General features: G+C 71.3%; 49 protein-coding genes. 28 read left to right on the top strand and 21 right to left on the bottom strand.

Features of this window, described 5'->3' with window-relative positions:
• Positions 1–340: 340 nt before the first annotated feature.
• From ACE3QY_RS21340 to ACE3QY_RS21355, 4 genes are read left to right on the top strand one after another with little or no spacing between them, the layout of a single operon-like run.
• The gene (locus ACE3QY_RS21340; RefSeq protein ID WP_374458080.1) at positions 341–1,141 is read left to right on the top strand and encodes a trans-aconitate 2-methyltransferase; all 801 of its coding nucleotides are present in this window, start codon (positions 341–343) and stop codon (positions 1,139–1,141) included.
• Entirely contained in the window at positions 1,141–1,521 is a 381-nt protein-coding gene (locus ACE3QY_RS21345; protein ID WP_374458081.1) for a VOC family protein, read from the top strand. The genes ACE3QY_RS21340 and ACE3QY_RS21345 overlap by 1 nt, the downstream gene beginning before the upstream one ends.
• A 9-nt stretch (positions 1,522–1,530) precedes the next feature.
• The gene (locus ACE3QY_RS21350) at positions 1,531–2,106 is read left to right on the top strand and encodes a hypothetical protein (protein ID WP_374458082.1); all 576 of its coding nucleotides are present in this window, start codon (positions 1,531–1,533) and stop codon (positions 2,104–2,106) included.
• 9 nt (positions 2,107–2,115) lie between these two features.
• Complete coding sequence (locus ACE3QY_RS21355) at positions 2,116–2,589, top strand: hotdog fold domain-containing protein (protein ID WP_374458083.1); 474 nt, start codon at positions 2,116–2,118, stop codon at positions 2,587–2,589.
• Here ACE3QY_RS21355 and ACE3QY_RS21360 read toward each other — a convergent pair.
• The 5 genes from ACE3QY_RS21360 to ACE3QY_RS21380 all read right to left on the bottom strand — a co-directional run bounded on the left by ACE3QY_RS21360 (position 2,586) and on the right by ACE3QY_RS21380 (position 6,549).
• Positions 2,586–3,455 (bottom strand): amino acid ABC transporter permease, encoded by an 870-nt coding sequence (locus ACE3QY_RS21360; protein ID WP_374458084.1) that lies wholly within the window; start codon positions 3,453–3,455, stop codon positions 2,586–2,588. The genes ACE3QY_RS21355 and ACE3QY_RS21360 overlap by 4 nt on opposite strands.
• Positions 3,456–4,145, bottom strand: a complete 690-nt coding sequence (locus tag ACE3QY_RS21365; protein WP_374458085.1) for an amino acid ABC transporter permease — start codon at positions 4,143–4,145, stop codon at positions 3,456–3,458. It abuts the gene before it with no gap.
• A 69-nt stretch (positions 4,146–4,214) separates the two neighbouring features.
• Positions 4,215–5,105, bottom strand: coding sequence for a glutamate ABC transporter substrate-binding protein (locus ACE3QY_RS21370; RefSeq protein ID WP_374458086.1), 891 nt, complete (start codon positions 5,103–5,105; stop codon positions 4,215–4,217).
• A gap of 81 nt (positions 5,106–5,186) precedes the next feature.
• Entirely contained in the window at positions 5,187–5,963 is a 777-nt protein-coding gene (locus tag ACE3QY_RS21375; RefSeq protein WP_374458087.1) for an amino acid ABC transporter ATP-binding protein, read from the bottom strand.
• A 112-nt stretch (positions 5,964–6,075) separates the two neighbouring features.
• The gene (locus tag ACE3QY_RS21380) at positions 6,076–6,549 is read right to left on the bottom strand and encodes a MarR family winged helix-turn-helix transcriptional regulator (RefSeq protein ID WP_374458088.1); all 474 of its coding nucleotides are present in this window, start codon (positions 6,547–6,549) and stop codon (positions 6,076–6,078) included.
• Between the two features lie 56 nt (positions 6,550–6,605).
• Between ACE3QY_RS21380 and ACE3QY_RS21385 the strand changes: the two genes are divergently transcribed.
• The 3 genes from ACE3QY_RS21385 to ACE3QY_RS21395 all read left to right on the top strand — a co-directional run bounded on the left by ACE3QY_RS21385 (position 6,606) and on the right by ACE3QY_RS21395 (position 8,923).
• Complete coding sequence (locus ACE3QY_RS21385; RefSeq protein ID WP_374458089.1) at positions 6,606–7,565, top strand: glutamate-cysteine ligase family protein; 960 nt, start codon at positions 6,606–6,608, stop codon at positions 7,563–7,565.
• Positions 7,562–8,527, top strand: coding sequence for a hypothetical protein (locus tag ACE3QY_RS21390; protein ID WP_374458090.1), 966 nt, complete (start codon positions 7,562–7,564; stop codon positions 8,525–8,527). The genes ACE3QY_RS21385 and ACE3QY_RS21390 overlap by 4 nt, the downstream gene beginning before the upstream one ends.
• A 108-nt stretch (positions 8,528–8,635) precedes the next feature.
• Positions 8,636–8,923, top strand: a complete 288-nt coding sequence (locus ACE3QY_RS21395) for an MAPEG family protein (RefSeq protein ID WP_374458091.1) — start codon at positions 8,636–8,638, stop codon at positions 8,921–8,923.
• Here ACE3QY_RS21395 and ACE3QY_RS21400 read toward each other — a convergent pair.
• Positions 8,901–9,425, bottom strand: a complete 525-nt coding sequence (locus tag ACE3QY_RS21400; RefSeq protein ID WP_374458092.1) for a 2'-5' RNA ligase family protein — start codon at positions 9,423–9,425, stop codon at positions 8,901–8,903. The two genes, ACE3QY_RS21395 and ACE3QY_RS21400, sit on opposite strands and share 23 nt — an antisense overlap.
• Positions 9,426–9,454: 29 nt before the next feature.
• A complete protein-coding gene (locus ACE3QY_RS21405; protein WP_374458093.1) occupies positions 9,455–10,705 on the bottom strand; it encodes a family 16 glycosylhydrolase in 1,251 nt (416 codons plus the stop codon).
• Between the two features lie 271 nt (positions 10,706–10,976).
• Between ACE3QY_RS21405 and miaB the strand changes: the two genes are divergently transcribed.
• Both miaB and ACE3QY_RS21415 read left to right on the top strand, forming a co-directional pair.
• Positions 10,977–12,479, top strand: a complete 1,503-nt coding sequence (miaB, locus tag ACE3QY_RS21410; RefSeq protein WP_374458094.1) for a tRNA (N6-isopentenyl adenosine(37)-C2)-methylthiotransferase MiaB — start codon at positions 10,977–10,979, stop codon at positions 12,477–12,479.
• A 149-nt stretch (positions 12,480–12,628) separates the two neighbouring features.
• Positions 12,629–13,600 (top strand): type IV toxin-antitoxin system AbiEi family antitoxin domain-containing protein, encoded by a 972-nt coding sequence (locus tag ACE3QY_RS21415; protein WP_374458095.1) that lies wholly within the window; start codon positions 12,629–12,631, stop codon positions 13,598–13,600.
• 64 nt (positions 13,601–13,664) lie between these two features.
• Here the strand turns inward: ACE3QY_RS21415 and ACE3QY_RS21420 are convergent, their stop codons facing one another.
• Genes ACE3QY_RS21420 through ACE3QY_RS21430 form a run of 3 tightly spaced genes read right to left on the bottom strand, consistent with a single transcriptional unit; the run spans position 13,665 to position 14,713 of the window.
• Complete coding sequence (locus ACE3QY_RS21420) at positions 13,665–13,973, bottom strand: hypothetical protein (RefSeq protein ID WP_374458096.1); 309 nt, start codon at positions 13,971–13,973, stop codon at positions 13,665–13,667.
• Positions 13,974–14,018: 45 nt separating this feature from the next.
• The gene (locus ACE3QY_RS21425) at positions 14,019–14,489 is read right to left on the bottom strand and encodes an NUDIX domain-containing protein (RefSeq protein WP_374458097.1); all 471 of its coding nucleotides are present in this window, start codon (positions 14,487–14,489) and stop codon (positions 14,019–14,021) included.
• Positions 14,486–14,713 (bottom strand): antitoxin, encoded by a 228-nt coding sequence (locus ACE3QY_RS21430; RefSeq protein ID WP_374458098.1) that lies wholly within the window; start codon positions 14,711–14,713, stop codon positions 14,486–14,488. Before ACE3QY_RS21430 ends, ACE3QY_RS21425 begins: the two co-directional genes overlap by 4 nt.
• An 87-nt stretch (positions 14,714–14,800) precedes the next feature.
• Between ACE3QY_RS21430 and miaA the strand changes: the two genes are divergently transcribed.
• The 9 genes from miaA to hflX all read left to right on the top strand — a co-directional run bounded on the left by miaA (position 14,801) and on the right by hflX (position 24,417).
• Complete coding sequence (miaA, locus tag ACE3QY_RS21435; protein ID WP_374458099.1) at positions 14,801–15,727, top strand: tRNA (adenosine(37)-N6)-dimethylallyltransferase MiaA; 927 nt, start codon at positions 14,801–14,803, stop codon at positions 15,725–15,727.
• 19 nt (positions 15,728–15,746) lie between these two features.
• The gene (locus ACE3QY_RS21440) at positions 15,747–16,265 is read left to right on the top strand and encodes a dihydrofolate reductase family protein (protein WP_374458100.1); all 519 of its coding nucleotides are present in this window, start codon (positions 15,747–15,749) and stop codon (positions 16,263–16,265) included.
• A gap of 100 nt (positions 16,266–16,365) precedes the next feature.
• Positions 16,366–18,222: a gamma-glutamyltransferase gene (gene ggt / locus ACE3QY_RS21445; protein ID WP_374458101.1), complete on the top strand. Its 1,857-nt coding sequence runs from the start codon at positions 16,366–16,368 to the stop codon at positions 18,220–18,222.
• 28 nt (positions 18,223–18,250) lie between these two features.
• Complete coding sequence (gene dapF / locus ACE3QY_RS21450; RefSeq protein WP_374458102.1) at positions 18,251–19,036, top strand: diaminopimelate epimerase; 786 nt, start codon at positions 18,251–18,253, stop codon at positions 19,034–19,036.
• A 57-nt stretch (positions 19,037–19,093) separates the two neighbouring features.
• A complete protein-coding gene (locus ACE3QY_RS21455; protein ID WP_374458103.1) occupies positions 19,094–19,870 on the top strand; it encodes an SDR family NAD(P)-dependent oxidoreductase in 777 nt (258 codons plus the stop codon).
• Positions 19,871–20,006: 136 nt separating this feature from the next.
• A complete protein-coding gene (locus ACE3QY_RS21460) occupies positions 20,007–20,867 on the top strand; it encodes an NYN domain-containing protein (RefSeq protein ID WP_374458104.1) in 861 nt (286 codons plus the stop codon).
• 14 nt (positions 20,868–20,881) lie between these two features.
• Entirely contained in the window at positions 20,882–22,018 is a 1,137-nt protein-coding gene (locus tag ACE3QY_RS21465) for a thrombospondin type 3 repeat-containing protein (RefSeq protein WP_374458105.1), read from the top strand.
• Positions 22,019–22,070: 52 nt separating this feature from the next.
• Positions 22,071–22,808 (top strand): thrombospondin type 3 repeat-containing protein, encoded by a 738-nt coding sequence (locus ACE3QY_RS21470; protein ID WP_374458106.1) that lies wholly within the window; start codon positions 22,071–22,073, stop codon positions 22,806–22,808.
• 64 nt (positions 22,809–22,872) lie between these two features.
• A complete protein-coding gene (gene hflX / locus ACE3QY_RS21475) occupies positions 22,873–24,417 on the top strand; it encodes a GTPase HflX (RefSeq protein WP_374458107.1) in 1,545 nt (514 codons plus the stop codon).
• A gap of 113 nt (positions 24,418–24,530) precedes the next feature.
• Here hflX and ACE3QY_RS21480 read toward each other — a convergent pair whose 3' ends face one another.
• On the bottom strand, positions 24,531–26,684 hold the full coding sequence (locus tag ACE3QY_RS21480; RefSeq protein WP_374458108.1) for a M14 family zinc carboxypeptidase: 2,154 nt from the start codon (positions 26,682–26,684) through the stop codon (positions 24,531–24,533).
• Between the two features lie 163 nt (positions 26,685–26,847).
• Here ACE3QY_RS21480 and secD point away from each other — a divergent pair, with 163 nt between their 5' ends.
• From secD to ACE3QY_RS21495, 3 genes are all read left to right on the top strand, one after another.
• The gene (secD, locus tag ACE3QY_RS21485; protein WP_374458109.1) at positions 26,848–29,130 is read left to right on the top strand and encodes a protein translocase subunit SecD; all 2,283 of its coding nucleotides are present in this window, start codon (positions 26,848–26,850) and stop codon (positions 29,128–29,130) included.
• Between the two features lie 38 nt (positions 29,131–29,168).
• Positions 29,169–29,300 (top strand): hypothetical protein, encoded by a 132-nt coding sequence (locus tag ACE3QY_RS21490; RefSeq protein WP_311287604.1) that lies wholly within the window; start codon positions 29,169–29,171, stop codon positions 29,298–29,300.
• A 65-nt stretch (positions 29,301–29,365) separates the two neighbouring features.
• A complete protein-coding gene (locus ACE3QY_RS21495; RefSeq protein ID WP_374458126.1) occupies positions 29,366–31,363 on the top strand; it encodes an ATP-dependent DNA helicase in 1,998 nt (665 codons plus the stop codon).
• Positions 31,364–31,365: 2 nt separating this feature from the next.
• On the opposite strand, the gene ACE3QY_RS21500 is transcribed toward ACE3QY_RS21495, so the two are convergent.
• The 7 genes from ACE3QY_RS21500 to ACE3QY_RS21530 all read right to left on the bottom strand — a co-directional run bounded on the left by ACE3QY_RS21500 (position 31,366) and on the right by ACE3QY_RS21530 (position 38,142).
• Positions 31,366–31,779, bottom strand: a complete 414-nt coding sequence (locus ACE3QY_RS21500) for a DivIVA domain-containing protein (protein WP_374458110.1) — start codon at positions 31,777–31,779, stop codon at positions 31,366–31,368.
• Positions 31,779–32,510, bottom strand: a complete 732-nt coding sequence (locus ACE3QY_RS21505) for a sulfotransferase family protein (protein WP_374458111.1) — start codon at positions 32,508–32,510, stop codon at positions 31,779–31,781. Before ACE3QY_RS21505 ends, ACE3QY_RS21500 begins: the two co-directional genes overlap by 1 nt.
• Positions 32,511–32,532: 22 nt before the next feature.
• Entirely contained in the window at positions 32,533–33,831 is a 1,299-nt protein-coding gene (locus tag ACE3QY_RS21510) for an alkaline phosphatase family protein (protein WP_374458112.1), read from the bottom strand.
• Complete coding sequence (locus ACE3QY_RS21515; RefSeq protein ID WP_374458113.1) at positions 33,831–35,498, bottom strand: alkaline phosphatase; 1,668 nt, start codon at positions 35,496–35,498, stop codon at positions 33,831–33,833. Before ACE3QY_RS21515 ends, ACE3QY_RS21510 begins: the two co-directional genes overlap by 1 nt.
• 211 nt (positions 35,499–35,709) lie before the next feature.
• A complete protein-coding gene (locus ACE3QY_RS21520; protein WP_374458114.1) occupies positions 35,710–36,927 on the bottom strand; it encodes an NAD(P)/FAD-dependent oxidoreductase in 1,218 nt (405 codons plus the stop codon).
• 46 nt (positions 36,928–36,973) lie between these two features.
• Positions 36,974–37,327 (bottom strand): nuclear transport factor 2 family protein, encoded by a 354-nt coding sequence (locus tag ACE3QY_RS21525; RefSeq protein WP_374458115.1) that lies wholly within the window; start codon positions 37,325–37,327, stop codon positions 36,974–36,976.
• Positions 37,324–38,142, bottom strand: a complete 819-nt coding sequence (locus tag ACE3QY_RS21530; protein ID WP_374458116.1) for an NAD(P)-dependent oxidoreductase — start codon at positions 38,140–38,142, stop codon at positions 37,324–37,326. The genes ACE3QY_RS21525 and ACE3QY_RS21530 overlap by 4 nt, the downstream gene beginning before the upstream one ends.
• An 80-nt stretch (positions 38,143–38,222) precedes the next feature.
• Between ACE3QY_RS21530 and ACE3QY_RS21535 the strand changes: the two genes are divergently transcribed.
• Positions 38,223–39,104 carry a LysR family transcriptional regulator gene (locus ACE3QY_RS21535; protein ID WP_374458117.1) on the top strand — a complete coding sequence of 294 codons (882 nt, stop codon included), beginning with the start codon at positions 38,223–38,225 and terminating at the stop codon, positions 39,102–39,104.
• A 37-nt stretch (positions 39,105–39,141) separates the two neighbouring features.
• On the opposite strand, the gene lexA is transcribed toward ACE3QY_RS21535, so the two are convergent.
• A complete protein-coding gene (gene lexA / locus ACE3QY_RS21540; RefSeq protein WP_374458118.1) occupies positions 39,142–39,864 on the bottom strand; it encodes a transcriptional repressor LexA in 723 nt (240 codons plus the stop codon).
• A 159-nt stretch (positions 39,865–40,023) separates the two neighbouring features.
• Between lexA and ACE3QY_RS21545 the strand changes: the two genes are divergently transcribed.
• Complete coding sequence (locus ACE3QY_RS21545) at positions 40,024–40,824, top strand: SDR family NAD(P)-dependent oxidoreductase (RefSeq protein WP_374458119.1); 801 nt, start codon at positions 40,024–40,026, stop codon at positions 40,822–40,824.
• Between the two features lie 9 nt (positions 40,825–40,833).
• Here the strand turns inward: ACE3QY_RS21545 and ACE3QY_RS21550 are convergent, their stop codons facing one another.
• Entirely contained in the window at positions 40,834–42,042 is a 1,209-nt protein-coding gene (locus ACE3QY_RS21550) for an NAD(P)/FAD-dependent oxidoreductase (RefSeq protein ID WP_374458120.1), read from the bottom strand.
• A 258-nt stretch (positions 42,043–42,300) separates the two neighbouring features.
• Between ACE3QY_RS21550 and ACE3QY_RS21555 the strand changes: the two genes are divergently transcribed.
• From ACE3QY_RS21555 to ACE3QY_RS21565, 3 genes are all read left to right on the top strand, one after another.
• Positions 42,301–42,654 carry a LysM peptidoglycan-binding domain-containing protein gene (locus ACE3QY_RS21555; protein ID WP_374458121.1) on the top strand — a complete coding sequence of 118 codons (354 nt, stop codon included), beginning with the start codon at positions 42,301–42,303 and terminating at the stop codon, positions 42,652–42,654.
• A gap of 323 nt (positions 42,655–42,977) precedes the next feature.
• Positions 42,978–43,538 (top strand): hypothetical protein, encoded by a 561-nt coding sequence (locus ACE3QY_RS21560; protein ID WP_374458122.1) that lies wholly within the window; start codon positions 42,978–42,980, stop codon positions 43,536–43,538.
• The gene (locus ACE3QY_RS21565) at positions 43,508–44,314 is read left to right on the top strand and encodes a PKD domain-containing protein (protein ID WP_374458123.1); all 807 of its coding nucleotides are present in this window, start codon (positions 43,508–43,510) and stop codon (positions 44,312–44,314) included. The genes ACE3QY_RS21560 and ACE3QY_RS21565 overlap by 31 nt, the downstream gene beginning before the upstream one ends.
• Positions 44,315–44,424: 110 nt before the next feature.
• On the opposite strand, the gene ACE3QY_RS21570 is transcribed toward ACE3QY_RS21565, so the two are convergent.
• Positions 44,425–44,760, bottom strand: coding sequence for a hypothetical protein (locus tag ACE3QY_RS21570; protein WP_374458124.1), 336 nt, complete (start codon positions 44,758–44,760; stop codon positions 44,425–44,427).
• A gap of 337 nt (positions 44,761–45,097) precedes the next feature.
• Here ACE3QY_RS21570 and nrdR point away from each other — a divergent pair, with 337 nt between their 5' ends.
• Together nrdR and ACE3QY_RS21580 are read left to right on the top strand one after the other, a co-directional pair.
• Positions 45,098–45,562, top strand: a complete 465-nt coding sequence (gene nrdR, locus ACE3QY_RS21575) for a transcriptional regulator NrdR (RefSeq protein ID WP_311287616.1) — start codon at positions 45,098–45,100, stop codon at positions 45,560–45,562.
• A 110-nt stretch (positions 45,563–45,672) separates the two neighbouring features.
• Positions 45,673–48,570 carry a vitamin B12-dependent ribonucleotide reductase gene (locus ACE3QY_RS21580; RefSeq protein ID WP_374458125.1) on the top strand — a complete coding sequence of 966 codons (2,898 nt, stop codon included), beginning with the start codon at positions 45,673–45,675 and terminating at the stop codon, positions 48,568–48,570.
• The last annotated feature ends 195 nt before the right edge of the window (positions 48,571–48,765 follow it).

Raw genomic sequence — 48,765 nt, forward strand, 5'->3', positions numbered from 1 at the left:
CCCACGACTCGATGCCGTGCGCGGTGAAGGCGTCGCGGCGCGCGAGGTCGAGGTGCCGGGAGAGCCGGCTGATGCGGGAGAAGACCTCCACCGGTGCGAGGTCGAGGTCGGCGCGCTCGCGCCCCCACGCCTCGACCAGCTCGTCGACCTCGTCACGCATGGCGGCATTCTGCCAGATCGATCGAGAATCTTGACATCGAGACGAATCGAGGCGAGGGTGGGGAAGTATCTCGACATCAAGACATATCGCCCGGGTAGGTCGGGACGTTCTCGTAGGCGAATCGGTCGTCGCGCCTACGAGAACCTCCCTAACTACCCCCACGGCCGAGGAGGAGCCACCATGAGCCACACCTGGGACCCCGACCGCTACCTCGCGTACGCCGACGAGCGGGGGCGACCGTTCGTCGACCTGCTCGCCCGGGTGCACGCAGAGCGGCCGCGCACCGTGGTCGACCTGGGCTGCGGGCCCGGCAATCTCACCTCGCTCCTGGTCGACCGCTGGCCGGGTGCCGACGTGACCGGCGTCGACAGCAGCCCGGAGATGATCGAGAAGGCCAGCGGGATCGACGGCGTCACCTGGGAGGTCGGCGACCTCCGCGCGTGGGCCGAGCCCGACCCCCTCGCGCTGCGCGCTCCCATCGACGTGCTCGTCTCCAACGCCACGCTCCAGTGGGTGCCCGAGCACCTCGACCTGCTCCCCGGGCTGCTCGACCGGGTCGCGGCCGGCGGCTGGTTCGCCTTCCAGGTCCCGGGCAACTTCGACGAGCCCAGCCACACCACCCGCACGGAGCTCGCCGCGCGCGAGCCGTACGCCACCCACGTCCGCGACGCCCGCGTGCCCACCAGCCACGGCCCGGCCGACTACGCCCGCCTCCTGCTCGACCTGGGCTGCGAGGTCGACGCGTGGGAGACGACGTACCTCCACGTCCTCACCGGCGAGGACCCCGTCTTCCGCTGGGTCTCCGGCACCGGCGCGCGGCCCACGCTGCAGGCGTTGCCCGACGACCTGCGCCCGGACTTCGAGGAGGAGTTCAAGGCGATGCTGCGCGAGGCCTACCCGGCCGACGCGGCGGGCCGGGTGATCCTGCCGTTCCGGCGGATCTTCGTGGTCGCGCAGAAGCCCGACGCGGTGACCGTCTGATGCGCCTCCACCACGTCCAGGTGGCCGTCCCGCCCGGCGGCGAGGACGTCGCCCGGCTCTTCTACGCCGACGGCCTCGGCATGGCCGAGGTCGACAAGCCGGCCGACCTGGTGGCCCGCGGCGGCGCCTGGTTCCGGGCGTACGACGACCACGGCGCCGTCGCTGCCGAGCTGCACGTGGGCGTCGAGGACCCGTTCGCCCCGGCCCGCAAGGCGCACCCGGCCTTCGTCGTCGACGACCTGGGCAAGGTCGTGGCGCGACTGCGCGAGCTCGGCTTCGACGTCGACGAGAGCCAGCGCGACTCGTTCCCTGGCCACGTCCGGTTCCACGCCTTCGACGGCCACGGAAATCGGGTCGAGGTGCTCCAGGTCGCTGACTAGCATCCCCGGATGCCCCTCCTGCTGATCCTCGGACCGCCGGCCGTCGGGAAGATGACGGTCGGCCGCGCCGTCGCGGCGCGGTCGTCGTACCGCCTCTTCCACAACCACCACAGCATCGAGATGCTGCTCGACGTCTTCGACTACGGCACGCCGCCCTTCACGACGCTCAACGCGGAGGTGCGACGCCGGGTGATCGAGGAGGCGGCTGCCGCCGGGACCGACCTGGTCTTCACGTTCGTGATGGGCATGGACGAGGACGCGGAGGCCGACTACCTCGAGCGACTGGTCGAGCCCTACGGCGAGGACGTCGCGCTCGTCGAGCTCGTCGCCGACCTCGACACCCGTCTGGCGCGCAACCGCACGGAGCACCGGCTGGCGGAGAAGAAGTCGAAGCGCGACGTCGAGTGGTCGGACAACAACGTCCGCGAGCTCGAGGCCGACTACCGGATGACCTCGGAACCCGGGCGGGACGCGCCGGGGGAGCGGCTGCTCACGCGCTGGCCGCACCTGGTCATCGACAACACCGACCTGTCCGCCGACGAGACGGCGGAGCGGATACTGGCGTGGCTGGTTACTGACCAGTAATATCGCGGCATGCCTGCTGTCCTCGACCTCTGGAAGAAGACCACCGCGCTGCCCCTGGGCGACCGGGTCTTCTCGCTCGCCTTCAGCCAGAAGGCGCCGTACTTCGCCACGATCCGGCCGCGGTTCACCGTCATCGAGCCCGACCACGCCGAGCTGGTGATCACCAAGCGGCGCCGCGTGCACAACCACATCGGCACCGTGCACGCGATCGCGCTGTGCAACGGCCTCGAGGCGGCCATGGGTGCGCTCGCCGAGTCGACGATCCCGCGCGACCGCCGCTGGATCCCCAAGGGCATGGAGGTCGCCTACACCGCCAAGGCCGACTCCGACATCACCTGCATCGCCGAGACCGACCCGGAGCAGTGGACCGCCGAGCTCGGTGAGGGGTACGACCTGCCCGTGCGGGTGCGCGGCGTGCGCACCGACGGGACGGTCGTGGTCGAGGGCGAGATCCGGCTCTGGATCTCCCCGCGGAAGAACTAGATGATGCCGGTGCTGCGGTCGGACTGGGCCTCGCCCACCATCGGCACGTCGAGCACCTTCTTCTCGCCGACGAACTTGCGCTGCACCCAGGTGGCGAGCAGCGTCAGCAGCAGGTTCACCACGACGTAGATCGCCGTGATCACGATGATCGTCGGCACGTGGTTGCCGAACTGCTGGTAGATCGGCTTGGCGATGCGGGTGAGGCCGAGGCCGGCGATCGCGTAGCCCAGGCTGGTGTCCTTCAGCGCCACGACCATCTGGCTGATGATCGCCGGGATCATGATCTTCACGGCCTGGGGGAGCAGCACGATCGTCATGACCTGCGTCTTGCGCATGCCGATGGCGTACGCCGCCTCGGCCTGGCCCCGCGGCACCGCGTTGATGCCCGCGCGGAACACCTCCGCGAGCACGGCGCCGTTGTAGAGGGTGAGGGCCATGACGACGGACCAGTAGGTCCGCCGGCTCAGCTCGTCGACGCCGCCGAAGATCGCGTAGAAGCAGAAGATCATCAGCATGATGACCGGGACGGCCCGGAAGAACTCGACGACCAGCCAGCACGGCCACCGGACCCACCGGTGGTCGGACAGCTTGCCGACGCCGAAGAGGACACCGAAGACCAGCGCGCCGATGACGGCGCTGAACGCCATCTGCAGCGTGACGAGCAGGCCGTCGACGATGATCGCCTCGATGTAGCGCGGGGTGAGGAACGGCTCCCACTTGTCGTACTCGAGCTGGCCCGTCTCGTTGAGCCGCCACACGACCCAGGCAGCGAGGGCGACGATCGCGACGGCGGTGGCGATGCCGTAGGTGCGGTGACGGGCGCGGGTGGCGGGCCCGGGTGCGTCGAAGAGGACTCCGGCACTCATTCAGGCCACCTTCCATCGGCGCTCGAGCCTCGAGGAGAAGAACGAGATGACCTCGACGAGGATGATGTAGCCGAGCGCGAAGCAGATGAAGATGCCCCAGCGCTGGTCGGCGTAGTCGTTGGTGAAGCCCTTCATCCGGCCCACCGCCTCGATCACGCCGAAGACGCCGGCGACCGAGGTGTTCTTGAGCAGCGCGATCAGGGTGCTGGCCAGCGGCGGCACCGACGCGCGGAACGCCTGCGGCAGCACGACCTGGCTCATCACCCCGCCGAAGGGCAGGCCGATCGCGCGGGCGGCCTCGGCCTGGCCCAGCGGGACCGCGTTGACACCGGCCCGGATGGCCTCGCAGATGAAGGCCGCTGTGTAGAGGCTGAGCGCCGCGGCGGCGGCGCTGAAGAACGAGGTGAAGTCGAAGGGGCCGATGTGGATGTCGACCCACGTGAAGCGGAGGAACTCGAAGATCTTGCCCACCCCGAGCTGGAAGAACAGGAAGATCATCACGAGCGGGGTGTTGCGGACGAGGGTGACGTACGCGGTGCCGAAGCCACGCAGGACCGAGACCGGACCGACGCGCATCGCGGCCAGGACGGTGCCCAGCACGAGGGACAGCACGGCCGAGACCAGGAACAGGAAGATCGTGTAGCCGAAGGCCCTCAGCACGAGGTCGAAGTTGTCCAGGACGGCGTTCACGCCACTCCTCTCCTCAGACGGGCCGCGGCCCGGGCCCGTCGGTGACGGGCCCGGACCGGACCGTGGTGGTTACTCGCAGGGGTCCATCTCGGGGAGCTCGGGCACCTCGACGCCCGAGGGGCCGAGCGTGGCGTTGAACGCCTCCTCGTAGGTGCCGTCGTCGTAGGCCTCGGTGATCGTGTCGACGATCCACTGGCACATCTCGGGACGGTCCTTGGAGTAGCCGACGCCGATGCGCTCCTCGGAGAACTGGTCGCCGACGACCTTCAGCTCGCCCTCGTTCTGCGCGGCGTAGCCGGCGAGGATCGTGCCGTCGGTGGACATCGCGGAGACGGTGCCGTCGAGCACCTTCTCCACGCACTCGGAGTAGGTGTCGAAGCCCACCGGCTTGGCGCCCTCGGCCTCGATGTTGTCGAGCGAGGTCGAACCCGTCACCGAGCAGACCTCCTCGCCCTTGACGTCGGCCACGGACTCGATGTCGCTGTCCGCCGCGACCAGCAGCTGCTGGCCGGTGACGAGGTAGGGGCCGGCCTGGCCGACGACCGCGCGGCGCTCGTCGGTGATGGAGTACGACGCCAGCACGATGTCGACGGTGCCGTCCTCGAGGAAGGGCTCACGGTTGTCGGAGATCGTCTCGACGTACTCGACCTTGCTGGTGTCCTCCGGGTCGATGCCGAGGCTGGCCACGAGCACCTTGGCCATCTCGACGTCGAAGCCGGTCGGGATGTCGGACGCGGCGTCCTTGAAGCCGAGTCCGGGCTGGTCGAACTTCACGCCGACCTTGATGGTGCCGGCGTCGGCCAGCTCCTTCATGCGAGTGCCGTCGTCGAACTCGGAGCCGGCGTCCTCAGCGACGTCGACGTCCGGGCCCTCGCTGTCCTCGCCGGCGTCGCCGCAGGCGGCCAGTGACAGGGCCAACCCCGCCGCGGCGACCAGCGCCTTGGTCCTGGTGAATCTCATCCTTGCTCTCCTTCGTGTCGCGGCCCGAGGCCGACTGTGGGGTTCCTGGGGATGGATGGTGATGTCCCGAGACTGTGGTCCTCAGTGCTTGAGGATCTTGCCGAGGAAGTCCTTCGCGCGGTCCGACCGCGGGTTGGTGAAGAACTCCTCGGGGGTGTTCTCCTCGACGATCGCGCCGTCGGCCATGAACACGACGCGGTCGGCGGCGGTGCGCGCGAAGCCCATCTCGTGGGTGACCACGACCATGGTCATGCCCTGCTGCGCGAGGTCGACCATGACGTCGAGGACCTCCTTGATCATCTCCGGGTCGAGCGCGGAGGTGGGCTCGTCGAAGAGCATCACCTTCGGCTCCATGGCCAGGGCGCGGGCGATCGCCACCCGCTGCTGCTGGCCGCCGGAGAGCTGCGCGGGGTACTTCTCGGCCTGGTGGCCCACCCCGACGCGGTCGAGGAGCTCGCGCGCCTTCTTCTCCGCCGCCTCCTTCTTCACCCCGCGGACCTTGATCGGGCCGAGGGTGACGTTCTCCAGGATCGTCTTGTGGGCGAAGAGGTTGAAGCTCTGGAACACCATGCCGACCTCGGCGCGCAGCGCGGCGAGGGCCTTGCCCTCCTGCGGCAGCGGCTGCCCGTCGAGGGTGATCGTGCCCTCGTCGATGGTCTCGAGGCGGTTGATGGTGCGGCACAGGGTCGACTTGCCCGACCCCGACGGACCGATCACCACGACGACCTCACCGCGGGCGACGGACAGCTCGATGTCCTTGAGGGCGTGCAGCTGCCCGAAGTGCTTCTGGACGCCGCTCAGCACGACGAGGGGCTCGCCCCGGCCGGCGCTGACAGGGCGCGATTCCTGCGCGGTCATAGGTGGAACCTATCTGCAGGTGGTCCCCTTGGGCCATGCACCCTGACCCGGACGGGCCATCACGAACTGGTGACGATTCCCCGGGACGTGCGGTGGCGACAGGTCGGGCCGATCAGTCGCCGTCGTCCGCGGTCGCCTCCTCCGCGTCCTCCTCGAGGATGCGGACCATGCCCTCCAGGACTCGTCGGGCCGTCTCGTAGTCCTCCCGGCCGAACTCCCGCACGAAGCGCTCCTCCACGTCGAGGATGTGCTGGAGCCCGCCGCGGGTGAACTCGCGGCCGTGCTCGGTGAAGGTGACGATCTTGGCCCGACCGTCCGTCGGGTCGGGCTGCATCTCGAGCAGGTCGAGGTCGACCAGCTCGCGGACCACCTCGCCCATGGACTGCCGGGTGATGCCGGCCCGGGTGGCCATGTCGGACGCCCGGGCGCCGCTGAGCGGCAGGGTGGCGAAGACGTCGTTGTGCGCCTGCCGGATGAAGGTGTAGCCGCGCCGGTGCGCCTCGCGCAGCATGTCCGCGCGCATCCCCCGGAGGGCGCGGCCCAGGAGGCCGATCATCGGCTTGCGGTCGATCTGGGGCATTGACATCTGTAAGGAAACCTTCCAATATATCGACAGGCATCCTTACATTATCAGGAGTCGTCATGGTCGCACCGTCCGTCGTCGCCCCGCTCTTCGCCCGCAGCGCCTCCCGCCGCACCGGCGTCGCCGTCGAGCAGGAGCTGCTCGCCCGGGACGGGTCAGGAGCCTCGACCTCGATCGACTGGATCCGCGCCGTCGCCGCGCGATCGTCGTACGCACCCTTCCTCGGGTTCGAGCCGGGCGGCCAGGTCGAGCTGAGCCTCCCGGTGGCCCCCGACGCGGCACGCCTCGGAGCGGACCTGTGCGCCGCGGTCACGGCGCTGCGGGCCGACTGCGACCGCATCGGTGTCCAGCTGTGGGCCGAGCCGCTCGACCCGCGCCCGGTCGAGGAGGTGCCGCTCCAGCTGGTCTCGCCGCGCTACCTCGCGATGCAGCGGCACTTCGACACGATCGGGCCGGCCGGGCGACGGATGATGCGCACCACCGCGTCCACGCAGGTGTGCCTGGACTGGTGGCCGGGCCGCGCCGGCCTCGAGCAGTGGCGTGTGCTCCAGCTCGCCGGGCCGTTCCTGGCGGCGGCCTACGCCCGCAGCACCGGCCCGGGGTCGCGGCTCGCCACGTGGCTCGAGGTCGACCCGGCGCGCACGGCCTTCGACGACCGGTTGCTGCACGGCGACCCGGTCCGGGCCTACGCCGACTTCGCGGCCGGGGCGACGGTCTTCGTCGAGGGTGGGCCGGTCACGCACCTGACGACCTTGTTCCCGCCGGTGCGTCCGCGTGGCCGCTACCTCGAGGTGCGCTTCCTGGACGCGCAGCCCGAGGAGGACGTCGCCGAGGTCGCTGCCGCCCTCGCCGCGCTGGCGTACGACGACGCCCGCCGCGCGCGCACCCTGGCCCGCCTCGCGGGCGAGGGCCCCGCGCTCGCGGAGCACTGGCGGGCGGCGGCGCTGGGGGACCCGGACACCGCCGCGGTCGGGCACGAGCTGGTGCGCGACGTCCCGGCGCTGGGCGGCGCGGCATGAACCTCCTCGTGGTCACGGACCCGCTGGCCGGCCTGGCCGCTGACATCGACGCGTGCATCGGCCTGATGGCCGCGGCGCAGGCCCACGGGGCCGCGGTGTGGACGTGCCGGCCCGAGGACCTGTCCGTGCGGGACGGCCGGGTCCGTGCCGCGGCAGTCCGGATCGTGCTCCGGGGACGGCGACGGGGGCGGGACCACCGCTGGCTGGTCGAGGCGCCGTGGTGGGACCAGGTCGGGCAGGGTGTGCTCGACCTCGCCGGCGACGTCGACCTCGTGCTGCTCCGCATCGACCCGCCGGTGGACGGGCGCTACCTCCACACCACCTACCTCCTCGACCTCGTCGAGGCGGCCGGCGTGCGGGTGGTCAACCGCCCGGCAGGGATCCGGGCCCTGCACGAGAAGCTGGTGGCGCTGCGGTTCCCGGAGCTGTGCCCACCCACCCTGGTCAGCGCCGACCCCGTCGCCGTACGCGCCTTCGTCGGGGACGTCGGGGTCGCCGTGCTCAAGCCGGTCGACGGCTTCGCGGGCAGCGACGTGTGGCTCGTCCAGGACGACGCGGGAGCGACCGCGCTGGTCGAGTCGGCGACCCGGGCGGGCGCACGCCACGTCATCGCGCAGGCCTACCTGCCGGACGTGGCCCGGGGCAACAAGCGACTCTTCCTGCTCGACGGCGAGGTCGTCGGCGCCGTGCTGCGCCGACCCGGGCCCGAGGACTTCCGCATCGGCGCCCCCGTCGCCCCGGCCGACCTCGACGACGACGACCGGCGCATCGTCGCCGCCGTCGGGCCGCTGCTCGTGGAGCACGGCCTGGCCCTCGCCGGGATCGACGTGATCGCCGGGCGGCTGATCGAGGTCAACGTGACCTGCGCCGGCGGCATGCACAAGACCGACGCCCTCCTGGGCACCGACCTCAGCGGCGCCATCGTGCGCCGGCTCCTCCACCCCGAAAGGCACATCGCATGAACACCGTCGTCATCACCTGCATCGCCGTCATGGGCGCCCTCGTCTTCGGGCTCGGCGCGAACGTCACCCGCCACCGCGCCATCCGGGGGGGCCAACGGCGGCCCGCAGATGCCCACCGACCCGGCGGACCGGCTGCTGATCGCCCAGCGCGCCCACGGCAACGCCACGGAGTACGTCCCGACCCTCATCGGGCTGCTCATCGTCTGTTCGACCCTGACCGACGGGTGGTGGCTCGACGTCCTCGCCGTCGCGGCCACGACCGCTCGCGTCGTCCACGCCTACGGCATGCTGCGCGCCACGTCGCTCGCCGACCACGGGCCGGTGCGCGACACCGGGGCGCTGCTGACGTACGTCACCGGTCTCGCGCTCGGCGTCACCGCGGTGCTGGCGGTGTAGACCCGGCGAGGGTGCGTACGACACTGGCGTCGGGGTCCCAGCGGCGCAGGGTGTCCAGCCGCAGCACGACGTCCGCGTGCCCGAGCACCGCCAGTGCGGCGGGGACGTCGGCCCGCGGGATCCGGCGGCCCAGCGTGACGTGCGGGAGCCAGCCGGGGTGCTGGGTGTCGTCCACCTCGCGCCGCAGGTCGAGCACTGCCCGGACGACCTCGTCCGGTACGTCGACCAGCCGGGCGACGGTGACCCGCGAGCCACCGAGGAGCGCGACGCCGGCGACGCGCACCTCGACCGGGAGCAGCGGCGCCAGCAGCGCCAGGGCACGTTCGTCGTCGTCCGGTCCCAGCGCCGGTGCCGTGACCAGCGTCAGGTGCGGGCCGTTGGTGGTGCCGCGGTGGTCGAGCTGGGAGGGGAGGCCGGCGTCGTGGAGCGCCTGCCAGTCACGGCGTACGGACTCGTCACCCGCAGCGTCCGGCAGCAGCTCGAGGGCGTGCAGTCGCGGCATCCCGCGAGCCTAGAGGCGACGAGTGGGCCTCAGGCCGCCTTGCGGCCGCGGGTGACGCGGGCCGACTCGCGGGAGGTGGCGTCGAAGACCCGCACCCAGTCGACCTGGGCGGTGTCGCCCAGCTCGCCGGAGGTGAGCTCGTTGAGCTCGTAGTCCGAGGTGAGGTTGGAGAGCACCAGGTACTGCATGGACTGCGACACGGCCTGGGTCTCGCGGTAGTACTCGCGGCCGTCGACCCGGAAGATGTACTCGGTCGGGGTCCACTCGACGGAGAACACGTGGAACTCGTCCCACCAGTTGCGGCGGCTGCTGGTGAGGGCGTTGCGGGTGGAGCGGAAGAAGTCGCCGTGGCTGACCTTCTGCCAGTTGGCCTCGTAGTAGTGGACGTGCGAGCCGATGGACTCGGTGCCGCGGCCCGTCTCGCCGAAGAACTCCATCACGTCGATCTCCGTGCCCATGGCGGGGACGCCATCGGTGTACTTGGTGCCGCTGGGCAGCAGCCAGAAGCCGGAGTGCATGCCCTTGGCGCGCTGCGGCTTGATGCGGGCCGCGACGATGCCGTGCTGGAAGAAGCGGGTGTACTCGGTGGCGACCTGGCTGTTCAGCAGGTAGGGGCTGGTGCCCGACGCGCGGGTGCTGGTCCAGCTGCACGGCTGGCCGAGGCGGGCCGGGTCGAGCGCGACGCCGAGCTGGAGGACGCCGCCACCGACGCGGCGCGCGGACGGGTCGACGCGGGCGCAGGTGCGGGGGGCGTACACGCTCTCGTGCTCGCGCTTCTGGTCGTTCCAGACCGCCGGGTCGAGGGTGGTGCCGGAGAAGGTGTCCTCGAACTCGGGCGTCCAGCGGGTGGTGGTGACCGACCCGGAGGTCCAGGTGCGACCGCCCGAGGTGGAGGAGGCGCGGTAGGTTCCGGCGCCGGGCGCGAAGGCGGCCGAGCCCCAGGCGTCCTCGGTGGCCGTCGCGACGACCTTCCAGTCGCCGCGGACCTTCTTCTCGAGCACCACCTTCTCGCCGGGACGGGCGGGCTCGAACGTCGCGACGAGGGTGCCGTTGTCGGAGGGCGCCGCCGGCGAGGTGCCGGGCTGCACGATCGGGGGCAGCGAGGCGAGGGTCGCGGTGACGGTGGAGCGCTTGGCGCGCTTCTTGGCGTGCACCGAGTCGGCCGCGTGGGCATCGAGAGGCAGGAGCATGATCAACAACGCGGTAACGACGACCGTCAGGGCGGCAGCGCGAGCGCGCTGGAGGTTCTCCGACCGGCTGATCCTGCTCTGAAGCTGCATCCGTGCACTCCCCACCGTGACCGGTGAACACAGGCTTTGACCACATCCGTGTGGACCCGTGTTACCGCTTTGTTGACTTCAGCAGCGATCTTGGGCGCCGACCTGAGGGAAATGTAAGGATTCCGAGCAGTAATCCTCCAAAGTGCCCACTGGTCTAGTCAGTTCGGACTACGTCGTTGACCGATCGGTGGGGTCCGAAACTCGTAGGCGGGCGTCGGCGGTCGGCGCCGGATCCACTCGATTCCTGCCGCCGCCGTACCCTTGATCGGTCATGAGCGCACTCCCCGAAGCCCCCGCCCGCACCTACGAGGTCAAGACCCACGGGTGCCAGATGAACGTGCACGACTCCGAGCGGCTCAGCGGGCTGCTGGAGGACGCCGGCTACGTCCGCGCCGACGACGGCGAGCAGGCCGACGTGGTCGTGTTCAACACCTGCGCGGTGCGGGAGAACGCCGACAACAAGCTCTACGGCAACCTCGGCCACCTCGCGCCCGTGAAGGCGAAGAAGCCGGGCATGCAGATCGCCGTCGGCGGCTGCCTGGCGCAGAAGGACCGCGACACCATCACGACGAGGGCGCCGTGGGTCGACGTCGTCTTCGGCACCCACAACATCGGCTCCCTGCCGGTGCTGCTCGAGCGGGCGCGGGTGCAGGAAGAGGCCCAGGTCGAGATCCTGGAGTCCCTCTCGGTCTTCCCGTCCACGCTGCCCACCAAGCGCGAGTCGGCGTACGCCGCCTGGGTGTCGATCTCGGTCGGGTGCAACAACACCTGCACGTTCTGCATCGTCCCGTCGCTGCGCGGCAAGGAGAAGGACCGCCGGCCCGGCGAGATCCTCGCCGAGGTCGAGGCGCTGGTGGCGGAGGGCGTCACCGAGATCACCCTGCTCGGGCAGAACGTCAACGCCTACGGCGTCGAGTTCGGCGACCGCCAGGCGTTCTCCAAGCTGCTGCGCGCGTGCGGCTCGGTGCCCGGCCTGGAGCGGGTGCGCTTCACCTCGCCGCACCCGGCGGAGTTCACCGACGACGTGATCGAGGCGATGGCCGCCACCCCCAACGTCATGCCGTCGCTGCACATGCCGCTGCAGTCCGGGTCGGACAAGGTGCTGCGCGACATGCGCCGGTCCTACCGGCAGTCGAAGTACCTCGGGATCATCGAGCGGGTGCGAGCGGCGATCCCCGACGCGGCGATCACGACCGACATCATCGTCGGCTTCCCCGGCGAGACCGAGGAGGACTTCCAGGCCACGCTCGACGTCGTCCGCGCGGCGCGCTTCTCGGCTGCCTTCACCTTCCAGTACTCCAAGCGCCCCGGCACCCCCGCCGCCGAGCTCGAGGACCAGGTCCCGGCCGACGTCGTCAAGGACCGCTACCAGCGCCTCGTCGAGGTCGTCGAGGAGATCTCCTGGGCCGAGAACAAGACCCTCGTCGGCCGCACCGTCGAGCTGATGGTGGCCGAGGGCGAGGGCCGCAAGGACCTTGCGACGAAGCGCCTGTCCGGGCGCGCGCCCGACAACCGGCTCGTGCACTTCGCGGCCGACTTCTCCTCGGTCGCCGAGGACTCCGTCCGCCCCGGTGACATGGTGACCGTCGAGATCACCTACGCCGCACCCCACCACCTCGTCGCCGACGGCGCCGTCCGGTCCGTACGCCGCACCCGCGCCGGCGACGCCTGGGAGCGGCGTACGTCCGCACCGCCCGCCTCCGCCTCCGTCGGCCTCGGCATGCCCGCCGTCGGGGTGCCCGCGCCCCTGCCTCCCGCGCCCGCCTGCGGCTGACCTCGTCTCGGTTTCCCCGGCTGACCGGGGAAACCGAAAGACGGTGGAGTCCTGAAGCCGCCAGGCAGCTCGAGTGCTCCACGATCTGGTTGTCCACAGGATGCGGCGGATGGGTCGCGATGACCTCGGCGATCCGGGATGGTCGACGGGTGGAGCAGCTCGCGAAGATTCTCGCCAACCAGTCCGGGGTGGTCTCGCGACGGCAGGCGCTCAGCCTCGGGCTCGAGCCGCACGACCTGCGAAGACTCGTGCGGCGGCGTGACCTGACACCACTCTTCCCCGGGACGTTCGTCGACCACACCGGCGTGCCGACCTGGATCCAGCGGGCGTGGGCGGCGGTGCTGTTCTGTGCGCCGCGCGAGCCGGACGTCGACTGCCTCGGCTCCGCGCTCGCGGGCCGGTCCGCGGTCCGCGCGGCTGACGGTCCCGGGCGCGGTGAGGAGGACGGACCGGTGGTCGTCGCTATCGCTCGAGATCGCCGGCTTGTCGCGCCCAGCGGGATCACCGTCGTGAGGACCTACGGGCTCGACGAGCGCGTGCAGTGGAACCTCGGCCCACCGCGGATGCGCTACGACGAGGCGGCGCTCGACGTCGCGCTTGCGTGTGCGGGCGAGCTGGACGCCGTCGGAGCGATCGCGCGTGCGGTCCAGGGGCGGCACACCACGGCGCGCCGCATGCAGGACGCCCTGACCCGTCGGAGCCGCGCTCCTCGTCGCGCCTTCCTGGAAGCCGTGCTGGCGGACGTGGCCGCCGGCTCGTGCTCGGTCCTGGAGCGCGAGTACCTCGAGCGCGTCGTACGTCCGCACCGTCTCCCGGTCGGGCAACGGCAGCTGCCTGACGGGACGCTGAGCGGCGTCGTCTACCGCGACACTGCGCTCGGCGAGGTGCTGGTCGAGCTCGACGGCCGGCTGTTCCACGACACGGCGGAGCAACGCGACCACGACCACGAGCGTGACCTCGACGCGGCCGTCGAAGGGCTCGGCACGGTCCGACTGACGTGGGGGCAGGTGGTGGGCCGGCCCTGCTGCACCGCGGCCAAGCTCTCGAGGATCCTCGTCCGCGCGGGCTGGCCCCACGGGAGGCCGTGCGGCACCAGCTGCGGGTGGCTCGCGGCCGCCTGACCTGCGAGATCGTGGAGCCCTGAGGTCGCCAGACGACTCCGGGACTCCACGATCCTCAGCTTGATCAGGCAGGCGGCTCGGGGGACCCGTCCTCGGCCTCCTGGCCGGCCTCGGGCTCACCGGTGGTCGCGGCGCTGTCGCGCGTCGTGTCGGACTCCTCGTCCTCGGAGCCGTCGGGCTCCTGCTGCTTGTCGTCCGGCTGGGAGATCTCGTCAGGGACCGTGTCGTCGACCGCCGGGTTGTCGTCGGGGTCCAGGTCGCGGCCCAGGCCGTCGTCGGCCGGGTCGACCGCCAAGGCGTCCGCGCCTCCGGGGTAGAGCTCGGGCTCCTGCGTCGTGGGCTCCGGGATCGGGCCCAGGTCGTTGTCGTTCATTGCTACCTCCTGCTCATCGATCGTGCCCAACGGCCCCATGTGGGGCTACCCCCGTTCGGGGGGCCACCCGAAGGTCAGGTAGCCGGCGCCGGAGAAGAGCTGCCCCAGCGCGTGCGCCTCGTGCGGCACCGTCGGCTCGGGGAGCGCCGACAGCGGGAACCATCCCAGCGCCGTCGCCTTCGTGGTCTCCACGATCCGCGGCTCGCCGCTCCAGGACCGCGCAGTGAAGAAGAAGTCGACCCGCTCCTCCACCGGCGGCCCGAACTGGCTGCGCTGCATCGTGAACGCGAAGTCCAGCTCGATGTCGGTGATGGCCAGCTCCTCGAGCGCCTCGCGGTGCGCGGCGTCGTACGCCGTCTCGCCCGGCTCGACGTGCCCGGCGGCCGCGGCCGCCCAGTGTCCGGGCATGTAGGGGACGGGCCCCCGCTGCTGGAGCAGCACCTCGGTCCCCGACCCGCCCTCCCGCAGCAGGTACACGTAGGAGGCCGGGACGAGGGCGAAGGGAACCGCCGTCACGCCTGCGTGGTCGGCGGTGCGGGCGGGATGTCGTCGTTCTTGCCGTCGAGCGAGTCGAGGGCGTCACGGGCCTTGCCCGTGGCCTTGTCGATCTTGTCGGCGTGCTTGCCGCCGGTCTTCTCGTTGGCGAAGGCACCGGCCTTGTCGATGCCGTCGGCGATCTTGCCGCCGTGGTCGTCGACCGCCTTGGTGAGCTTCTCCTTGGCCTTGTCCAGGAACGACATGAGCTCCTCCTCCGGGGGATTCCGGCCCACCCCCACGGGTGGTGACTCCGGCGTCAAGGAGCCTAGCCCTGCTGGGAGAATGACCCCATGCCCCAGCCCATCGTCGCCCTCGTCGGCGCGACCGCGTCGGGCAAGACGGGGCTCAGCCTCGACCTCGCGGAGCGGCTCGGCGGCGAGGTCGTCAACACCGACGCGATGCAGGTCTACCGCGGCATGGACATCGGCACGGCGAAGCTGCCGGAGGCCGAGCGGCGCGGCATCCCGCACCACCTCCTCGACCTGCTCGACGTCACCGAGCCGGCCACCGTCGCGCTCTTCCAGGGCTGGGCACGTGAGGCGGTCGCCGACATCCGCGGCCGCGGTGCCGCGCCCGTCCTCGTGGGCGGCTCCGCGCTCTACACCCGCGCGATCGTCGACCGCTTCGAGTTCCCCGGCACCGACGACTCGCTGCGCCGCGAGCTCGAGGTCGAGCTCGAGCGGGTCGGCAGCCAGGCCCTCCACGCGCGGCTGGCGGGCGTGGACCCCGAGGCGGCCGCCCAGATCCTGCCCGACAACGGCCGCCGGGTCGTGCGCGCGCTCGAGGTCGTCGCACTCACCGGCCGCCCGTTCAGCGCCAGCCTGCCCCGTCTCGAGTACGCCGACCCGCTGACCGTGCAGGTCGGTGTCGACATCGACCGGCCGACCCTCGACGAGCGGATCGGCCGGCGGGTCGACGAGATGTTCGCCGCCGGGTTCGTCGCGGAGGTCGAGGCCCTGCTCGAGGAGGGCCTCGCCGAGGGACGCACCGCCAACCGGGCCATCGGCTACCGCGAGGTGATGGGCTTCCTGGCCGGCGACCGGTCGCTCGACGAGGCGGTCGAGCAGACCAAGGTCGCCACCCGCCGCTTCGCCCGCCGGCAGGACTCGTGGTTCCGCAAGGACCCGCGGATCGCCTGGGTGGCCCACGACGACCCCGACCGCGTCGGGAAGGCGCTCGCCGCGATTGAGGGAATCGATCAAGCCGAGCGTCGGTGAGCGGTGCCAAGGTGGATCCATGGCGACCATCTACTACACCGGCTGCTCCCTCGACGGCTTCATCGCGACGCCCGAGCACTCCCTCGACTGGCTGACCTCCCGCGACATCGACAACGACGGTCCGCTGGCCTACCCGGCGTTCCGCGAGCGCCTCGGCGCGTGCGTGATGGGAGCCACGACCTGGCAGTGGATCCTCGACCACGACGACGACCCGTGGGGCCCGCTGCCGACGTGGGTGCTCACCCACCGCACCTTCCCCGAGGCGCCCGACTCCGTCCGCTTCGACCGCGACGACATCCCGCGCATCCACGCCGAGATGACCGAGGCCGCGGACGGGAAGGACCTCTGGGTGGTCGGCGGCGGCGAGCTCGTCGGCCAGTTCCACGACGCCGGGCTGCTCGACGAGGTCTGGATCCAGTACGCCCCCTGCACCCTCGGCGCGGGCGCTCCCGTGCTGCCCCGGGCGGTCGAGCTGCGCCTGGAGGAGGTGGCCCGCAACCGCGACTTCGCGTGCCTGCGCCACACCGTCGTGCGCTGATCCGCCGGGGCCAGGCAGGCGACACGCCCCACCCTGCGGGCGTGGACAGCGCCCCTGCCGGCAGGCAGGGTGGAGGGACCGTCTCTCGGGAGGTTCCCCCATGCACCGTCTCGCCCGCCCTGTCCTCGCGACCCTCGCCACGGCCGGCCTCGTCGTCGCACCCCTCGTCCCGGGTGCCCAGGCCAGCCCCGGGGCCGGCGAGAAGCCGTCCGCCAGCGCGCCCGACCTCAGGCCCACGGCCAAGGACCCGACCGCGATCGGCAAGGGCGGCGCCATCAGCACCGTGGACCCCGAGGCCAGCGCCGCCGGGCTGAAGGTGCTCAAGCAGGGCGGCAACGCCGTCGACGCCGCCGTCGCCGCCGCCGCGACGCTCGGCGTGACGGAGCCCTACAGCGCCGGCATCGGCGGTGGCGGCTACTTCGTGTACTACGACGCCAAGACCGGCAAGGTCCGCACGCTCGACGGCCGCGAGACCGCGCCGAACAAGATGCCGCAGGACGCCTTCATCGACCCGGCCACCGGCAAGGCGTACAACTTCACGCCCGAGCTGGTCACCAGCGGCGTCAGCGTCGGCACGCCGGGCACGCTCGCCACCTGGGACAAGGCGCTGGCCAACTGGGGGACGCTGTCGCTCGCCGACGCGCTCGCCCCGGCCACCAAGGTCGCCACCCGCGGCTTCAAGGTCGACGAGACCTTCCGCCAGCAGACGCTGGACAACAAGGAGCGCTTCGCGGCCTTCAAGGACACCAGGAAGCTCTTCCTCCCCAAGGGCGATGCCCCCGCGGTCGGCTCGGTCTTCCGCAACCCGGATCTCGCCGCGACGTACGACCTCATCGCCGCCAAGGGCACGTCCGCGTTCTACCGCGGACCGCTCGCGCGGCTGATGTCCGACGTGGTGCGCAAGCCGCGGACGACCAAGAACACCGAGCTCCCGGTGCCGAAGGGCTACCTCACGCCGCGGGACCTGCGCGACTACAAGGTGCGCTCGCAGAAGGCCACCCGCACCTCCTACCGCGGCCACGACGTCTACGGCATGGCGCCGTCGTCGTCCGGTGGCACGACGGTCGGCGAGGCGCTCAACATCCTCGAGCGCTACGACCTCTCCGCGATGACGCCCGAGCAGGCGCTGCACCACTACCTCGAGGCCAGCGCCCTCGCCTACGCCGACCGCGGCAAGTACGTCGGTGACCCGGCCTTCGTCGACGTCCCCGTCAAGCGGCTGCTCGACGACAAGTACGCCGCCGAGCGGGCCTGCTCGCTCAACCCGGCCAAGGCCGCCACCAAGCCCGTCGCCGCCGGCACCCCGACGTCGTACGACGGCGTGTGCACGCCCACGACCGCCAAGGGTGAGACCGACGCGGACACCGAGAACATCTCCACCACCAACCTCACCGTCGCCGACAAGTGGGGCAATGTCGTGGAGTACACCCTCACCATCGAGCAGACCGGGGGCTCCGGCATCACCGTCCCCGGGCACGGCTTCCTGCTCAACAACGAGCTGACCGACTTCTCGACCGTGTACGACGCCGCCGACCCCAACCGGATCCAGCCGGGCAAGCGGCCGCGGAGCTCCATGTCGCCGACGATCGTGCTCAAGGACGGCAAGCCCTTCCTGGCGCTGGGCTCGCCCGGTGGCTCGACGATCATCACCACGGTGCTGCAGATGCTGGTCAACCGCATCGACCTCGGCATGACCATCGAGGAGGCCATCGCGGCGCCGCGCGCCACCCAGCGCAACACCGCCAACGTGACGGCCGAGCCGGCGTTCATCGCGGCCTACGGTCCGGCCCTGACCAACCTCGGCCACACCCTCGTCCCGGCGGGCGACGCCTTCACCAGCGCTGCCGAGATCGGTGCCGCGACGGCCATCGAGTTCGGGCGCAAGTCCCGCCTCACCGCGGTCGCCGAGCCGAGTCGCCGGGGCAAGGGGTCCGCGCGCGTGGTCGACCCCCGGTGAGGCGCGGGCGGCCTGTCACACTGGAGGCGTGAGCTACCCCTTCCTCAAGGGCCACGGCACCGAGAACGACTTCGTGGTCCTGCCCGACCGCGACGGGTCGGTCCACGGTGACCTGAGCCCGGAGCGCGTGCGGGCACTGTGCGACCGCCGCGCCGGCATCGGCGGCGACGGGGTGCTGCGGGCGGTCCGGCGCGAGGGCGGCTGGTTCATGGACTACCGCAACGCCGACGGCTCGGTGAGCGAGATGTGCGGCAACGGGATCCGGGTCTTCGCCCGCTACCTCCACGAGCGCGAGGGCGAGCCGTTCCCGATGGACATCGCCACGCGCGACGGGGTCAAGCGGCTCGACCGGACGGGCGAGGAGTACACCGCCGACATGGGGGCCCCGGAGGTCCTCGGCGAGACCAAGGTGTCCGTGGGCGACCGCACCTGGGCGGCGCTGCACGTCTCGATGGGCAACCCCCACGCGGTCGCGTTCGTCGACGACCTGGCCCACGCCGGTCACCTCGACGACCCGCCCGAGCACGACCCCGCCGTCTACCCCGACGGCGTCAACGTCGAGTTCGTGGTCCGCCGCGGCGAGCACCACGTCGCGATGCGGGTCCACGAGCGCGGCTCGGGCGAGACCCGCTCGTGCGGCACGGGAGCGTGCGCGGTGGCGGTCGCGACCGCGCTGGCCGACGACGCGCCCCGCGGTACGACGTACCGGGTCGACGTCCCCGGCGGCACCCTCCACGTCACCTGGACCGACGACGACCGCGTGCTGATGACCGGCCCGGCGCTGCTGGTCGCCGAGGGCCAGACCGACCTCTAAGGGGCCAGCGAGACCTCGTTCCTCGGTCGTCGCTGCCCGTCTCATACGATCCGGGCCATGGACATCACCGGATCCACCGCCATCGTCACCGGAGGCGCCAGCGGCATCGGTGCCGCGGTCGCCCGAGCCCTCGCCGCGAAGGGAGCGGTGGTCGTCGTCGCCGACCTCAACGCCGAGAAGGGCGAGGCGCTGGCCGCGGAGATCGGCGGCGTCTTCGCCGCGGTCGACGTGACGAAGACCGACCAGATCGCCGCCGCCGTCGAGCACGCCGCCGAGATCGCCCCGCTGCGCGCGTGCGTGAACTCCGCCGGCATCGGCTGGGCCCAGCGCACCATCGGCCGCGACGGGCTGCTCGAGCAGGCGCACGACCTCGACGCCTTCAAGAAGGTCGTGGAGATCAACCTGATCGGCACCTTCGACATGACCCGCCAGGCCGCCACCGTGATGAGCCGCAACGAGCCCGACGCCGACGGCCAGCGCGGCGCGATCGTCAACCTCGCCTCGGTCGCCGCCTTCGACGGCCAGATCGGCCAGGCGTCCTACTCCGCCTCCAAGGGCGGCGTCGTCGGCATGACCCTCCCGGTCGCGCGCGACCTCTCGGCAGCCGGCATCCGGCTCAACACGGTCGCGCCGGGCCTCATCGACACCCCGATCTACGACGCGTTCCCCAACCCGGAGGAGTTCAAGGCCAACCTCGGCCAGAACGTGCTCTTCCCCAAGCGACTGGGCCACGCCGAGGAGCTGGCCAGCATGGTCGTGGAGTGCCTCACCAACTCCTACATGAACGGCGAGACGATCCGCGTCGACGGCGGCATCCGCATGCCACCCAAGTGACGGACCTGCGGATTCCACTGGTCCAGACCGAACGTCCTCATTTCGTACAAAAGGCGGACGCCGTGCGTGGCCCGGGTCGAGGGTCGATCCCATCGGGGAACTGATCGACTTCATCGCAGTCCGTGGGGGGCACGAGATGACCAACCTGGTGGAGCCGCGACGCGCGGCAGACGAAGAGAACGACGCCGGCATCGGCTCGTTCGGCGACGGCGAGCTGACCACGCTCGTACGCCGCTGGATGGCGGCCGGCACCAAGGTGCAGGAGCGCGTGCGACGCGAGAGCGTCCTCCGGGTCGCGCCCGCACCCGACGACGCCGAGGCGGCCGAGGCCACCGAGGCGGTCGACGAGGTGGACGCCGACCAGCCAGCGGCCGAGGTCGAGGTCGAGGTCCAGGCCGAGGTCGACACGGAGGTCGCGCCCGAGGTCGAGGCGGTGCTGACCGACGAGGCCGAGGAGACCGACGTCGTGGAGGTCGAGGAGCCGGCGCTGCTCGGCGCCCCGCCGCTGCCGCACCGCCCGACCACCACCGAGGTGGAGCAGGCGACCCGCGTGGCGGTGCTGATCGACGCCCGCCGGGTGCCCGAGGACGTCGCGACCGCGCTGCTGGCGCGCCTGGCCGAGCGCGGCTCGGTCAACGTGTGCCGGGCGTACGCCGACTGGACCCGGGCGGACCTCGGCGACTGGGTGGCCCGGCTGCGGCTGCAGGGGCTGCACTCCTTCCACCAGTTCTCCGACGACGACGACCAGGCGCTGGTCGCGCTGGCCATCGACGCCGTGGACATCGCGCGCGACGCGGCGGTGGACGAGGTCGTGATCGCGGGGGACATGACCTCGTTGCTGCCGCTGGTGCACCGCCTGCACGCGGCCGGCGTACGGGTCGTGGTCGTGGGGCCGGGGCACACGCCGCACGACGTGCGGGCCGCGTGCGACGAATTCCTGGACTCCGGCTCGATCGGCGCCGACGACGTGGTCCCGGCGGGTCGGCACCGCGCCTGACCTAGCCTGACCCGGTGCGCGCGCCCCTGAACCGAGTCGTCCTGCTGGTCCTCGCGGCCGGCCTCCTCTCGGTGGGCGTGCCTGCCACGTCCGCCACAGCGGCGCCGGTGCCCTGCACCCGGACCTTCGCGGGTCCGGCGAAGGCGATCGCGCCCGAGACGACGCCGGACACCGCGCCGGCGTACGTCTGGACGACCAGCGCGCTCAGCGTCCCGGCGGCGTCCAACGTCGAGGACGTCGACGTCACCTTCGACATCACCCACCCGTCCGCGAAGGACATCACGGTGCAGCTGACCCGGCTGGTCGGCACCACCGTGACCCACTCCGTACGCCTGCAGCCGCGGCTCACCGCCGACACCGGCGCCGAGCCGCGGCCGCTCACCTTCGACGATGAGGCGACCGCGACCTACACGACGGCGTCGGGGAGCGGGACCTACCGCCCGAGCGCGTCGCTGACCGCGTTCGACGGAGCGGCGGCCGGCGCGACCTGGCGGCTCGACGTGGCCAACTGGCACGGCGGCACGACGTCGCGGATCAACGCGTGGTCGGTCCGGATCTCCTACTCCAGCTGCGACGCCGACGACGACGGCGCCGAGGACCACACGGACAACTGCCGCGGCCTGGCCAACCCGGACCAGGCCGATCTCGACGGCGACCGCATCGGCGACGCCTGCGACGGCGACCCGGACGGCGACGGCTTCGTCGGGGCGGCCGACAGCTGCCCGCGGGTGCCGACGACCACGCAGCCCGACACGGACGCCGACGGGGTCGGCGACGCCTGCGACACCGACGACGACGCCGACGGCCGCGCCGATGGGTCGGACGGGTGCCCGACGGTCGCGGCCGGCACCCCGACCGGGTGCCCGGCAGTCGCCACCAAGGTCCGGATGGAGAAGAAGAAGGGCCGCCTCGTCGGACGCGCCACCTCCGACGCCCGCGCCTGCGCCTCCGGCGTGGAGGTGACCCTCAAGCGGGTGCGGGCCGGTCGTGACCAGAAGCTGGTCGTCCTCCGGACCCGGTCCGGCGGGCAGTTCCGCACCAAGGTCCCGGCCGTGGGTGGGCGCTACTACGCCGTGCTGCGCCCGCGGTACGCCGCCGGGGTCGCCGAGTGCGGCACCAGCCGGTCGCGCCCGGTGCGGGTGCGGCACTGAACCTTTGCCCACGGCCGGGTTTGAGCGGGCGCGGCGGGGGAACAGCCCCGCCATGGGAGAGCGTCTCGGGAGCAGGGTCCTCGTCGGTGTCGTGCTGGTGGTCGTGGCCGCGCTGGGGGTGACCCAGCCCGGTGCCTCGGCCGAGTCGGCCGGCGACGCCGCGCCGCAGTCGCTGCCGACCGCCTGCCCGGTGCCGCAGGGGCCCGGCGTGGCCGCCGGCGACTGCGAGCCGCCCGACCCGTGCGAGCGCGACGCCGACGGCGACGGCGTCCCCAACTGCCTGGACAACTGCCGCACCACGGTCAACCCCGGGCAGGAGGACGCCGACGCGGACGGCGTCGGCGACGCCTGCGACCCGACGCCGTACCCGACGCAGCCCCCCACCACCCAGCCGCCGACGACCCCGCCGACGACCCCGCCGACGACCTCCCCGAGCCCGACCGCGACGGTGACGCCGACCACCGGTCCGGCGCCGACGGCGACCGCCCACCCCGGCTGCCAGACCTCCTGCGCCTACGCGCGCACCGTCGACCTCAGGATCGCGGGCGCGAAGCTGCGCGGCACCGTCGCCTCCACGGCGGTGGGCTGCCAGGGCGGGGCGACGGTGACGCTGTGGCGCCAGAAGACCGGCACCGACCGCCGCCTGGTGGTGCTGTCGAGCCGCGCCTCGGGCAGGTTCCGGACCGACCGCCCCACCCGCCCGGGCCGCTACTACGTCACCGTGGCCTCGCCCGAGCAGCCGCTGTGCGGGCCGGCGACCTCGCCGGCCGTGAAGGTCACGCGCGGCTGAGCCGGGAGGCGTTCGTCAAAGTCGTTCGCGCAGGTCAGGCCGGGCGACCTACCCTTGGAGGCATATGACGAACGCACCTGACTTCCCACAGCACGACTTCACGCTGCGCGACGCGCTCGACGCGACCCGCGGCTGGGACGACGAGACGATCGAGCTCGACGACGAGCTGCTCGACACCGAGGACGACTTCGAGTCCGGCTACGCCGACGAGACGTCGTACGACGACGACGGCGACCCGGAGGAGCTGACGATCGGCGCGCAGGAGCTCGCCGAGCGCCACGCCCTGCGCCGCGTCGCGAGCCTGCGCACCGAGCTCGAGGACATCACCGAGGTCGAGTACCGCCAGCTCCGGCTGGAGAAGGTCGTGCTCGTCGGCGTGTGGACCGAGGGCTCGGTCACCGACGCCGAGAACTCCATGGCCGAACTCGCGCTGCTGGCCGAGACCGCCGGCTCCGAGGTGCTCGAGGCCGTCTTCCAGCGCCGCCAGAAGCCCGACCCGGCCACCTACATCGGTCGCGGCAAGGTCGACGCGATCCGCGAGATCGTGCAGGCCACCGGCGCCGACACCGTCATCGCCGACGGTGAGCTCGCGCCCAGCCAGCTGCGCAACCTCGAGGACCGGATCAAGGTCAAGGTCGTCGACCGCACCGCGCTGATCCTCGACATCTTCGCCCAGCACGCGAAGAGCAAGGAGGGCCAGGCGCAGGTCGAGCTGGCGCAGCTGCAGTACATGAAGCAGCGCCTCCGCGGCTGGGGCGGCAACCTGTCGCGCCAGGCCGGTGGCCGCGCCGCCGGCGGTGACGGCATCGGTGGCCGTGGTCCCGGTGAGACCAAGATCGAGACCGACCGGCGCCGGATCAACACCAAGATCGCCAAGCTGCGCCGCGAGCTCAAGGAGATGCGCGGCACCCGCGACGTCAAGCGCCAGTCGCGCCGCCGCAACCACATCCCCAGCGTCGCGATCGCCGGCTACACCAACGCCGGCAAGTCCTCGCTGCTCAACCGGCTGACCGACGCCGGGGTGCTGGTGGAGGACGCGCTGTTCGCGACCCTCGACCCCACCACGCGGCGTACGACGACCGCCGACGGCCGCGTCTACACCATGTCCGACACGGTCGGCTTCGTCCGCCACCTCCCGCACGACCTCGTCGAGGCGTTCCGCTCGACCCTGGAGGAGGTCGCCGACTCCGACCTGCTGCTCCACGTGGTCGACGGCTCGCACCCCGACCCCGAGGGCCAGATCGCCGCCGTCCGCCAGGTGCTCGCCGAGATCGACGCCACGAAGGTCCCCGAGATCATCGTGATCAACAAGGCCGACGCCGCCGACCCGCTGGTGATCAGCCGGCTGCGCGCCCGCGAGCCGCACAGCGTCGTGGTCAGCGCGAAGACCGGCGAGGGCATCGCCGACGCGCTGCGGATGATCGAGTCCGAGCTGCCGCGCCCGCAGGTCGAGTTCGACGTGCTGCTGCCCTACGAGCGCGGGGACCTGGTCAACCGGATCCACCAGGAGGCCGAGATCGGCTCGCTCGAGCACACCGGCGACGGCACGCTCGTCGTCGGCCGGGCCAACGCCGACCTCGCCGGCGAGCTGGCGGCGTACGCTCGCTGACCTTGCTGCTGACGCTTCACCATGGGATGCAGCCGAATGGGCGCTTGCCACGGTCAACTGACCGCGGCAAGCGCCCATTCATCGACATCCCATGGTGAAGCAGCGCCGGCGGGTCAGCGCTTCAGGCTGCCCCGGCGGCAGATCTCACCGACGCCGGCGACCTGACCGCGGTCGACGACGACCTCGCGGGTGCCGAGCACCCGGCCCTTCCGGTCGGTGCACGAGACCAGCCACGACTCCTTGACGCCGGTGTCGATCGGCGGGTCGGGGCTCTCGAAGGTGACCTGGCCGGTCCAGTCGTGCGCCGCGTCACCGCCGGCGTAGTTGTCGGCGACGATCGTGTACGTCCCCGGCTGCGGGTCCGGGATCCGGATCACCTCCGGGTTGGCGAGCGTCGCACCCGACCCGACCGGGGTGCCGTCCGGGCCGAGGACCGTGAAGTCCCAGTCGTAGGCGGTCGGGTTGTCGGACGGCCAGCCGATCGAGACGACGGCGTAGCCGTTGTCGGCCGTCGGCAGTCCCTGCACCTCGAAGGTCGTCGACTCGTTGCTGCCCACCGCCGGCACGCCGGGCGGGTTGACCAGCGTGACGGTGCCCTGCGGCGGCGCCTCCGGGTAGCGGCCGTACCGTCCGGCCACGAGCGGGCGGGTCGAGGGGTTCACGTCGAGGGTGAACCGGCCGCCGCGGTCGGTGGCGTACGTGTTGACCAGCGTGTCCTCGTAGAGGATCGGGTCGCCGACGGTCCCGTTGGGCTGGATGACCGGCGACGTCGGCGAGACCGTGTGCTTGGAGACGGTGATCGTCTTGCCGGCCGGCGCGGTGCCGCGGATGCGGGAGTGGAGCGCGTCGTCGGCCGCCGCCTCCGCGGCCAGCCAGTACGCCTCCTGGTTGCCGCCGCGCCCGGCGCTGTCGGCCGGTGCCTCGCCGAGGTACTCACCGACGACGGCCTCCTCGTAGGCCGGGTGGAAGCCCTCGTCGCCGATCTCGATCGTGTAGCCGAAGCCGCCGGTGATCCAGTAGCTCCAGTCCTCGGTGGAGCCGGAGGTGTCGTAGAGCTGGTACGACGCCTGGCTGGTGTAGGCGTTCTCCGCCGCCATCGCGTCACCGAGCGCCTTGAGCGCCGGCTCGTCGGGCGCCTTGCCGGTGGCCGCGATCGCCGGCGGCCGGAGGACGAGGTTGCTGTAGGTGTGGTTGGAGATCATCACCGTCACGGCCCGCTCGGAGATGAGCTGGCGCACGGCGTCGGACTCGGGCTCGCTGCCGGGACCGTCGCCGCGGTAGGTGTCGCTCGACCACGTCGGGCTGGCGCCGCCGCCGCCCCAGAAGCCGGGGTAGTTGCGGTTGAGGTCGGTGCCGCGCAGCCGACCCGCGGGGTTGTCCGCGCACGTGCCGCCGAGGTACGCGGCGGGGGTGTTGGCCGAGATCGAGCAGTTCTTCCGCTTCATCTCGTAGTCGAACTGGCTGAAGTCGCCCAGCGGTGCGGCGCCGCGCGAGATCTTGAAGCCGTCGACGTTGACGACGGGGACCACGATGACCCGCGACTCCGTCAGCACGCGCCGGGCCCGGTTGCGGACGTCCCGGTCGCGGTCGTAGTAGGACTGCAGCAGGTCGAAGGCGAACTCCATGGTGTGCTCGGCGCTCGGCCACTCGCGGGCGTGGTGGGCGCCCATCAGCAGGAAGACCGGCTTGCCGTCGCGCACGTCGGGGGCGTCGACGCTGATCTCGAGGCCGCGGATCCGCTCGCCGAGGACCGTCGGGTTCGCGAGCGTGAGCGGCTTGGTGAGCGTGGGGTAGAGCCGCGCGAGGCGGAACATGTCGCGCAGGTAGTCGTCGTAGGTGCGGTACGACGTGCGCCCGCTGGGCAGCGCGGACTCCGCGACGCTGGCGGCGTACGCCTTGTCGGCCCTGCGGTTCTTCGCGGCCAGCGCCTCGAGGTCGTCGACCGTGACCGTCCAGGTGAAGCCGGCGTCCTCCAGGGTCTGGGCGTCCTGCGCGTCGTGGAGGACCACCTCGATGCCGCGCTCGGTGGCGTGCTCGGTGGCGTCGAGCCCGAGCGCGATGACCTCGTTGCGGTCCGCGACCTCCGGGGCCCGGACCATCACCACCTGGGTGGTGTCGTCGGAGGCGGTGCGGGCGATCTCCCGCCGTCCGTCGTCCGGCCCGGTGCTGCCGGACGCCACTCCGGCGCCGGCGGCCAGGCCGGCTGCCACCAGCCCGCCGACTGCCACCACCCGGGTGCTGCGGAATCGTTTCGTACGCGTCGCCATGGGGCCCCTCCCGAGATCGCGGCCGTGGGTCGGCCGCAGTCTGTCCACACAACACCCCCGCCTCGGTCCCTGTCGAGGGGCGGAACCTTCGGGTGGTGCCACGCGTTGACGATCCCGGGCCCGGATTCGGGCGTTCTCAGTCGAGTAGTAGAGGATGTCGCGCATGTCACGTGGTGTCTGGGTCCGCTTCATCCTCGTGCTCGGCCTCCTGGTCGGGTGCGCGGCGCTCGCCGTCAACGTCAAGCCGAACCTCGGCCTCGACCTCAAGGGTGGCGCGCAGTTCGTCTTCCAGGCGGAGGGCACGGAGGAGACCCCGGCGACGGCGGAGAACGTCGACAAGACGCTGACCGTGCTCAACCAGCGCGTCAACGCCCTCGGCGTCGCCGAGTCCAACGTGATCCGCCAGGGCGAGGACCGCATCCTCGTCGAGCTGCCCGGCGTCACCTCCGACAAGGAGGCCCAGGACGCCGAGGACAAGATCGGGTCGACGGCCAAGCTGACCATCCACGAGGTGCTCAAGACCGTCGCGGCCGACGCCAAGCCCGAGAAGGACAACCAGGTGCTGCCGTCCGACCAGGGCGACACCCTCGAGGTCGGCCCCACGGTCATCCAGGGCGAGGAGATCACCGGCGCGAGCGCGGTCCAGCGTGAGAACAGCGTCGAGTGGGTCGTGGCCATCGACTTCAACGGCAAGGGTGGCGACACCTGGGCCGACATCACCGGCAAGGCCGCCTGCAACCCGTCCGGCGACCCCAAGCGCCGCATCGCGATCGTGCTCGACGGCGAGGTCATCTCCTCGCCCGAGGTCAACACCGGCGTCGGCTGCGACGTCGGCATCCGCGGCGGCTCGACCGACATCACCGGCAGCTTCACGCCCACCGAGGCCAAGGACCTGGCCGCGCTGATCGAGGGCGGCTCGCTGCCCCTGGAGCTCACGGCCATCTCCGACCGCCTCGTCGGCCCCTCGCTGGGTGCCGCGGCGATCGACGCCTCCATCGAGGCCGGCATCATCGGCATCGTCCTGACCGGCCTGTTCATCATCGTCGTCTACCGGCTGGTCGGCTTCGCCGCGACGCTCGCGCTGGCGTCGTACGCCCTGCTGGCGTACGCCATGCTCGTCGGCCTCGGCTCGACGCTGACGCTGCCCGGCCTCGCCGGCTTCGTGCTCGCGATCGGCATGGCGATCGACGCCAACGTGCTCGTGTTCGAGAGAGCGAGGGAGGAGTACGCCGCGTATCCCTCCGCCGGTCTGCGCCGTGCGCTCACCGTCGGCTTCAACAAGGCGTGGAGCGCGATCATCGACTCCAACGTCACCACGCTCCTCGCGGCCGGCCTGCTGTTCTTCCTCGGCTCCGGCCCGATCAAGGGCTTCGGTGTCACCCTGACCATCGGTGTCGTCGCGTCGATGGTGTCGGCGCTGATCGTCGCCCGCGTGCTGTGCGACCTCGCGGTCGCGAACAAGTCCGTCGCCCGCCGCCCGGCCGTCAGCGGGCTCGGCCACCTCGGCAGGGTCCGCACCTGGCTCGACCGCAAGAACCCGCAGATCGTCCAGCGTCGCAAGACCTGGCTCGGCATCTCGGCCGCCGCGCTGGTCGTGGCCATCGCCGGCATCGTGACCCAGGGCCTCCAGCTCGGCGTCGAGTTCACGGGTGGTCGCCAGCTCGACTACTCGGTGTCCAAGGACATCAGCGTCGACCAGGCCCGCGAGGCCGTCGCGGCCGCCGGCTTCCCCGAGGCCGTCGTGCAGACCGCCGACACCGCCGACTTCACCGTCCGCGTCGGCGAGATCAGCAACGACGAGGAGCAGCGGATCGAGGACGAGCTGGCCAGCGTCGGCGGCGACGTCTCCAAGGTCGACGACCAGACGATCGGCGCCTCGCTCGGCGAGGAGCTGCGCAACAACGCACTCATCGCCTTCGGGGTCGCCTTCCTGGCGCAGCTGCTCTACCTCGCCGTCCGCTTCAAGTGGACCTTCGGCGTCTCGGCCGTCGTGGCGATGCTCCACGACGTGATCCTCGTCGTCGGCCTCTTCGCGTGGCTGCAGAAGCCGATCGACGGCATCTTCCTGGCGGCGGCGATGACCATCGTTGGTCTGTCCGTCAACGACACCGTCGTCGTCTTCGACCGCATCCGCGAGCGCTGGTGGGCCTCCAAGCCCGAGGACGACTTCATGGACGTCGCCAACACCGCCAACGTGGAGACGATCCCGCGCACGGTCAACACCGGCCTCGGCTCGATGTTCATCCTGGCCGCGCTCGCCATCCTCGGTGGCGACTCGCTCCAGGACTTCGCCATCGCGCTGCTCGTCGGCCTCGTGGTCGGCACCTTCTCCTCGGTCTTCGTCGCCACCCCGCTGCTGACCTACATGCAGCCCAAGTGGCCGATGAGCCGGGTCAAGAAGGAGCGGGTCGAGCGTGCGCCCGAGGACTCCGGCGCGGTCGTCTGACCGGCCCGCTCCTTGCTGCGGCGGCGTAGGCTCACCGCATGTTGTGGCTCCTGCTGATCGTCGTGCTGGGCGTCGTGGCCTACCGCTACCGCGTCAAGATCCTGGCCAAGGTCCTCGGTCAGCCCGAGCGGCGCATCGAGCGCCAGATCGGTCGCAAGAAGAACTACTGACCGGACTCCTGCGGCCTGTTGTGGACGGCGTACGACAAGGTGTCGGCGCCGCCCCGTAAGGTGCTCTGGTGCCCGAGACCACCGCCCCCGCCGCCCCCGTCGCGGAGGTCCTGGGCAAGGCGGTGTCCGCCCTCGGCGGGCAGCAGCGCGACGGCCAGGTCCAGATGGCCTCCGAGGTCGCCGAGGCGATGGAGGGCGGCCGCCACCTGCTCGTCCAGGCCGGCACCGGCACCGGCAAGTCGCTGGGCTACCTCGTGCCCGCGCTGCTCCACGACAAGCGCGTCGTCGTCGCCACCGCGACCCTCGCGCTCCAGCACCAGCTCGTCGAGCGTGACCTCCCGCGCCTGGTCGAGGCGGTCAAGGACGTCCCCGGCATCGACACGTCCTATGCCGTGCTCAAGGGCCGCTCCAACTACGCCTGCCTCCACCGCATCCGCGCCGGCGTACCCGACGACCAGGGCACCCTCGTCGACGTGCCGACCGGGTCGATGGCCGAGAAGGTCCTCGAGCTGCGGGCGTGGGCGGAGGTGGAGTCCGAGCAGGGCGGCAGCGGCGAGCGTGACAACGCGCCGCGCCACACCGACCGCGAGTGGCGCCAGGTCTCGGTCAACCACCGCGAGTGCTTGGGCGGCACGAAGTGCCCCTTCGGCGCGGAGTGCTTCGCCGAGCTGGCCCGCGAGAAGGCCCACCGCAGCCACCTGATCGTCACCAACCACTCCCTCCTCGCGATCGACGCGATCGAGGACGTCCCGATGATCCCCGACTACGACACCGTCGTCATCGACGAGGCCCACGAGCTCACCGCCCGCGTCACCCAGGCCGCGACCGACGAGCTCGGCGCCAACGACGTCGAGCGCGCGGCCCGACGCGCGTCCCGCTGGACCGCCGACGCCGAGGGCGACCCGGCCGGCGACCTCGAGGACGCCGGCGCCCAGCTGGCGGAGGCGTTCGAGGCGATGGGGGCGGGCCGGATCGACGAGGTCCCGCAGCAGCTCGGCGACGCGCTCGTCGCCGTACGAGACGCGGCGCGCGCGTGCCTGTCGGCGTTCCCGCGTGAGTCGCCCGGGGAGGGCGAGTCCGACGCCGGCCGCACGCAGGCCAAGGGCATGGTGCAGGAGGTCTTCGTCAACGCCGAGCGGATGGCGGCGGGCTCCGACCGCGACGTGCTGTGGCTCGGCGAGGCGCGCGACCGGTTCCCCGCGCGGCTCCACGTCGCGCCGCTCCAGGTCTGGGGCCCGATGCGCGACAAGCTGCTCACCGACAAGACCGTCGTGTTCACCAGCGCGACCCTCATGCTCGGCGGCGACTTCGGCTCCGTGGCGACCTCGCTCGGCCTCAAGCCCACCGAGCGGGAAGGGTCACTCGTCGCGCCCAGCGACCCCGACACCGCGCTGCCGTGGAAGGGCCTCGACGTCGGCTCGCCGTTCGACTACGGCCAGCAGTCGATCCTCTACGTCGCCCGCCACCTGCCGCAGCCCGGCCGGGACGGGCTCGGACCGGCGCAGCTCGACGAGATCTGCGACCTGGTCGACGCGCTCGACGGGCGCACGCTCGGGCTCTTCTCCTCCCGCCGCGCCGCCGAGGCGGCGGCCGAGGCGGTGCGGGCCAGGCTCCCGCATCTCACCACGCTCGCCCAGGGCGACGCCCAGCTGCCCGAGCTCGCCAAGCAGTTCGTCGAGGACCCGCACACGGTCCTCTTCGGCACGCTGTCGCTGTGGCAGGGCCTCGACGTCCCGGGCGACACCTGCCAGCTGGTGATCATCGACCGGATCCCCTTCCCGCGCCCCGACGACCCGCTGATGTCCGCACGCGCCAGGGCGGCCGACCAGGCAGGCGGCAACGGCTTCATGGAGGTCTCCGCGACCCACGCCGCGCTGCTGCTGGCGCAGGGCGCCGGCCGGCTGATCCGCAACACCACCGACCGCGGCATCGTCGCGATCCTCGACCCGCGGCTCGAGACGGCCCGCTACGGCCGCTTCCTCAAGGCGTCACTGCCGCCGATGTGGTCGACCACCGACCCGGCGCTCGTGCGCCAGGCGCTCAAGCGCCTCGGCGGCTCCTGACATCAGCGGAAGAACAGGTAGAGCAGCACGACGCTCACGGCGAGCACGGCGATCCTGGCGAGCAGCTGCACCCGCTCGCCGACCGTCTCGGGAGCGCGGGCGTCGAGGTCGACGATCACGTCGGGTGCCTCGTCCGGCGCCGTCGTGGCCGGCTGCTGCTCAGGGTCCACCCCACCCGTGCTGCGGCGCGCGGTCTCCGCGGCAGCCAGGTCGAGCCAGCTGTCGACCTCGCCCATGTCGTACCCCTGCTGGAGCCGCACCGGCGTGAAGCGCAGGCTCGTGATCTGGTCGGCGCCGAAGCGCAGCTCGGGCAGGGCGAGGTTGTCGAGGACCAGGTCGACGGCCCGGTCGACCTCTTCCGTGTCGTAGCCCTCGCGCATCGAGGTGGTGCTGAAGGTGGGGCGCTCGAGAGTCATCAGATGGGCTCCTGGTAGCCGAAGAGCTGGTAGTCACGGCGGTACATCTGCGCCACCAGCGTGCGCAGCTCGTCGGAGACCTGCCGGTCCCGGCCGCCGGGGGCGGTCTGGTTCTTCGGGGCGGTCGGCACGGCCGGCGCCCCGACGCGCTCGCAGACCTCGGCGAAGTCGGCGTCGAAGGTCTCCAGGCGGCCGACGAAGTCGACCCGGTTGAGGTCGATCATCCGGCTCTGGAGGGTCAGGTGCTGGTCGGTGCCCGGCACCGCTGACAGGTCCTGCGCCGCGGTCCAGCGCGCGAACTCCTCGACGTGCTGCATCCGCTCGTGCGTGACCGGGTCGAAGTCGTAGTAGTTGTGGTCGACGACCTTGTCGTGCCACGCGGAGACGAAGCGGTCGAGGGGGTCGCGCACGAACGCGAAGGTGAAGTAGTCCGCGAAGGTCGCCAGCGGGTAGCGGATCCGCATCGCGTGGTCGACGTCGAGGCTCACCCCGTGGGTCTCGCAGTGGTGCCGGATCGTGCGGGTGGCGACCTTGGCCACCCGGAACCACACGAACCGGTGGCTGTGGCTGATGGTCAGGTTGTACGCCAACGGGCTGAGCCAGCCGGACGCCTCGCCCGCGAGGGCCAGCCGGTCGACCTCCGCCTGGCCCGCCGGGGTCAGCCGACGGCGGTTGCCCGGACGGGTGCGGAACACCTCCGGGGACGGGACGGCATCGGCGGGCTCGGGCATCGCCGCGAGGCTACACCGGGGCTCACCTCGGCAGGCGCGACCTGCCGTCGTACCCGCCGCGGGGGCCGCCGACGCCGAAGAAGTCGGCGACCGTGGCGGCCACGTCGACGGTGGCGGCGCGGGCGGAGGACGTCGTACGGGCCGGGATCCTGCGGTGCCCGCCGGCGAGGAAGAACGGGATCGGCCGGGTCGCGGGGTGGCCGTGGTTGCCGGGGATCGGGTTGGACCACTGGTCGGGGTCGCTGAAGCGCCAGCCGGCCTGGGCGTAGACGACCACGTCGCCGCCGAGCGGACCAGTCCGCAGTGAGGGCGTGGTCCGCGGGTCGTGCGCGGACAGCACGCCGGGCACGGCCGAGGCCAGCTGCAGCATCCGGGAGACAGCGGCGTCGAGCTGCGCCGGGTCGCCGGTCCAGTAGAGGAGGTCGGCACCGCCGTTGTCCGCGACGACCACGTGGCCGGCCAGCAGCGGGTCGGCCTCGAGGACCGGGGTGAGGTGGATCAGCTGGTGGGGCAGCGACCAGTCCATCGAGTGGTCGGCGAGCACCACGACCAGCGAGGACGACCACCGGCCCGACGACTGGAGCAGGTCGACGAAGCGCCCCACCTGGACGTCCGTCGCCGCCAGCGCCGCCTGGCGGGCGGCGCGGAGCCCGAGCGGCCCGGTGAGGTCGGAGTGGCCGAGCCGGTCGATGTCGCCGAGGTTGACGAAGACCAGGTGCGGGTCGTGCTCGCGGACCATGGTCAACGCCGCCTCCATCGTGAAGGCGTCGGGCGCGTGCCCCGACACCGGCACGACCGGCGCGGGCTCCCAGCGGTACGTCGCACGGCTGCCGAAGACGCCGTAGAGGTACTCCTTGCTGAGCACCGTGCCCGTCGTCAGCCCGTGCCCGTTGAGCCGCTCGATGACCGTGCGGACCCGGATGTCCGACTCGCGGTCCATGTCCCGCACCTCGCCGGTGGTGCGGTCGAGGACCGAGTTGGCCGGCACGCCGCTGCGGTCGGGACGCACGCCGGTCATCATCATCACGTGGTTGGGGATCGTCTCCATCACCGGCAGCGAGGTCGCGCGCGGGTGGTGGAGGCCGCCGTCGCGCAGCGCACTGGTGCGCGGCATCAGGGTCGGGGTGATCTCGTCGGGCCGGCACCCGTCGAGGACGAGGACGTACGCCCTCCTCCGGGTGCCGGCCGACGCCGCCGCTGCAGCTCGCGGCAGGCTGGAGATGGCGACACCGGCAGCGCCGGCGGCCAGGAGGGTGCGCCGACCGGTGCGGAGCTCCGCGCGCCCGCGCTCGAAGGCGCCACCGCGCATCGGCGCGCACATCAGGGCACCACCGGCGCGCTCACGGCCTGCACCTTGTTGCTGCCGGACCTCGTCGCCCAGGAGGCCGACCACGACGAGCTGGCGTCGCGGTCGGCGCGGTCGCCGACGACGTACCAGTCCATCTGCACCCGCTCAGGCGTCACGTCGAGCACGGAGTAGCCGTGGCTGTCGAAGTCGAGGTACTTCACGTGCCGGTTGTTGGTCTGGATCACTGCCTCGACCGCGAGGGATGAGGTCCGCGCGGGTGATCCGGTGATGTCCTTGAGGTTGTTCGACGTGACCGACGTGCAGACCAGCTCGACGCCGGCGGAGTCGCCGAGGGGGTAGGTCGAGGCGTCGTACGGCAGGTCGCAGGCCCAGCCGGAGTGGATGTCGCCGGTCAGGAAGACCACGTCGCGCAGGCCCTGGTCGCGGATGTGCTCGAACAGCTCGCGGCGGTCGCGGGTGTAGCCGTCCCACTGGTCGACGTTGTAGGGCGCGCCGTCACGCGGCAGCAGTCCGGCGACGTCGTTGACCGGGTCGACGAGATCGTGGGGCAGCTGGGCGAAGGTGACCGGCGCGATCATCACCGGGTTGCCGACGAGCTTCCACTGGGGGCCGCCCGGTCGCAGCCGCTGCCTCAGCCAGTCGAGCTGGCCGCGGCCGCTGATGGTGCCGTCGCCGCCACCCGCGGGGCTCGGCACGGGCGAGGGCGCGGGGGTGTCGGCCTGCTGGTCGCGGTAGCTGCGGAGGTCGAGCATGCTCAGCTCGGCGAGCCCGCCGAAGCGCAGCGTGCGGAAGAGCTGCGTGCCGTCGCCGGTGGCGGCGGTGCCGGACATCCGGACCGGCATCCACTCGTCGTAGGCCCGGTGCGCGGCGGCCTTGCGGGCGGCGTAGTCGCCCTCCTCGGGCTGGTGGTTCTCCGCGCCGTCGCGCCACTGGTCGTTGGTGACCTCGTGGTCGTCCCACGTGACGATGAAGGGGTGGCGGGCGTGCAGGGCGCGCAGGTCGGCGTCGGCCTTGTACTGCGCGTGCCGCTGCCGGTAGTCGGCCAGGCTCACCATCTCGTGCGCGGGCACGTGGGGTCGCACGTCGGTGTTGTCGCGGCCGTAGCCGTACTCGCCCGGGCCGTACTCGTAGAGGTAGTCGCCGAGGTGGATCACCGCGAACAGGTCGTCGCGGGCGGCGAGGTGGCGGTAGGCGGCGAACCAGCCGGCCTGCAGGTTGGCGCAGGAGACGACCCCGAACCGGAGGCCGTCGACCGCGGCATTGCGGGCGGGCGCGGTGCGGGTGCGGCCGATCGGGCTGGTCACGCCGCGGACGGTGAAGCGGTAGAAGTACGCCGTGTCCGGCCGCAGCCGGGTCGCGTCGACCTTGACCGTGTGGTCGCGCGCCGGACCGGTGACCGCCCTGCCACGGCGTACGACGTGGCGGAAGCGGCGGTCGGTGGCCACCTCCCAGGTCACGGTGACCCGCGGGCCGAGGCCCGAGCCGGGCGTGGCGTCCGGGGTCGGCGTCACGCGGGTCCACAGCACGACGGCACGGGGGAGCGGGTCCCCCGAGGCGACGCCGTGCTGGAAGGGCTGGTGCGCGGGGCGGGCGGCCGCGGACGCGCTGCCGGCCACCGCGGCGGCGCCGGCGCCACCCGCGATGACCGCGCGTCGGGAGAGGTTCGGTGTGGGGGTCACGCCGGGTTCAACGACGTACCCGCTCCTCGATTACGCACGGGTAGCAGAGTTCACCTCGCGTTCAGGTCACGGCGCCGCTGGCTGAGCAGGGCGCGCAGCGCAAGCACCGCTGGTTGAGCAGGGCGCGCAGCGCCCGTGTCGAAACCAAGGTGCCGATGAGTGCCCTTGGTTTCGACACGCTCGTGCCTCGCTGCTCAACCGGCGGGGCGGCCTACCCGAAGGGGATCCGCCCCCGCAGCGAATCGACGTCCTGGACCGGGCTGTCGGCGGTCTCCCTGATGACCTCGCGGGCCTTGTCGACGCTGTCCCAGACGTTCCAGAGCAGCACGCCGCGGACGTGGCCGGCCTTCAGGTAGTAGACGACCCCGGTGCCGAGCTCGCCGTCCTTCCAGTCCTCGACCATGTCGTTGCGGGTGGTGACCTCGCCGACCGCCTCGTAGCCGTACTCCAGGATGTCGGACCAGAAGAACGGCGTGTAGTCGTAGGCCTCGTCCGCCCCGGCCATCGCCTTCCCGGCTGCCTCGCCGGACTTCTCGGCGTGGTCGACGTGCTCGACGCGACGGCGGCCGAGGAGCGCGTCGGGGTACGACGCCACGTCGCCCGCGGCGTACACGTCCATCGCGCTCGTGCGGAGGTGGTCGTCGACGACGATCCCGTTGTCGACCTGGATCCCGGCGGTCTCGGCGAGGCCGGTGCGGGGGATGACGCCGACGCCGATGACGGCTGCGTCGGCGCTGATCTCGGTGCCGTCGTCGAGGGTGACCTGCACCCCGCCGTCGCTCTCGCCGCCGCTGGCGACGGTGCCGTGCACGACGGTGACGCCGCGGTCGGCGAAGGCCTTGGTCAGGCTGGCCGCGAGCGCGCGCGGGAACATCTGCTCCTGGACGTCCTGGAGGTCGAGCACCAGCGTCACCTGCACGTCGTTCTGCACCAGTGCGGAGGCGATCTCCGAGCCGATGTAGCCGCCGCCCACGATCACGACGTGGCTGCCGGAGTCGACGGCCGCGCGCAGCCGCTGGTAGTCCGCGGCGGTGCGGTAGTAGATGACCTTCGGGCCGGGCGCCACCTCGAGGACGCGCGGCTCGGCGCCGGTGGCCAGCAGCAGCTTGCCGTAGCCGACGCTGCTGCCGTCGGCGAGGCGTACGGCGTGCCCGTCGGGGTCGAGCCCGGTCACGGTCGTGTCGAGCACGAGGTCGACGTGCTCGTCGTCCTCGAGGTCGCCGGCGAGGGAGGCGTCGTCGAGGCTGCGGTCGTCCTTGAGCCAGAGGTCCTTGGACAGCTCGGGCCGGTAGACCGGCGGGTCGGGCTCGGAGCCGAGCACGGCGATGGTGCCGGACCCGTCCTGCGAACGGATGCCCTTCACGGCGCTGGCCGCGGCGACACCTCCACCGACGATGACGTAGTCGTAGGACTCGGCGACGTTGCTCATGGGCCCATCGTGTCCCGCGGTGGTGGACCTTTCAACGTCCCTGTCGTCAGTGCCGGTGGAAGACCTTGTTGGCGATCCGCCACTCGCCGTCGACGCGCAGCAGCACGAACATGTCGGTGAAGGTGACCTCGCCGTGCCGCAGCGTCATCGTCGCCGTAGCCACGGTGCCGCCGACGTGCACCTGGTCGATCGTGCGGGTGCGCTCCGCCTCGTCCTCGGCCGGCGAGCCGGTGAAGAGCGTGCAGAACTCGTCGAGGTCCATCGACACGAAGGAGCCGTCCCGCAGCCCCTCGACGTGGGCCGTCGGGAGGAACGCCCGGCGGTGGTGGGCGGGGTCGCCGGTGGCGTGGCCCTGGGCGTACGCCCTCAGCGGCGCGAGCACGTCCTCGATGGCGCTCATCGGACCTCCGCCAGATACGTCGTCGGGACCGCGAGCGCGGTGAAGTCGTCGTCGGGTTGCACGTCGCCGTCGTCCACGAGTGCGGCGATCCGGTCGGCGAGCCCGGGTGGGCCGCTGGCATCGGCGAGCAGCCGGACGTCCTTCGCGATGGCAGCCACCGTGAAGTACGCCGCGGCGCCGGGATCCGCGAGCCGGGCGCGGACCGACGCGGCCAGCTCGCCCAGCCGGCCGAGGACGAGAAGGTCGAGCGCGTCGGCGAGGGGGAGCCCGAGTGCAGCGGCGCCGTCGAGCGAGTCCCGCAGCGCCAGGGCCGCACCGGCGAGGGAGGAGTTCGCGACGAGCTTGGCCGCGGCCGCGCCGCCCGCCGTCCCGACGTGGCGTACGTCGTCGGCGAGCGGCTCCAGGACCTGCTCCGCCTCGGCCAGGTCCGCGTCCGTGCCGCCGGCGAGCACCCGGAGCGTCCCGTTCAGCACCGCTGGGACCGAGCCGAGGACGGGTGCGTGGACGTAGCGACCGCCGCGGTCGGCGACCCGACGGGCTGCCGCCTCGGCGCCGTCGACGGAGATCGTGCTCGTGTTCACCACCAGCCGTCCGGCTACCGCGTCGCCGAGCTCGTCGAGCACCGCGTCGCAGGCCCGGTCGTCGAACAGCGCGAGCACGATCACGCCCGAGCCCTCGGTCGCGGCCCGTGCGGTCGGCGCCGTCCCACCTCCGCTGCGGCTCCACGAGCGCACCTGCCAGCCGGCATCGGCGTACCTCGCCGCCATCGCCCGGCCCATCCGGCCGAGCCCGAGCACCACCACGTCGTTCGTCATGGCTCAATCGTCAGCTGTGCTGCTTCATGCGACAAGCGCAGATATCGCGTCGACCCATGCGCGAACCGCATACTGGGTGGATGGCACTCACCGGTTGGCAGACCTTCGTCGCGGTGTGTGATGCGGGCAGCCTCACCGCGGCGGCCGAGGCGCTCGGCTACACCCAGTCCGCCGTCTCGCGCCAGGTCGCGGCGCTGGAGCAGGAGCTCGGCGAGCAGCTGCTGGAGCGACTGCCGCGCGGCGTCCGGCCGACCGCCGCGGGTGCCGCTCTGCTACCGCACGCCCGGCTGGTGGTCGGCGAGGCGGCGCGCGGGAGGGACGCCGTACGCCGTGCGCGAGACGGCGACCCGGTGGTGCTCACGCTGGGAGCGGTCCCGTCCGCCACCGCCGACCTGGTCCCGCGGGCGCTGCGGTCGCTGGCCGACGGCCCGCTGTGCACGCTGCGGTCCGGCGGGTCGCCCGAGCTCCACGACCTCGTGCTGGCCGGCGACCTCGACGTCGCCGTGGTCACCGACTACCCGCCCGGCCTGCCCCACGACCGCCGGGTCGTGCGGACCCGGCTGCTGGAGGACGAGATGTGCCTGGTCGTCGCCGCCGACCATGCGCTCGCCCGGGGGAAGCGCCGGGTGCGCCTGGCGACGCTGGCCGAGGAGACGTGGGTCGAGGACAACCCGGGCTCCGAGCGGATCCTGGTGCAGGCCGCCACCCGGGCCGGGTTCGAGCCCCGGATCAGGCTCGAGGCCGGCGACCTGCTCGGCAAGGTCGCCCTCGTCGCCGCCGGCCTCGGAGTGGCCCTGGTGCCGGGCCTGCTCGTGCCAGCGCTGCCCGCGGGCGTCGCCGTACGTCGCCTCGTGGACCCGCCGACGCGCGGCGTCCACGCCGTCCGCCGCACCACCCGACCGCGGTCAGGCGTCGACGAGCTGGTTGCCGCGCTGGTGGGTGCGGCCAGCACCGCTGGTTGAGCAGGGCGCCCCGCGCCCGTGTCGAAACCGAGGGACGTCAGAGGCTGCGGAGCACCGCCGTGACGACGCCGAGGATCGTGGCGTTGTCGCCCGGGATCGGGTCGTAGGCGTCGTTGTGGGGGAGCAGCCAGACGTGGCCGTCCTTGCGCTGGAAGGTCTTCACCGTCGCCTCGCCGTCGATCATGGCCGCGACGATCTGGCCGTTCTCGGCCGTCTGCTCCTGGCGGATCACGACGTAGTCGCCGTTGCAGATGGCGGCGTCGACCATCGAGTCGCCGGAGACCTCGAGCAGGAAGAGGGTGCCATCACCGACGAGCTGCTTGGGGAGCGGGAAGACGTCGGTGACCTGCTCTTCGGCGAGGATCGGGCCACCGGCGGCGATGCGGCCGACGACGGGGATGTTGATCGCGGAGGGCGAGACGTCGCCGATGCCGGTCTCGTCGACGCTCGACTCCTCGCCGTGCGAGATCGAGCGGCGGGCGGCCATCACCTCAGGCAGGAACACCTCGAGCGCCCGCGGCCGGTTGGGGTCGCGCTTGAGGAAGCCCTTGCTCTCGAGCACGCGGAGCTGGTGGGCCACGCTGGAGGACGACGTCAGGCCGACGGCCTGGCCGATCTCGCGCATGGACGGCGGGTAGCCCTTGGACTCGATCGAGTCCTTGATGGTGGCGAGCACGCGCTGCTGGCGCGGGGTCAGGCCGGTCGCGTCCGGGGGTCCGTCGGGCATCTCGATGACGTTCTTGTCGTCCTGCTTGGCCATCTCGGGGCTCCTCCTGGTGCGATGTCCACCGCGGCGCGGTCCCTGCGTGGTCCCTGCCTGGTTGCCGGGGTGGTGCCGCCACCGTAGACCCCACCGGACCTCGGGATCAAACACCTGTTCGAACCCCGCGTGTCGCCCACGAGACGTCGAAGGGTGGGCATGATGGCCGCCATGGAGACCTCGTGCGTCGTCACCGGAGGAGCCCGCGGGATCGGGCGCGGCATCGCGGAGCTGATGGTCGCCCGCGGCCACCACGTCGTGGTCAGCGACATCGACGGCGCCGCTGCCGTCGAGACAGCGGACCTCATCGGTGCCGCGGCGGGCATGCACCACGACGTACGCGATCCCGACGCGCACCGCGAGGCCGCCTCGGTGGCGCGCGAGCTGGGCGCGCTGACGGCGTGGTTCAACAACGCCGGGGTCGGTGACGACGGGACGCTGGCCGAGCTGACCGACGAGCAGGTACGCCGCCTCGTCGAGGTCAACCTGCTCGGCACGATGTGGGGCACCCGCGCCGCGCTCGCGGCCTTCGGGCCGGCCGGGGGAGACGTGGTCAACATCGCCTCGCTGGCCGGGCTGGGGCCGGTGCCGGGCTACAGCGTGTACGCCGCCACGAAGGCCGGCGTCGTCTCGCTCTCGGCCTCGGTCAACGCCGAGTCGCCGCGCTCGGTGCGGGTCCACGCGCTGTGCCCCGACGGCGCCGACACCGACATGCTCGCCGCGCAGGACCCGTCCGGGCTGGGGTCGCAGCTGGTGCACTCCGGCGGCGCGATCCTGTCGGTCGAGACCGTCGCGGCCGCGGCCGTCGAGCTGGTGGGCTCGCGCCGGGTGGTCCGGGCGGTGCCGACCTGGCGCGGGGGGGTCGTGCGCGGCTCAGCCCTCGCGCCGGGGGTGATGCAGCACGCCGCCGGACTCTTCGCCGCCCAGGGTCGCCGGGCGATGAACAGGCGCCCCTCGTGAGACCGGGGGTCAGGGCAGCCGCACCTGGCCGTGCTTCATCTTCCAGAGGAAGTACTTCTCGAAGCCGAGCTTCATCGCGTGCGCCTGGGGCCCGGGGATCAGCACCCCGTGCTTGCGCGGCGGCAGCATCTTGTCGGCCAGGATGATGACGCCGTTGTTGCCCGCGTCCATCACGCACACTGCGGGGATGTCGCCGAACTCCTTGTGCCGGTCGGGCGCCTCGCCCCTGACCTGGGCGGCGATGTTGCTCGCCGCGACGTGGGCCTGCTGCTCGGTGGGGAAGCCCGTCTTGGGGATGCCGACGGGGGTCGGCGTCTGCCACGGCACGTCGACCGCGGCGGCCACCCCGACGGCGTACACGTCGTCGAACTTCTCGGTCTGGTAGGTGTCGCGGACCCGGACGAACCCGTTGTCGTCGGCGATCTCGGGCACCCGCTGGACGACCTCCTGGCCGGAGAACGGCGGGACGATCATCGCGTAGCCGAAGTCGAGGGTGCGCCCGTCGGCGAGCACCAGGCGGCCGTCGTCGACGTGGTCCATCGCGGTGTCGAGGACGGCATTGATGCCCTCCTTCTTCAGGAACATCCCGAGCAGCGTCTCGCCGTGGGGGAGCCCGCCGATCCCGAAGTGGCCGAGGAACGGCTCGGCGGTGACGTACGTCAGCTTCACCCGGTCCTTCAACCCGGCCTTCCTCAGCTGGTGGCTGGTGTTGAAGAGGAACTCGTACGCCGCCCCGAAGCACCCGGCGCCCTGGGTCGCGCCGATGACGACGTCGCCCGGCTTCTCGCGGAAGCGGCGCCAGCCCTCGCCGGCCTTGATGGCGTCCTCGACCGTGGTGATGGTGAAGGCGTTGCCGTCGGGGCCGAGGCCCGGGATGACGTCGAAGCGGTTGCGGTAGCCGGTGGCGATGACGAGGTAGTCGTACTCCTGCGCGCCGGCGGTGGTCTCGACGCGTCTGATGACGGGATCGATGCGCGTCGCCTCGCCGTGCACGAACTCGACGTCGTGGTGCTCGAAGGTCGGCGCGACCTTGAACGTGATGTCGTCACGGGTGCGCTTGCCGAACGGCACCCAGATCAGTGACGGGGTGAAGAGGAACTCGTCGGAGGAGGACACGACCCGGACGTCGACGTCCCCGTGCAGCTGGTGCTTGACCGAGATGGCGGCGGTGAGACCGCCGAAGTTGCCCCCGAGGACCAGGACCTTCTTGCGCGACATGACATGGCTCCTTCGCTCGCTGGTCCCAGCCTTCTCCGCTCTCCCGTTGCTCAGTAGAGGCACTGGTCCCGACGCCGGAGGCCCTCCGACACGCGTCGAACATTTGTTCGGCCGGGTGCTTGTGTCGTTCGAACAGGTGCTCTATCGTCGTACACATGTTCGATCGAACGTCTGATCGATGCAGACCCCCTGTCGGTGGTCGTCACTAGACATTCCTCGACAGACGAACACCCGGCTGATCTTCCCCAGGAGGCCACGATGAGCACCCTCAGCCTTGCACCCGCTTTCTCCCCGGCTCCCGCCCGCGCACGCTCGACCGTGCGGCTGACGCGACGCGGCCGGCTCGTGGTCTTCCTGACCTCGCTGTTCCTCGTCCTCGCCGTCGCGATCATGCTCGCCGGCGGCGCCGTCGGCACCGACGAGCCGGGCCAGCAGATCCCGACCGAGATCGTCCAGGTCACCCCCGGCGACACCCTCTGGGGCATCGCCAGCGAGCTCGCGACCGACGGCGACGTCCGGTCGATGATGCAGCAGATCGAGCGCCTCAACGCGCTCGAGTCCGCCGGCCTCCAGGCCGGCCAGAAGCTCCGCGTCCCGGTCACCACCGAGTAAGACGCAGAGGCCTCCATCAGTCGCTTCGACCCCGACTGGTGGACCAAGGGGAAGGCGAGGGGCGGGCCCACCGGGCCCGCCCCTCGGCGCATTTGTCGGCGCTTGTCTCTCGGTGGTTGAGGTGCGAGCGGAGCGAGCCTTGAAACCACACCCACTCGGTGGTCGAGTAGCTCGCGAGGAACGAGCGGGCGTATCGAGACCCATCCCTCGCCCGAGGGTGGCGGCGCACGACATCCGCAGGCCTCGTTTCGATGTCGTCCGCCGCCACCTTCGCGCCGGCCGTCCACAGGCTTTGCCTTCGGGGTGGTTCCACGCCCGCGGGAATGGGTAGTTTCACCGTGCTGACGTTGTTCTCGGGAAGGCACCTCATGCACGTACGCCGCTTGCTCGCGCTGGCCCTCGCAACTCCGGTCCTTCTGGCCGGTTGTTCCGGCGACGCCGAGCCCACGCCGAAGATGCCCGACCCCACGACGTCCTCAGTCACCCCCGAGCCGACGGAGTCGGAGACGCCGGAGGCCGAGAGTCCGGAGGACTTCGTTCGCCGGTGGCAAGCGGCGAGTGACGAAATGCAGCGCACCGGAAGGACGAAGCCGTACCTCGAACTGTCTCCCGATTGCGATGCCTGCCGCAGCCTGGCCTCCAACGTCGATGACATATATGCGGACGGGGGTCGCATCGAGTTCGACGGATCGGAGATCGTCCGTTTGAAGAATGCGGGCGACCAGCCACCCACCTTCGACGTGAATCTTCAACTGTCGGAGACGCGCATCTTCCGCAAGGGAGCGTCGAGCCCGGAGACGCTTCCAGCGGGCAAGATGGCTATCCGCGTGACTCTCAAGCAAGTTGACGAGGCGTGGACGGTGACCCACTACGGAGTCTTGTGATGGCCCAGCTTCTTCGGCTGACGGTCTCGCTCGTCACTCTCGTCGCAGCGCTGGTGATGTATGGCGCGGCCCCTGCGTCGGCCGAGGGATGTGTCAGGGCGGGCCTGCAAGGTGTGAACGCCGAATGTCAGTGGACTTATGCCGAGTACTCGGCCAGTTCTACTGCGGGTGGTGGCCACACCTGGGTCGTCAGCATCCAGTGCGGCAACGGCGGCATCTGTGCCGAGCATGTCGAGTGCGTCGAGAACGGCCAAGCAGGTTTCGTCCACGACGTCTTCATGGATGGCACCGATGTCGGCGATGTGTGCGTGCCGGAGAGCGAGGTCGACGAGACCAACATCGCCCAGCTGATCATCAGACAGTTCAGAAGCATCAGCTGGCCCGACTCGAACCTCGTCGTTCAACCACCCAAGGGCCAGACGCTGGTGAACTTCGAGACGAACTTCTACACGCCTGACAAGCAGTCGATCGACCAGACGGTGATCGTCGCGAACAGGCGGGTGGAGATCCGCGCGACGCCGACGACGTACACCTTCGACTTCGGCGACGGTGAGGTCACCACGACCGCAAGTCCGGGCCGACCGCACCCGAACCTCGACGTCACGCACGTCTACGAGCAGCTCGGCAAGGTCTCGGTCAGGCTCGACACGACGTACGGCGGCGAGTACCGCATCGGCAACGGCGACTGGGTCGCGATCCCCGAAACGCTCACCGTTGCCGGCGAGCCGCAGGACCTCGAGATCCTCGAAGCCCTCCCGCAGCTCGTCCTCGAGTAGCGGCCGACACTGGAGCGCAAGGCCCCTAGGTCGGGCCTCTCGCTCCACCGTCGACCAACCCAGACAGAGTGTGGTGGTGGTGACGTACCCAGCACGTCACGAAGACCGCACTAGCGAGCGGCGCGCTTCCCGCCGACCGGCCGGGGAGGCGCATCCGCGGCCGGCGGCTCGGAGGTGATCCCCAGCACCCGCATCAGCCGGGCGACGAGCAGCAGCCCGACGAAGAGGCACGCGATCGCGCCGAGGCACGCGAGGCCCATGAAGAGCCAGGCGGAGCTGCCGGAGCCCCCGCGGGCTGCCGTACCGAAGTCGATGGCGGCGTAGACGAGGTAGCCCCAGGCCACGATGCAGACCGTGATCGCGGCGCCGAGGAACAGCGCCGCCTTGTTCAGCTTCCGGGGCGCGGGAGCCGCTCGACGCGACCCTGCTCTCTTCCCCGTGGACACGGAGATCATTGTGGCCGATGTGGCCTGAGTGGGGCAGCCGAACGGGCCAACGAAGGACCCCGACACGCCGCCCAGATCGGGCCGCAGAGGGCACTGACCTGCGGTTTTACCGAGCGGGAGAAAAACCTCTGACGAAAGGTGCCGTTCGCTTGTCAGACCTAGTGGTCGGGGCGTACGGTTACCACTACATCTAGTAGTTACACCGCTGTAGTTATCCACATCTGGTGCACAGGCCAGACGGCGATCCGCACAGCTACAGGCTAGTTGTCCACAGGAACATCCCCAGCCGACACCCCGTTATGAGGGTGTACGAAGCGCGCCCGAGAGGAGGACCGCCATGCACTGTCCCTACTGCAAGAACGAGGACACCAAGGTCCTCGACTCCCGGGTCGCCGACGACGGCGGTTCGATCCGCCGCCGCCGCACCTGCAGCGCCTGCGACCGCCGGTTCACCACGGTCGAGAAGATGCAGCTCACGGTGCTCAAGCGCTCGGGAGCCACCGAGCCGTTCAACCGCGACAAGGCGATCGCCGGCGTCCGCAAGGCCTGCAAGGGCCGCCCGGTCACCGACGCCCAGCTCGCCTGCCTCGGCCAGGAGGTCGAGGACGCCCTGCGCCTGAGCGGCCAGGCCGAGTTCGACGCGAACGACGTCGGCCTCGCGATCCTGGCGCCGCTGCGGGCGCTCGACGAGGTGGCGTACCTCCGCTTCGCGAGCGTCTATCGCGCCTTCGAGAGCGCCGACGACTTCGAGAACGAGATCGCGATGCTGCGTCTCGAGCGCCAGACAGCCCAGACGGGCTGACCCCAGACGGCCCGGCAGGTAGTGGGGAAGCTGCCTGCCGGGCTCACCAACCCCGCGGACGAGGTCCGCAAGAAGTCACCACCCATCCAAACGAGGGATCGAGGAACTCCATGACCGAGACGGTGAGCACCCGCAGGGGCGCGAAGGGCAAGGGCCTGAAGCTGGAGCGCGTCTTCAGCACCGAGGGCACGCACCCCTACGACGCCATCACGTGGGAGCGTCGTGACGTCGTCCAGCAGAACTGGAAGACCGGCGAGACCGTCTTCGAGCAGCGCGGCGTGGAGTTCCCCGACTTCTGGTCGGTCAACGCCTCCACCATCGTCACCACCAAGTACTTCCGCGGCGCCGTCGGCACCGATGCCCGCGAGTGGAGCCTCAAGCAGCTCATCGACCGGGTCGTGAAGACGTACACGAAGGCCGGCATCGACCACGGCTACTTCGCCACCGACGCCGACGCCGAGACGTTCGAGCACGAGCTCACCTGGCTGCTGGTCAACCAGTACTTCTCCTTCAACAGCCCCGTCTGGTTCAACGTCGGCACCGCCTCGCCGCAGCAGGTCTCGGCCTGCTTCATCCTGAGCGTCGACGACTCGATGGACTCGATCCTCAACTGGTACAAGGAGGAGGGCTTCATCTTCAAGGGCGGCTCCGGTGCCGGCCTCAACCTCTCCCGCATCCGCTCGTCCAAGGAGCTGCTGAGCTCCGGTGGTACGGCGTCGGGTCCGGTCTCCTTCATGCGCGGCGCCGACGCGTCCGCGGGCACCATCAAGTCGGGCGGCGCGACGCGTCGCGCGGCCAAGATGGTCGTCCTCGACGTCGACCACCCCGACATCGAGGAGTTCGTGATGACGAAGGCGCGCGAGGAGGACAAGATCCGCGCCCTCCGCGACGCCGGCTTCGACATGGACCTCGGCGGCGCCGACATCACCTCGGTCCAGTACCAGAACGCCAACAACTCCGTCCGCGTGAGCGACGAGTTCATGCGTGCGGTCGAGGACGGCACCGAGTTCGGCCTGCGCTCGCGCGGCACCGGCGAGGTCATCGAGACCGTCGACGCCCGCGACCTGTTCCGCAAGATCAGCCAGGCCGCGTGGGAGTGCGCCGACCCGGGCCTGCAGTACGACGACACGATCAACGACTGGCACACCAACCCCGAGACCGGTCGCATCACCGCGTCCAACCCGTGCTCGGAGTACATGTCGCTCGACAACTCGTCCTGCAACCTCGCGAGCCTCAACCTGCTGAAGTTCCTCAAGGACGACGACACCTTCGACGCCGCGCTGTTCGCCAAGGCCGTCGAGTTCATCATCACCGCGATGGACATCTCGATCTGCTTCGCGGACTTCCCGACCGAGTCCATCGGCAAGACCACCGTCGACTACCGCCAGCTCGGCATCGGCTACGCCAACCTCGGCGCGCTGCTCATGGCGATGGGCCTGGGCTACGACTCGGAGGGCGGCCGTTCGATGGCTGCCGCGATCACCAGCCTCATGACCGGTACGTCGTACAAGCGCAGCGCCGAGCTCGCCGGCATCGTCGGCCCGTACGCCGGCTACGCCCGCAACGCCGACGCCCACAAGCGCGTGATGCGCAAGCACCAGGCGGCCAACGATGTCGTCCGCGTGCTGCACACCGAGGACGGCCGCGTGCACAAGCTGGCCTCCAAGGCGTGGGCCGACGTGATCAAGCTGGGCGAGAAGAACGGCTTCCGCAACGCGCAGGCCTCGGTGCTCGCGCCCACCGGCACCATCGGCTTCATGATGGACTGCGACACCACCGGCATCGAGCCCGACTTCTCGCTGGTGAAGTTCAAGAAGCTCGTCGGCGGCGGCTCGATGCAGATCGTCAACCAGACGATCCCGCGGGCCCTGAAGAAGATGGGCTACCAGCAGGAGCAAATCGAGGCGATCGTCGCCTACATCTCCGAGCATGGCCACGTGGTCGACGCCCCCGGCCTGAAGACCGAGCACTACGAGGTCTTCGATACCGCGATGGGCGCCCGCTCCCTCAAGCCGATGGGCCACGTGCGGATGATGGCGGCCACCCAGCCGTTCCTCTCCGGCGCGATCTCCAAGACGGTCAACCTGCCCGAGACGGCCACGGTCGAGGAGATCGAGGACGTCTACATGCAGTCCTGGAAGCTCGGCCTCAAGGCGACGGCCGTGTACAGGGACAATTGTAAGGTCGGCCAGCCGCTCGCCGACGGTGGCGGCAAGGCCAAGAAGGACGCGGCCGACAAGGCCGCCTCCGAGGTCCCGGTCGAGACCAAGGTCGTGGAGAAGGTCGTCTACGCCCCGGTCCGCAAGCGCCTGCCGAAGTCGCGCGTCTCCCGCACCACGTCGTTCACCGTCGGCGGTGCCGAGGGCTACATGACCTCCGGCGCCCACGAGGACGGCCAGCTCGGCGAGGTCTTCCTCAAGCTCGGCAAGCAGGGCTCGACCCTGGCCGGCGTGATGGATGCCTTCTCGATCGCGGTGTCCATCGGCCTGCAGTACGGCGTCCCGCTGGAGACCTACGTCTCGAAGTTCACCAACCTGCGCTTCGAGCCCGCCGGCCTCACCGACGACCCGGACGTGCGGATGTCGCAGTCGATCATGGACTACATCTTCCGCCGCCTCGCCCTGGACTACCTGTCCTTCGAGGAGCGGTCGATGCTCGGCATCTACTCTGCCGAGGAGCGCCAGCGCCACCTCGAGACCGGCTCGTACGAGCCGCTCGTCGAGGAGACCGGCTCGGCGTCCGAGCTCACCTCTGCTTCTTCGTCCGCCGCGGCGGTCGAGGTCGTCGAGGCCGAGGAGGTCGAGACCAAGGACACCCACGGCTCCGAGGCCCGCGAGGTCCCGGCCCAGGTCTCCACCGGTTCGGCCCACACCACCGCCGAGCTCTTCGAGAAGCTCACCGGTACGGCGGTCGACTCCCCGCTCTGCATGACCTGCGGCACGAAGATGCGGCCGGCTGGCTCGTGCTACGTGTGCGAGGGCTGCGGGAGCACCAGCGGCTGCAGCTGAGCTGACGAGTACGTCGAGGGGGGGCCCCCCCAAGGGGGGCGCCCACGACCCCAACACCCCCACCACCCCCACCGCGGGGGGCCCCCCGCCGGGGGCCAACAACACCCGCGGCGCCCCCATGCCCCGCCCACTTAATACCTGTTTGAGACCGCCGCCGAAGGCATCGCCGCTGGCGCTGATGTAGAGCAGAGCGCC

The organism is Nocardioides sp., from assembly GCF_041913365.1.
Classification (GTDB): Bacteria; Actinomycetota; Actinomycetes; order Propionibacteriales; family Nocardioidaceae; genus Nocardioides.

Coding starts and splice junctions, on each gene's coding strand:
- ACE3QY_RS21340 (WP_374458080.1), top strand. CDS start 341: ATGAGCCACACCTGGGACCCCGACCGCTACCTCGCGTACGCCGACGAG.
- ACE3QY_RS21520 (WP_374458114.1), bottom strand. CDS start 36,927: ATGAGCAACGTCGCCGAGTCCTACGACTACGTCATCGTCGGTGGAGGT.
- ACE3QY_RS21550 (WP_374458120.1), bottom strand. CDS start 42,042: ATGTCGCGCAAGAAGGTCCTGGTCCTCGGGGGCAACTTCGGCGGTCTC.
- ACE3QY_RS21370 (WP_374458086.1), bottom strand. CDS start 5,105: ATGAGATTCACCAGGACCAAGGCGCTGGTCGCCGCGGCGGGGTTGGCC.
- ACE3QY_RS21470 (WP_374458106.1), top strand. CDS start 22,071: ATGGGAGAGCGTCTCGGGAGCAGGGTCCTCGTCGGTGTCGTGCTGGTG.
- ACE3QY_RS21420 (WP_374458096.1), bottom strand. CDS start 13,973: ATGAACGACAACGACCTGGGCCCGATCCCGGAGCCCACGACGCAGGAG.
- ACE3QY_RS21360 (WP_374458084.1), bottom strand. CDS start 3,455: ATGAGTGCCGGAGTCCTCTTCGACGCACCCGGGCCCGCCACCCGCGCC.
- ACE3QY_RS21525 (WP_374458115.1), bottom strand. CDS start 37,327: ATGAGCGCCATCGAGGACGTGCTCGCGCCGCTGAGGGCGTACGCCCAG.
- ACE3QY_RS21405 (WP_374458093.1), bottom strand. CDS start 10,705: ATGCAGCTTCAGAGCAGGATCAGCCGGTCGGAGAACCTCCAGCGCGCT.
- ACE3QY_RS21555 (WP_374458121.1), top strand. CDS start 42,301: ATGAGCACCCTCAGCCTTGCACCCGCTTTCTCCCCGGCTCCCGCCCGC.
- ACE3QY_RS21430 (WP_374458098.1), bottom strand. CDS start 14,713: ATGTCGTTCCTGGACAAGGCCAAGGAGAAGCTCACCAAGGCGGTCGAC.
- ACE3QY_RS21460 (WP_374458104.1), top strand. CDS start 20,007: ATGACCAACCTGGTGGAGCCGCGACGCGCGGCAGACGAAGAGAACGAC.
- ACE3QY_RS21400 (WP_374458092.1), bottom strand. CDS start 9,425: ATGCCGCGACTGCACGCCCTCGAGCTGCTGCCGGACGCTGCGGGTGAC.
- ACE3QY_RS21385 (WP_374458089.1), top strand. CDS start 6,606: ATGGTCGCACCGTCCGTCGTCGCCCCGCTCTTCGCCCGCAGCGCCTCC.
- ACE3QY_RS21505 (WP_374458111.1), bottom strand. CDS start 32,510: ATGCCCGAGCCCGCCGATGCCGTCCCGTCCCCGGAGGTGTTCCGCACC.
- ACE3QY_RS21530 (WP_374458116.1), bottom strand. CDS start 38,142: ATGACGAACGACGTGGTGGTGCTCGGGCTCGGCCGGATGGGCCGGGCG.
- ACE3QY_RS21560 (WP_374458122.1), top strand. CDS start 42,978: ATGGGTAGTTTCACCGTGCTGACGTTGTTCTCGGGAAGGCACCTCATG.
- ACE3QY_RS21375 (WP_374458087.1), bottom strand. CDS start 5,963: ATGACCGCGCAGGAATCGCGCCCTGTCAGCGCCGGCCGGGGCGAGCCC.
- miaB (WP_374458094.1), top strand. CDS start 10,977: ATGAGCGCACTCCCCGAAGCCCCCGCCCGCACCTACGAGGTCAAGACC.
- ACE3QY_RS21395 (WP_374458091.1), top strand. CDS start 8,636: ATGCCCACCGACCCGGCGGACCGGCTGCTGATCGCCCAGCGCGCCCAC.
- ACE3QY_RS21490 (WP_311287604.1), top strand. CDS start 29,169: ATGTTGTGGCTCCTGCTGATCGTCGTGCTGGGCGTCGTGGCCTACCGC.
- nrdR (WP_311287616.1), top strand. CDS start 45,098: ATGCACTGTCCCTACTGCAAGAACGAGGACACCAAGGTCCTCGACTCC.
- hflX (WP_374458107.1), top strand. CDS start 22,873: ATGACGAACGCACCTGACTTCCCACAGCACGACTTCACGCTGCGCGAC.
- ACE3QY_RS21510 (WP_374458112.1), bottom strand. CDS start 33,831: ATGTGCGCGCCGATGCGCGGTGGCGCCTTCGAGCGCGGGCGCGCGGAG.
- secD (WP_374458109.1), top strand. CDS start 26,848: ATGTCACGTGGTGTCTGGGTCCGCTTCATCCTCGTGCTCGGCCTCCTG.
- ACE3QY_RS21345 (WP_374458081.1), top strand. CDS start 1,141: ATGCGCCTCCACCACGTCCAGGTGGCCGTCCCGCCCGGCGGCGAGGAC.
- miaA (WP_374458099.1), top strand. CDS start 14,801: ATGCCCCAGCCCATCGTCGCCCTCGTCGGCGCGACCGCGTCGGGCAAG.
- ACE3QY_RS21355 (WP_374458083.1), top strand. CDS start 2,116: ATGCCTGCTGTCCTCGACCTCTGGAAGAAGACCACCGCGCTGCCCCTG.
- ACE3QY_RS21535 (WP_374458117.1), top strand. CDS start 38,223: ATGGCACTCACCGGTTGGCAGACCTTCGTCGCGGTGTGTGATGCGGGC.
- lexA (WP_374458118.1), bottom strand. CDS start 39,864: ATGGCCAAGCAGGACGACAAGAACGTCATCGAGATGCCCGACGGACCC.
- ACE3QY_RS21455 (WP_374458103.1), top strand. CDS start 19,094: ATGGACATCACCGGATCCACCGCCATCGTCACCGGAGGCGCCAGCGGC.
- ACE3QY_RS21350 (WP_374458082.1), top strand. CDS start 1,531: ATGCCCCTCCTGCTGATCCTCGGACCGCCGGCCGTCGGGAAGATGACG.
- ACE3QY_RS21380 (WP_374458088.1), bottom strand. CDS start 6,549: ATGTCAATGCCCCAGATCGACCGCAAGCCGATGATCGGCCTCCTGGGC.
- ACE3QY_RS21545 (WP_374458119.1), top strand. CDS start 40,024: ATGATGGCCGCCATGGAGACCTCGTGCGTCGTCACCGGAGGAGCCCGC.
- ACE3QY_RS21580 (WP_374458125.1), top strand. CDS start 45,673: ATGACCGAGACGGTGAGCACCCGCAGGGGCGCGAAGGGCAAGGGCCTG.
- ACE3QY_RS21480 (WP_374458108.1), bottom strand. CDS start 26,684: ATGGCGACGCGTACGAAACGATTCCGCAGCACCCGGGTGGTGGCAGTC.
- ACE3QY_RS21500 (WP_374458110.1), bottom strand. CDS start 31,779: ATGACTCTCGAGCGCCCCACCTTCAGCACCACCTCGATGCGCGAGGGC.
- ACE3QY_RS21440 (WP_374458100.1), top strand. CDS start 15,747: ATGGCGACCATCTACTACACCGGCTGCTCCCTCGACGGCTTCATCGCG.
- ggt (WP_374458101.1), top strand. CDS start 16,366: ATGCACCGTCTCGCCCGCCCTGTCCTCGCGACCCTCGCCACGGCCGGC.
- ACE3QY_RS21390 (WP_374458090.1), top strand. CDS start 7,562: ATGAACCTCCTCGTGGTCACGGACCCGCTGGCCGGCCTGGCCGCTGAC.